Annotated in this window: 60 protein-coding genes and 5 pseudogenes (1 of these 65 cut by a window edge); 34 read left to right on the forward strand and 31 right to left on the reverse strand. The window is 63.6% G+C overall.

All coding sequences use genetic code 11. From position 1 onward, the window contains the following. Both GUI70_RS25250 and GUI70_RS15010 read left to right on the forward strand, forming a co-directional pair. Positions 1-129, forward strand: a 129-nt coding sequence (locus tag GUI70_RS25250) for an acetylxylan esterase (protein WP_161883137.1), incomplete at its 5' end; no start/stop codon positions are given. Between the two features lie 41 nt (positions 130-170). Beyond that, positions 171-635, forward strand: a complete 465-nt coding sequence (locus tag GUI70_RS15010; RefSeq protein WP_202630493.1) for a DoxX-related protein — start codon at positions 171-173, stop codon at positions 633-635. A 71-nt stretch (positions 636-706) separates the two neighbouring features. Here GUI70_RS15010 and GUI70_RS15015 read toward each other — a convergent pair whose 3' ends face one another. Together GUI70_RS15015 and GUI70_RS24400 are read right to left on the reverse strand one after the other, a co-directional pair. Then, the gene (locus GUI70_RS15015; RefSeq protein WP_161883138.1) at positions 707-1,129 is read right to left on the reverse strand and encodes a hypothetical protein; all 423 of its coding nucleotides are present in this window, start codon (positions 1,127-1,129) and stop codon (positions 707-709) included. Positions 1,130-1,178: 49 nt separating this feature from the next. Beyond that, positions 1,179-1,301 (reverse strand): annotated as a pseudogene (locus GUI70_RS24400) (IS6 family transposase); the annotation flags it as partial. A 534-nt stretch (positions 1,302-1,835) separates the two neighbouring features. On the opposite strand from GUI70_RS24400, the gene GUI70_RS15020 reads away from it, so the two are divergent. From GUI70_RS15020 to GUI70_RS15055, 8 genes are all read left to right on the forward strand, one after another. Further along, positions 1,836-2,054, forward strand: a complete 219-nt coding sequence (locus tag GUI70_RS15020; protein WP_161883139.1) for a hypothetical protein — start codon at positions 1,836-1,838, stop codon at positions 2,052-2,054. Continuing rightward, a complete protein-coding gene (locus GUI70_RS15025; RefSeq protein WP_161883140.1) occupies positions 2,051-2,590 on the forward strand; it encodes a hypothetical protein in 540 nt (179 codons plus the stop codon). Before GUI70_RS15020 ends, GUI70_RS15025 begins: the two co-directional genes overlap by 4 nt. Then, a complete protein-coding gene (locus GUI70_RS15030; protein ID WP_161883141.1) occupies positions 2,587-3,345 on the forward strand; it encodes a hypothetical protein in 759 nt (252 codons plus the stop codon). The genes GUI70_RS15025 and GUI70_RS15030 overlap by 4 nt, the downstream gene beginning before the upstream one ends. A gap of 333 nt (positions 3,346-3,678) precedes the next feature. Next, on the forward strand, positions 3,679-4,200 hold the full coding sequence (locus GUI70_RS15035) for a hypothetical protein (protein ID WP_161883142.1): 522 nt from the start codon (positions 3,679-3,681) through the stop codon (positions 4,198-4,200). A gap of 538 nt (positions 4,201-4,738) precedes the next feature. Further along, positions 4,739-5,152, forward strand: a complete 414-nt coding sequence (locus tag GUI70_RS15040) for a hypothetical protein (protein ID WP_161883143.1) — start codon at positions 4,739-4,741, stop codon at positions 5,150-5,152. Between the two features lie 65 nt (positions 5,153-5,217). Then, a complete protein-coding gene (locus GUI70_RS15045; RefSeq protein WP_161883144.1) occupies positions 5,218-5,376 on the forward strand; it encodes a hypothetical protein in 159 nt (52 codons plus the stop codon). Between the two features lie 165 nt (positions 5,377-5,541). Further along, the gene (locus GUI70_RS15050; protein WP_161883145.1) at positions 5,542-6,525 is read left to right on the forward strand and encodes a hypothetical protein; all 984 of its coding nucleotides are present in this window, start codon (positions 5,542-5,544) and stop codon (positions 6,523-6,525) included. A 527-nt stretch (positions 6,526-7,052) separates the two neighbouring features. Beyond that, complete coding sequence (locus tag GUI70_RS15055; protein WP_161883146.1) at positions 7,053-7,610, forward strand: hypothetical protein; 558 nt, start codon at positions 7,053-7,055, stop codon at positions 7,608-7,610. A gap of 104 nt (positions 7,611-7,714) precedes the next feature. Here the strand turns inward: GUI70_RS15055 and GUI70_RS15060 are convergent, their stop codons facing one another. Next, positions 7,715-8,002 carry a hypothetical protein gene (locus GUI70_RS15060; protein ID WP_161883147.1) on the reverse strand — a complete coding sequence of 96 codons (288 nt, stop codon included), beginning with the start codon at positions 8,000-8,002 and terminating at the stop codon, positions 7,715-7,717. A gap of 128 nt (positions 8,003-8,130) precedes the next feature. On the opposite strand from GUI70_RS15060, the gene GUI70_RS15065 reads away from it, so the two are divergent. The 3 genes from GUI70_RS15065 to GUI70_RS15075 all read left to right on the forward strand — a co-directional run bounded on the left by GUI70_RS15065 (position 8,131) and on the right by GUI70_RS15075 (position 13,015). Next, a complete protein-coding gene (locus GUI70_RS15065) occupies positions 8,131-8,616 on the forward strand; it encodes a hypothetical protein (protein WP_161883148.1) in 486 nt (161 codons plus the stop codon). Positions 8,617-8,756: 140 nt separating this feature from the next. Next, positions 8,757-9,137, forward strand: a complete 381-nt coding sequence (locus GUI70_RS15070; protein WP_161883149.1) for a hypothetical protein — start codon at positions 8,757-8,759, stop codon at positions 9,135-9,137. A gap of 2,939 nt (positions 9,138-12,076) precedes the next feature. Beyond that, positions 12,077-13,015 (forward strand): AraC family transcriptional regulator, encoded by a 939-nt coding sequence (locus tag GUI70_RS15075; RefSeq protein WP_161883150.1) that lies wholly within the window; start codon positions 12,077-12,079, stop codon positions 13,013-13,015. A gap of 333 nt (positions 13,016-13,348) precedes the next feature. Here GUI70_RS15075 and GUI70_RS15080 read toward each other — a convergent pair whose 3' ends face one another. Then, positions 13,349-13,906, reverse strand: coding sequence for a TetR/AcrR family transcriptional regulator (locus tag GUI70_RS15080; protein ID WP_161883151.1), 558 nt, complete (start codon positions 13,904-13,906; stop codon positions 13,349-13,351). A gap of 154 nt (positions 13,907-14,060) precedes the next feature. On the opposite strand from GUI70_RS15080, the gene GUI70_RS15085 reads away from it, so the two are divergent. Both GUI70_RS15085 and GUI70_RS25255 read left to right on the forward strand, forming a co-directional pair. Continuing rightward, the gene (locus tag GUI70_RS15085) at positions 14,061-14,252 is read left to right on the forward strand and encodes a hypothetical protein (RefSeq protein ID WP_202630494.1); all 192 of its coding nucleotides are present in this window, start codon (positions 14,061-14,063) and stop codon (positions 14,250-14,252) included. Positions 14,253-14,517: 265 nt separating this feature from the next. Continuing rightward, positions 14,518-14,790: pseudogene (locus tag GUI70_RS25255) on the forward strand (PAS domain-containing protein); the annotation flags it as partial. 155 nt (positions 14,791-14,945) lie between these two features. Here the strand turns inward: GUI70_RS25255 and GUI70_RS24405 are convergent. Both GUI70_RS24405 and GUI70_RS15095 read right to left on the reverse strand, forming a co-directional pair. Continuing rightward, positions 14,946-15,191, reverse strand: a complete 246-nt coding sequence (locus tag GUI70_RS24405; protein ID WP_237724956.1) for a hypothetical protein — start codon at positions 15,189-15,191, stop codon at positions 14,946-14,948. A gap of 22 nt (positions 15,192-15,213) precedes the next feature. Continuing rightward, positions 15,214-16,272, reverse strand: a complete 1,059-nt coding sequence (locus GUI70_RS15095; protein ID WP_161883153.1) for an IS4 family transposase — start codon at positions 16,270-16,272, stop codon at positions 15,214-15,216. 85 nt (positions 16,273-16,357) lie between these two features. Between GUI70_RS15095 and GUI70_RS15100 the strand changes: the two genes are divergently transcribed. Together GUI70_RS15100 and GUI70_RS15105 are read left to right on the forward strand one after the other, a co-directional pair. Continuing rightward, on the forward strand, positions 16,358-16,744 hold the full coding sequence (locus GUI70_RS15100; RefSeq protein ID WP_161883154.1) for a DUF1398 domain-containing protein: 387 nt from the start codon (positions 16,358-16,360) through the stop codon (positions 16,742-16,744). Between the two features lie 217 nt (positions 16,745-16,961). Continuing rightward, positions 16,962-17,465: pseudogene (locus GUI70_RS15105) on the forward strand (DDE-type integrase/transposase/recombinase); the annotation flags it as partial. Positions 17,466-17,699: 234 nt separating this feature from the next. Here GUI70_RS15105 and GUI70_RS15110 read toward each other — a convergent pair. After that, a complete protein-coding gene (locus GUI70_RS15110) occupies positions 17,700-17,957 on the reverse strand; it encodes a helix-turn-helix domain-containing protein (protein ID WP_161883156.1) in 258 nt (85 codons plus the stop codon). A 233-nt stretch (positions 17,958-18,190) separates the two neighbouring features. Here GUI70_RS15110 and GUI70_RS15115 point away from each other — a divergent pair, with 233 nt between their 5' ends. Together GUI70_RS15115 and GUI70_RS15120 are read left to right on the forward strand one after the other, a co-directional pair. Further along, positions 18,191-18,763 carry a hypothetical protein gene (locus tag GUI70_RS15115; protein WP_161883157.1) on the forward strand — a complete coding sequence of 191 codons (573 nt, stop codon included), beginning with the start codon at positions 18,191-18,193 and terminating at the stop codon, positions 18,761-18,763. 911 nt (positions 18,764-19,674) lie between these two features. After that, positions 19,675-20,220: an SDR family oxidoreductase gene (locus GUI70_RS15120; protein ID WP_272952884.1), complete on the forward strand. Its 546-nt coding sequence runs from the start codon at positions 19,675-19,677 to the stop codon at positions 20,218-20,220. A gap of 169 nt (positions 20,221-20,389) precedes the next feature. On the opposite strand, the gene GUI70_RS15125 is transcribed toward GUI70_RS15120, so the two are convergent. After that, a complete protein-coding gene (locus GUI70_RS15125) occupies positions 20,390-20,560 on the reverse strand; it encodes a hypothetical protein (RefSeq protein WP_161883158.1) in 171 nt (56 codons plus the stop codon). A gap of 398 nt (positions 20,561-20,958) precedes the next feature. Continuing rightward, positions 20,959-21,243, reverse strand: a complete 285-nt coding sequence (locus GUI70_RS25260) for an excalibur calcium-binding domain-containing protein (RefSeq protein ID WP_368733635.1) — start codon at positions 21,241-21,243, stop codon at positions 20,959-20,961. 242 nt (positions 21,244-21,485) lie between these two features. Between GUI70_RS25260 and GUI70_RS15135 the strand changes: the two genes are divergently transcribed. Continuing rightward, entirely contained in the window at positions 21,486-22,991 is a 1,506-nt protein-coding gene (locus GUI70_RS15135; RefSeq protein WP_161883160.1) for a protein adenylyltransferase SelO, read from the forward strand. A 104-nt stretch (positions 22,992-23,095) separates the two neighbouring features. Here GUI70_RS15135 and GUI70_RS15140 read toward each other — a convergent pair. The 3 genes and pseudogenes from GUI70_RS15140 to GUI70_RS24030 form a co-directional block, all read right to left on the reverse strand. Then, a pseudogene (locus GUI70_RS15140) lies at positions 23,096-23,882 on the reverse strand (IS5 family transposase). A gap of 90 nt (positions 23,883-23,972) precedes the next feature. After that, positions 23,973-24,401, reverse strand: a pseudogene (locus GUI70_RS25030) (DUF1641 domain-containing protein); the annotation flags it as partial. Between the two features lie 68 nt (positions 24,402-24,469). Next, the gene (locus GUI70_RS24030; protein WP_202630499.1) at positions 24,470-24,652 is read right to left on the reverse strand and encodes a hypothetical protein; all 183 of its coding nucleotides are present in this window, start codon (positions 24,650-24,652) and stop codon (positions 24,470-24,472) included. A 102-nt stretch (positions 24,653-24,754) separates the two neighbouring features. Between GUI70_RS24030 and GUI70_RS15150 the strand changes: the two genes are divergently transcribed. From GUI70_RS15150 to GUI70_RS15160, 3 genes are all read left to right on the forward strand, one after another. Continuing rightward, complete coding sequence (locus GUI70_RS15150) at positions 24,755-25,441, forward strand: GGDEF domain-containing protein (protein ID WP_161883161.1); 687 nt, start codon at positions 24,755-24,757, stop codon at positions 25,439-25,441. Positions 25,442-25,534: 93 nt separating this feature from the next. Continuing rightward, the gene (locus GUI70_RS15155; protein ID WP_161883162.1) at positions 25,535-26,524 is read left to right on the forward strand and encodes an SDR family oxidoreductase; all 990 of its coding nucleotides are present in this window, start codon (positions 25,535-25,537) and stop codon (positions 26,522-26,524) included. Next, positions 26,521-27,534, forward strand: coding sequence for an alpha/beta fold hydrolase (locus GUI70_RS15160; RefSeq protein ID WP_161883163.1), 1,014 nt, complete (start codon positions 26,521-26,523; stop codon positions 27,532-27,534). The genes GUI70_RS15155 and GUI70_RS15160 overlap by 4 nt, the downstream gene beginning before the upstream one ends. Before the next feature lie 2 nt (positions 27,535-27,536). Here GUI70_RS15160 and GUI70_RS15165 read toward each other — a convergent pair whose 3' ends face one another. The 5 genes from GUI70_RS15165 to GUI70_RS15185 form a co-directional block, all read right to left on the reverse strand. Next, a complete protein-coding gene (locus tag GUI70_RS15165) occupies positions 27,537-28,433 on the reverse strand; it encodes an NAD-dependent epimerase/dehydratase family protein (RefSeq protein ID WP_237724958.1) in 897 nt (298 codons plus the stop codon). Continuing rightward, positions 28,430-29,401: an aldo/keto reductase gene (locus tag GUI70_RS15170; protein WP_161883164.1), complete on the reverse strand. Its 972-nt coding sequence runs from the start codon at positions 29,399-29,401 to the stop codon at positions 28,430-28,432. Before GUI70_RS15170 ends, GUI70_RS15165 begins: the two co-directional genes overlap by 4 nt. A gap of 54 nt (positions 29,402-29,455) precedes the next feature. Continuing rightward, on the reverse strand, positions 29,456-30,814 hold the full coding sequence (locus GUI70_RS15175; RefSeq protein ID WP_161883165.1) for a sensor histidine kinase: 1,359 nt from the start codon (positions 30,812-30,814) through the stop codon (positions 29,456-29,458). Then, positions 30,811-31,470, reverse strand: a complete 660-nt coding sequence (locus GUI70_RS15180; protein WP_161883166.1) for a response regulator transcription factor — start codon at positions 31,468-31,470, stop codon at positions 30,811-30,813. Before GUI70_RS15180 ends, GUI70_RS15175 begins: the two co-directional genes overlap by 4 nt. A 137-nt stretch (positions 31,471-31,607) precedes the next feature. Then, positions 31,608-32,012 (reverse strand): hypothetical protein, encoded by a 405-nt coding sequence (locus tag GUI70_RS15185; RefSeq protein WP_161883167.1) that lies wholly within the window; start codon positions 32,010-32,012, stop codon positions 31,608-31,610. Between the two features lie 310 nt (positions 32,013-32,322). Between GUI70_RS15185 and GUI70_RS15190 the strand changes: the two genes are divergently transcribed. Together GUI70_RS15190 and GUI70_RS15195 are read left to right on the forward strand one after the other, a co-directional pair. Next, positions 32,323-32,958, forward strand: a complete 636-nt coding sequence (locus GUI70_RS15190) for a Dps family protein (RefSeq protein WP_161883168.1) — start codon at positions 32,323-32,325, stop codon at positions 32,956-32,958. A gap of 101 nt (positions 32,959-33,059) precedes the next feature. Beyond that, positions 33,060-33,464 carry a hypothetical protein gene (locus GUI70_RS15195; RefSeq protein ID WP_161883169.1) on the forward strand — a complete coding sequence of 135 codons (405 nt, stop codon included), beginning with the start codon at positions 33,060-33,062 and terminating at the stop codon, positions 33,462-33,464. Here the strand turns inward: GUI70_RS15195 and GUI70_RS15200 are convergent. Continuing rightward, on the reverse strand, positions 33,461-34,399 hold the full coding sequence (locus GUI70_RS15200; RefSeq protein ID WP_161883170.1) for an isoaspartyl peptidase/L-asparaginase family protein: 939 nt from the start codon (positions 34,397-34,399) through the stop codon (positions 33,461-33,463). The two genes, GUI70_RS15195 and GUI70_RS15200, sit on opposite strands and share 4 nt — an antisense overlap. Positions 34,400-34,526: 127 nt before the next feature. Here GUI70_RS15200 and GUI70_RS15205 point away from each other — a divergent pair, with 127 nt between their 5' ends. Beyond that, entirely contained in the window at positions 34,527-35,357 is an 831-nt protein-coding gene (locus GUI70_RS15205; protein ID WP_237724959.1) for an SDR family NAD(P)-dependent oxidoreductase, read from the forward strand. A gap of 28 nt (positions 35,358-35,385) precedes the next feature. Here GUI70_RS15205 and GUI70_RS15210 read toward each other — a convergent pair whose 3' ends face one another. From GUI70_RS15210 to GUI70_RS15230, 5 genes are all read right to left on the reverse strand, one after another. After that, complete coding sequence (locus GUI70_RS15210) at positions 35,386-36,066, reverse strand: hypothetical protein (protein WP_161883171.1); 681 nt, start codon at positions 36,064-36,066, stop codon at positions 35,386-35,388. Positions 36,067-36,102: 36 nt separating this feature from the next. Next, positions 36,103-37,173 carry a lactonase family protein gene (locus GUI70_RS15215; protein ID WP_161883172.1) on the reverse strand — a complete coding sequence of 357 codons (1,071 nt, stop codon included), beginning with the start codon at positions 37,171-37,173 and terminating at the stop codon, positions 36,103-36,105. A 103-nt stretch (positions 37,174-37,276) separates the two neighbouring features. After that, positions 37,277-38,461, reverse strand: coding sequence for a sugar ABC transporter substrate-binding protein (locus tag GUI70_RS15220; protein WP_161883173.1), 1,185 nt, complete (start codon positions 38,459-38,461; stop codon positions 37,277-37,279). A gap of 44 nt (positions 38,462-38,505) precedes the next feature. Further along, a complete protein-coding gene (locus GUI70_RS15225) occupies positions 38,506-39,645 on the reverse strand; it encodes a glycosyl hydrolase 53 family protein (protein WP_237724960.1) in 1,140 nt (379 codons plus the stop codon). Continuing rightward, positions 39,642-41,684: a beta-galactosidase gene (locus GUI70_RS15230; RefSeq protein WP_161883174.1), complete on the reverse strand. Its 2,043-nt coding sequence runs from the start codon at positions 41,682-41,684 to the stop codon at positions 39,642-39,644. The genes GUI70_RS15225 and GUI70_RS15230 overlap by 4 nt, the downstream gene beginning before the upstream one ends. A gap of 340 nt (positions 41,685-42,024) precedes the next feature. On the opposite strand from GUI70_RS15230, the gene GUI70_RS15235 reads away from it, so the two are divergent. Beyond that, the gene (locus GUI70_RS15235) at positions 42,025-43,101 is read left to right on the forward strand and encodes a LacI family DNA-binding transcriptional regulator (RefSeq protein ID WP_161883175.1); all 1,077 of its coding nucleotides are present in this window, start codon (positions 42,025-42,027) and stop codon (positions 43,099-43,101) included. A 213-nt stretch (positions 43,102-43,314) separates the two neighbouring features. Here GUI70_RS15235 and GUI70_RS15240 read toward each other — a convergent pair whose 3' ends face one another. From GUI70_RS15240 to GUI70_RS15250, 3 genes are all read right to left on the reverse strand, one after another. Continuing rightward, complete coding sequence (locus GUI70_RS15240; RefSeq protein ID WP_161883176.1) at positions 43,315-44,454, reverse strand: acyl-CoA dehydrogenase family protein; 1,140 nt, start codon at positions 44,452-44,454, stop codon at positions 43,315-43,317. Between the two features lie 93 nt (positions 44,455-44,547). Beyond that, positions 44,548-44,901 carry a YrdB family protein gene (locus GUI70_RS15245; RefSeq protein ID WP_161883177.1) on the reverse strand — a complete coding sequence of 118 codons (354 nt, stop codon included), beginning with the start codon at positions 44,899-44,901 and terminating at the stop codon, positions 44,548-44,550. Then, on the reverse strand, positions 44,898-45,608 hold the full coding sequence (locus GUI70_RS15250) for an MBL fold metallo-hydrolase (protein ID WP_161883178.1): 711 nt from the start codon (positions 45,606-45,608) through the stop codon (positions 44,898-44,900). The genes GUI70_RS15245 and GUI70_RS15250 overlap by 4 nt, the downstream gene beginning before the upstream one ends. A gap of 95 nt (positions 45,609-45,703) precedes the next feature. Between GUI70_RS15250 and GUI70_RS15255 the strand changes: the two genes are divergently transcribed. Next, positions 45,704-46,258, forward strand: a complete 555-nt coding sequence (locus GUI70_RS15255; RefSeq protein ID WP_161883179.1) for a TetR/AcrR family transcriptional regulator — start codon at positions 45,704-45,706, stop codon at positions 46,256-46,258. Next, positions 46,255-46,728: a hypothetical protein gene (locus GUI70_RS15260; RefSeq protein ID WP_161883180.1), complete on the forward strand. Its 474-nt coding sequence runs from the start codon at positions 46,255-46,257 to the stop codon at positions 46,726-46,728. The genes GUI70_RS15255 and GUI70_RS15260 overlap by 4 nt, the downstream gene beginning before the upstream one ends. A gap of 13 nt (positions 46,729-46,741) precedes the next feature. On the opposite strand, the gene thyX is transcribed toward GUI70_RS15260, so the two are convergent. From thyX to GUI70_RS15275, 3 genes are all read right to left on the reverse strand, one after another. Beyond that, positions 46,742-47,461, reverse strand: coding sequence for an FAD-dependent thymidylate synthase (thyX, locus tag GUI70_RS15265; RefSeq protein ID WP_237724961.1), 720 nt, complete (start codon positions 47,459-47,461; stop codon positions 46,742-46,744). A gap of 174 nt (positions 47,462-47,635) precedes the next feature. After that, the gene (locus GUI70_RS15270; protein ID WP_161883181.1) at positions 47,636-48,133 is read right to left on the reverse strand and encodes a GNAT family N-acetyltransferase; all 498 of its coding nucleotides are present in this window, start codon (positions 48,131-48,133) and stop codon (positions 47,636-47,638) included. Next, positions 48,117-48,602 carry an EVE domain-containing protein gene (locus GUI70_RS15275; RefSeq protein WP_161883182.1) on the reverse strand — a complete coding sequence of 162 codons (486 nt, stop codon included), beginning with the start codon at positions 48,600-48,602 and terminating at the stop codon, positions 48,117-48,119. Before GUI70_RS15275 ends, GUI70_RS15270 begins: the two co-directional genes overlap by 17 nt. Before the next feature lie 107 nt (positions 48,603-48,709). Here GUI70_RS15275 and GUI70_RS15280 point away from each other — a divergent pair, with 107 nt between their 5' ends. From GUI70_RS15280 to GUI70_RS15290, 3 genes are all read left to right on the forward strand, one after another. Continuing rightward, positions 48,710-49,390: a PspA/IM30 family protein gene (locus GUI70_RS15280; protein ID WP_161883183.1), complete on the forward strand. Its 681-nt coding sequence runs from the start codon at positions 48,710-48,712 to the stop codon at positions 49,388-49,390. A 238-nt stretch (positions 49,391-49,628) separates the two neighbouring features. Next, a complete protein-coding gene (locus tag GUI70_RS15285; protein WP_161883184.1) occupies positions 49,629-50,519 on the forward strand; it encodes a histone deacetylase family protein in 891 nt (296 codons plus the stop codon). A 340-nt stretch (positions 50,520-50,859) separates the two neighbouring features. Continuing rightward, positions 50,860-51,480: a Crp/Fnr family transcriptional regulator gene (locus tag GUI70_RS15290; RefSeq protein ID WP_161883185.1), complete on the forward strand. Its 621-nt coding sequence runs from the start codon at positions 50,860-50,862 to the stop codon at positions 51,478-51,480. A gap of 158 nt (positions 51,481-51,638) precedes the next feature. On the opposite strand, the gene GUI70_RS15295 is transcribed toward GUI70_RS15290, so the two are convergent. Next, positions 51,639-52,682 (reverse strand): aldo/keto reductase, encoded by a 1,044-nt coding sequence (locus GUI70_RS15295; RefSeq protein WP_161883186.1) that lies wholly within the window; start codon positions 52,680-52,682, stop codon positions 51,639-51,641. A 29-nt stretch (positions 52,683-52,711) separates the two neighbouring features. Then, entirely contained in the window at positions 52,712-53,521 is an 810-nt protein-coding gene (locus GUI70_RS15300) for an SDR family NAD(P)-dependent oxidoreductase (RefSeq protein WP_202630495.1), read from the reverse strand. 118 nt (positions 53,522-53,639) lie between these two features. On the opposite strand from GUI70_RS15300, the gene GUI70_RS15305 reads away from it, so the two are divergent. Then, the gene (locus GUI70_RS15305) at positions 53,640-54,119 is read left to right on the forward strand and encodes a winged helix-turn-helix transcriptional regulator (protein WP_161883187.1); all 480 of its coding nucleotides are present in this window, start codon (positions 53,640-53,642) and stop codon (positions 54,117-54,119) included. Positions 54,120-54,261: 142 nt separating this feature from the next. Further along, on the forward strand, positions 54,262-54,679 hold the 5' portion of the coding sequence (locus GUI70_RS15310) for an ABC transporter substrate-binding protein (protein ID WP_161883188.1). It continues 368 nt past the right edge of the window; only the first 418 of its 786 coding nucleotides appear in the window; the start codon lies at positions 54,262-54,264; its stop codon lies beyond the right edge, outside the window.

A 54,679-nucleotide genomic window follows, 5' to 3' on the forward strand; every position in this document is an offset into this window, starting at 1 on the left:
TACGCGGCTTATAACCGGTATGGCGGCGAGAAGTCCATATGCGTTTACCCGTTCAACGGACACGAGGGCGGCGGCACTCAGCAGGCTGTGGAGAAGCTGGCGTTCGTGGCGAACCGGTGGCCCCTGTAAGCAGGGCGCTCGCCGGGTGTCGCCAGCAGGAAGGCGTTTTCATGTCAACTGCCCCTCGCTGCGCGCCTATGAGCTGGGTTCAACACACCGCCCGGTTCTTGCTCGGCGGCGCGTTGCTGCTGGCAGGCACGGGTCACCTCACCACCCTGCGTCAGGCCTTCCGGGCGCAGGTACCGACCTGGCTTCCTCTTGACCCAGACGTCGTGGTGGTCGTCTCGGGGGTGGTCGAACTCGCTCTCGGTGCGGCGCTGATCGCGCTGCCTCGGTACCGCCTCACTGTCGGCGTGGTGGTTGCCGCCTTCTTTGTCGCGGTGTTCCCAGGGAATATTTCGCAGTACTTGACCCATACGGATGCCTTTGGCCTCAACACCGATGCGTCCCGGTTGGTTCGTCTGTTCTTTCAACCGCTGTTGGTGGCTTGGGCGCTGTGGTCGACCGGGGCATGGGCGGCCTGGCGGGCAAGCCGCCGGGGACACCGTGCTGTGGGGGAAGGCGTGCAGCGCTGAGACGCACCGCACGGTCAATTTGCGTCGTTTCGGGCCGAAGCGGTTTGAGTCAGCTTAAGGAACTTCGGTCCTCAACCTCCGTCCGGTTCTTCCTCAAGAAGGGGCCGCACCGGGAGCAGCGAATGGTCCTCGGAACGGTCCGGATCGCTCTCCTGGAAGATGTCCAGACACCGGTAATGCTGCCCAGCGTTCTCCAAGATGTCCCCCGGTTGCGGCAGTTCTTCCCAGAACGGCCACGCCAGCTTTGTCGCCAAGCCTTCCTGATCGAGTGTGGCGGGCCGCTCCGACCGACACCGCTGGTAGAACTGAGCGCGCTCGCTGGCTTGGATGACGGCCCGCTTGACCCGCAGACTGACCCGGCCGGATTTCGGTGGCAGCTTCACCGGCTGTCCGCTCAGGACCGCCAACTCGAGTGTCGCAATCAAGCCCAGGTCACGTTCGCTGGCATCTTGCAACGCCGCCAGCGGCAACAGGAGTTCGCGGAGCGCGTGCATCGTGCCACTGTACGCCGGAGCGGCGGGCGGCCGCGAGGTTGTGCAGGGTGATGTTATTGCACCGGGCCGTGGAGATTACCTGCTGGTGGTCAACGTCAGCCAAGCTCGGGATCTCTCGGATCGCTGCCCCGTAACTGCGGCGCTGGTCGGTGTGAATGACCTCAGGCAGGTCCCGCGCCTCGGTCGACGATCACGCGATCTTCGCAGAGCGTAAGCATCAGAAGTGCATCCGGCACGTGATTCGCAACATCGAGGAAGCGGTGGTGCTTCAGGAAGGTCGTCTTGGGCAGGGCAGGGCATCGTGTACGCCGCCCGGCTGCTCCAGGGCCTCCAGGACCGTTCAAGAGGTGTGACAAAGGATTTGAGGGAGCAGTCCTCCTCCTCTCAATTCTAGTCAAAGCACTTCTTTCGTGTGTCAAGGTTCTCAATTCGCCTGGGCATGGTCAACACCGCTTGCCGATCCGGACCCCTCGGCCTGACCCGCTTGAGTCGCGCGGCCGTCAAAAAAAAGGGCATCAAAAGCAAAAGATTTCACCCGCTGCACGGGTGGCGGGGACGCAGCAGTGCAAGCACTGACTCCAATACCTGGCTCGCCGGCCCGAAAGGATTCCCTTGGCCATCCTGTAACCCCATTCTTACGCCCAGCATTGCCACCCTCTTCAGGCCACCCAAGCTGGGTGGCCTCGCCATTTTTGAGGAGTTCACCATGACCATACCCAAGCATAAAGAGAGCCAGACCAGCAAGAGCAGTGACGATCCTCTCCACAAATTCGCCCGATCCAGCTGTTGCCCTGTCCGCGGGCTCTGGGACGCTGAGGCCTGGCGACTCACTGGGCAGGCCGAACTGGCCGTCATCTCGGGTGGGCAACTGCCCACGCTGGAGGACAGTGCAGGCAAAGGCCTGATTGGTCGGTGGGCGCAATGAAACTGACCCTCAATCGTGCCCAGCAACGCGTCCTCGGTCTGGTCGGTACGCCCTCGCCGTCCGATGCTGAGGTGCTGCCCGTTGCCCATTGGACTCTCAGCCCGGACGCCCTGCAGGCGTTCCGTGCCTGGCTCCTGGTGCCTGGTCACTTGCAAGGTGGACCGCTCTTCGGGATCCGGCAGGAGGAGACCCTCGACATCCGCTTTGTGGCCCGCAATGGGTATCCGGTTCAGCCCTCGGCCTGCGATCCGCTGAGTTTCGATGGGTCGTATCTGCTGGGTTGGAACGATGCCCTGACGGCGCAGTCTGAAGGCAGCTGCGACTGGGTGGGGCAGTGGCTGATGTACCCTGACCGTCAGCTCCCGGACCTGATGACCGATCTCGCCTGGGTGGGGCGGGCGCAAGAGATGGGCCTGGTGGATGATCTTCACATCATGGTGATGCTGGGCTGGGTGGAAGGGCAGCTCACTGCGCGTTGCTACGCCTACGACCATGATCTCGGCCAGGCCCGGCCGATTCCGGAGAGTGAAGCGTGAATCCCACTGAACCGGACCTGCTGCCGGGCTTTGGGCGGGCGCTGCTGACGGCGGCGCGGCTCACGGCGCAACGCGCCGAACCGGCGGTGTGGACCGGTCATCCGGCCCGCAGCTTGATGATCATGGCGGCGACGCTCTGTCACTTCAGGCTCCGGATGGTGCTGGACCCCGATGCCAAACCCATGAAGATGCCAATCGCCCAGATTGCGAATCAACTGGCGCAGTATCAGGAGGGCGACGGCACGGCTGCGATGCTCCGGGACATCAGTCTGGCCCTGGCCTGCGTTCCCGATGAGCTGGGAGACGCTGATGGGTATCTCCTGTCGCTGACCGTCCAGTTCAAGCGCACCAGTTGGCTGCCCTTGATGCCGATGTTGCCGTCCAGCATCCGGGATTCGAAGCCGCTGAACCAGCGTGACACCCACTGGCTGACCTTCCTGCGACTGGCCGGTCAGGTGGAGCGGCAGGGAGACTTGCGTCTGGCAGTCCAGGACAGACCCGATGTTTTGGGTCTGGGTCAGATGCTGTGGACCCGGATGATTTGGGGAACGCAACGCAATCATCAGCACCACCGCCCGCTGCTGGATCAACAGCGGGCTAGTCTGGCCGGACAGGAGGCCCGCTGGGCTGAGCAGGTGCGCGCTCACCTGACGACGATCTTCCGATTGCAGCGCCAGCCAGACAGCGCGCAGTCGCTGAGCACCCATATCGCGCTGCTGGCACTCCTCGAGCAGTACAGCGAGGCTCAAGAATGAGGGAGGCGGCGTTGCCTGAACTGGTGTTCAGGCACTGAAAAGTACAGGAAACCTAAACTCCAGGTTCCCTGTGTGAACCTGGCGAATGAGGAGAAGTTTGGAAAAGTTGATTCGGAACGTAAAATGCAACCAGGACCCCGAACGAAGGCACAAGCTGTTTGAACCCTGTATGTTAGGCGTGGATTTTCCCTGGTTTCGCTCCGCTTCTAAGCGGAAGAAGTACCGGAGGCTCAGCAACAGGCAGACGGGCAAGATTGACCTAGCCCACCGGCCTTACGACCCCACAACACCAGGAGTGGCAAACGGCCCCAAGGCACCGCTCAGGACCTCAGCGTGAGCGGTGCGCTCGCCAATGTGCAGACGCGCCCACCCGCCAGCATGACCGTCGTGAAACCACCTGGGAGCCTCGTCACGCCCCCGGCAAGCGCTCCCCTGATCCCGATGCCTCTGCCCTCCAGAACCGCTCAGATTGGGGCCAGTTTCAGGTCGTTCGGAACAGCTCAGCGTCCCCGGACCCCCCTGCTGCTTCACCTGCCGAGCCCCCAGCATTCGCCCGCACCACTGAGCTGCGCTCGGCACATCAGGGCTAAAATCGAGGAAATCGTGATGGACGAGGGGCAGAATCTCACGTTTAAAATTGACGGCCCGTTCCTGGAGTCGCGGATGATTCAGGATTTCGACCCGAAATACACTGGCAATATCATCGGGTGTCTCCGTGGAAGTGAACGGCGCAGCATCAATGGCGATGACGAAGAAGACAGCTTGGTGAACAAGAGCACCGTTCGCTTCGTGCGGACCATCATGGGTGTGATTGAGCCGCCGCGGCTCTCGTCATTGCCACCATACACGGCCTGATCCTTGACGATGCTTTCTACACCCCGCCTGCCATTCCTGGTTGAGTATCAACGAGGAAACCGCTGCACTCGTCAAGCGTTCTCGTACATCTTTCGACACCGCCATCGAAGCTCACGGCAAGGGCAAATACTTGGTCCATGGTTGGTCTCGATCACGTCATTGTAGACATGCTCAACAGACACACGTCTCGCCCGACGTCAAGATCAGGAACTGGCCTGAACTCAACTCGCTGCTGAGCTGAAAAAATGCATGAAAAACAGCTTCAAACCCGGTCAAACAGGTCCGATTTTTCGATGCAGAATGACTTGAAAAATCAGGCAGCGAGAGGGCGATAACAGCAACTCCCCACCCCATACAGCCTTCTGATGAGGAGAGCAACTGCCAACATATACACCTAAGAAGCAGGCTGGCGAAGGAGTGTTTCGAGGCTGAAAACTCAACGGTTGCGTAGACTTGGAACAACGCCTCACTCGAGTTCACATGGGATTTTGGACGGCTAGTACAGGTGTCATTTCGACTGACCAGTCCCCAAAATTTCGTGCTCCTCACCGACGCCTGCACCCGCTGGACCAGTGCACAGCAGCTCGCGTCTCGGTACCTGATCATGAGCAACACCAACACGCTCGGCACCACCCAGGAACGGCTGAACAGTAGCCTCGACAACCTCAAGGAACTCGCGCGACTTCGGCGTGAAGCGCTGAACGCCAGGGCCGCTCCAGAACCGAAGAAAAACCCACCGAAACCCAACCGGAACCGGCGTAAGCAGAGCAAACCGGTGAGCACAAACGGCGCGCAGAAGAAGGCCGTCGCGCCCGCTGAGAAACCGACACCCGGAGCCGCAGCTCCGACTACCAGCACGCCCGAGAAATCTGCCCTGCCGCCTGCGCCCAATCCAGTGCTGTTCACCGCGCAGGACCGACCCACGAACGCTGAAGACAGCCGCCCCATCTGAAGCACATTCCCGGGCAGGTGTGACACCTGGTGATCGGGTGTTGCACCTGCCCGAACAGGAGTTACATGTCCATCTCACCACCACCGCGAATCAACCAGGGCTCCACTCAGCGGGTTGTCCTCACACCCACCGAAACAAAAGCACTCAGCGCCCTCTACAACATCCAGGAAGCCTGGACGCACGATGAGGCGGTGGCTGCCTTCGGAGACCGGCTTTGCCCTTGATCAGCGTGTCCTCGGCACAATGGACACGCTGATGGGGACTATGTACGTCGTCCTCGCGCATGGCCGTCTCGCCACGTTCCACCCGCCAGCGATGCCGAGAGCCTACAAGTTCAACTCACCAAGGCGTATGTCCGGCTCAGCCTGGCACAATTGGGGTGGCGGGTTATGACGGACACCGAGCCTTCCCGGCAGCTCAAACAGTACGACAAGGACGGACCGATGCTGCATGTCAAAACGGACTTTGGCGAGTGCTTGCTGACCGGGCTCATGCGCGGCGGCGGGTACTCCAGACAGTCGCTGGAGTCACTAACCACCCGTTTTAAGAGCACGGCTTTGTTCCGTGATTTCTATATCGTGGTGCTGACGCCCAGTCCGACGCGCAGGAGAAAATACGCAGAAACGCAAAAGTCGTTCTTGAAACTTGCCACGGTCCTGCCGAAAAGCCTGGTCAATGGGGAGGCGGCCACACGAGTCAAAGTCGTGCCGGCGAGGCCCAATTTCGAAGCGGATGATCGCCCGTATTACGCGGGCACGGCCCATCTTGAAGACCCGCTCTTTCAAGCGCTCCCTGACATCACCAAAACGATTTTATCGCTGAGCCGAACGGAACGAATCGGTGAGGCGCGGCGGGCACTGGGGTGCGACGCGGCGATGAGCAGCGCGCAGCTCAAACGGTACTTCGGCTTGGGTGTCAGTGACCTTGAAGGCGCGTCCTATGTGAACACCATCATCCGACCAGTAAAAGACACCATGGCAAACGAGATCACGACGACTTTCCTGACCTCAACACGCCAGATCGCCAACGGCGATGACGCTTCACTCGCTCACCGCTGCGGCGCAGCGCAGGTGCGTTACATGCTGGGGGTGGACAGTGATCCTGAGGTGTGGCAAGCCGAGACGCGCGGACGCCTGAGTTACGAAAATCCAGATGCTGTGTACCTGTCTCCACAGGGCCAGCGGATTGCCATCGAATTTGACACGGGTCACTACAGCGCGAAGGACATCAGGCGCAAGCTCGATGCCTTTCAGGACCGCGGATTTGCCAAGCCGATCTGGGCCGTGACAACCAAAGTGAGGCAGCGTAACCTCAGTCGCAAGATCGGCACACGGTTGACGCGCGAAGTGATGTTGGCAAGCTGGTGGGAGTGAACAGCGCGCATCGAATTCTGCGCTCTGAAATCGTTCTTGCGACCAAAATCGTATGGTTCAACGACGCCAAACCACCTGGAAAAACGCCAACTTACACACCGAAGAATCACGTTCCCTCAAACAAGAAAGTGGCTGAAAGTCAGCAATACGTCTGTCTTTGTGATGCTTAGGTGAGAGGAAGTGAAGCGACACCCAGGCGGGTTTTGAGTCCTGGAAACTGTATTTAGGCGGGTTTCTCGGGAACGCCACACCGACAGTAGACGAGTTTACGGCCCTGGTAGCTGTATCTGAGCGGGTTTCTCGGGGACGTCACACCGACACCCAGGCGGATTGTAGAGCGGAACCCGCTAGTCTACAGTGAGGACTTCCCCCGTTCCCCTTCCTTTTCCTCCGTCGCCTTGGCTCTGGCTCCTGGGGGTGGTTGATGAGAGCGGGCGGGGGCGTTGCTTTGCCTGGTGGTTGACCGGTGGAAGGCGCAACGGCGAACAGCTTTCACCCGCTGGGGGAACGCGGGACATCCGGGGGGCATGATTACGCACATCAAGCCGGCCATCGACTGCGACACCTCCTTCTACGTCGGATCCAGAATCGGGAATGACGAGAAGGGCGAAACGCTGACCACAAGTTTCATCCTGGGTCTGAGTCTGGACGGCGATCACGTGAGGCTACTGGGGCCGGGCCGCTCGGACCTGGACGAGGGCAAGCTGGCCTGGGCGAGTAACGTCGCGCGTCAGGTGGCGCGGGAGCTGCGAGAGGACCGGCAGGTGCTGGTGTTGCGTGGGTGCGTGACGTGGAGCGGTGAGGCGGCGACCCTGGAGGTCAAGCGTGCGGACGTGCATGTCTGCCCGGCGCGAGTGTCGGGCGTGGAGAGAGCGGTGCGGAATGCGCCGACGAAACTGGCCGCCCGGATGCAGGCGTTGGCGGAGACGGCGTGGCGTCGCTGGGCTGCGCAGACCGGTGCGGCATGCGGACTGCCGGACGTGGTGAAGGTGACGGTGCCGGCCGTACCTGAAGCGCAGGTGCAAGTGGAGCTTGACGATGACGGTCTGCTGATGCCGGAGGACTGGACGCTGAACGTGGCGTAACGCGCTGGGGACTTGGAGCGGAGACGAAGCACGACCGGGCGTCTCCGCTTTTGTTGTGGCACGCGGCGCGTGGACAAAGCAGACCAGCCCCACCCGGCGTCTTGTCAATGCGGAGGGCAGAACACCAGCGAAGAAGGGATCATCACCGCTGGGTGGAACGCGGCGGATGCGGGGGCGAAGAAGTGAAGTGGTGCGTCTCGGGCGGGAAGAGGAGAAGCAATGGGAAGCATGCAGTTGAACAGCGAGGCGGATGCGACGTTTGTCGCGCGGCGACTCGGGCGGGCGATGGTGGGGTTGGCGAGCGCGGCGGAAGCGGAGTTGTACTTCGAGTTGAACGCGGCCTTCCAGGCGGGGTGTACCCGGACGTGGGGGCGGGCGTTGGCGCGGCGCATCTTCAGCCACATGCGCCGGCGGTGAAGCAGGCGAAGCGGGGACGGGAGAGGGCATGCGGTCTCCGCTTTTTTTGTGGCGCTGCACAAGACTGCTCACCACCCAGATAGCGGGGTGGGCCGGGGAAAGCATGCTTGGATTCACGTACACCCGCGGGGTCTGCCCCGCCACGTTCGTCGCCCTGTATGCCGTGCCGCATCCCCATAAGGAACAGCACTGGCTGATGTGTGGGTGCGACGTCCTGGGCGTGTCGGAAGAGCTTGTCGGTGAAGCGGCGCAGCTGCAGGCGAAGTTCGAGTCGCTCACGGACCAGGTGACGCCGTTCTTCATCGCCCAGACCCAACCCTGGATCGGCTCGGTGGCGCATCCGGATTGGACGCGCGAGCCCAGCCGGGTCCGCGGTCACCGCATCGGGGACCAGCTCAAGGGCCGGTTGCTGCGGCTGGGCATCGAGGATGTGGTCGGCGGTGAGTACGTCTGGACGGCCGCCAACCAACTGGCGCGGACGCTGAGAGAGCGTCTGGAGTCCAGTGAAGGCCGACTCGGTATGGCGCAGCGCTTCAATGACCTGACGCTGCTGAGTTACAAATACGTCACCGAAACCCGCGCGCTGTAAATGATCTTCAGGGAGAAGGGCCGCTGAGCCGTTCTCCCTTTTTTCGTGGGCCCGGCGTGCGGCCACTGGCAGTTCCCGACAGCACGCTTCGCTTGTGCCCACCACCCTCACCATCCGGGCCGGATGGTCGACAGGGAGACATGACTCTCTTGAAGACGTTGTTGGAGCGGAAGCGGGTGGCGGCAGTGACGCACGTGTGGGTGGCGCAGGGCTTCGCTCAGGGGCATGATGCGTTTTCGTTTCGTCCGGAGATTCAGCGCGACTGGCTGATTTGGAATCTTGGTGGCGTCAGGACAGTGGGTGAAGCGGTGGGGATCATGGCCGAAGAGATCCGGAGAGTGGAGCGGATGATGGCGAGGGCCGAGGCGTACTTCCTGGGCGGCGTGTGCCGATCGGGGGAAGCGTGGGACGCGGCGGCACAGGCGCAGCAGCTTGACTTTGAATGCAGCGTGCTCGGCAGTGACTGCGCGGTGTTCACGCAGATGCGTAATGAACTGAGGGCACTGAAGATGGGGGGCTGAGCGGTTCGCGCGGCGGCGTGCGCCAGGAGATTCCCAGCGCACTGCTCAGCAATGATTCACGCCCCAAGAGGACGAGATGACAGCAGCGCAGCACACCAGGCAGATCAGCCCCTCACAATGCGGACCATCGGCAAACATCACAGCGGTTCACCGGGCCGCAGAAGCGACACCGTTGACGTGCGACCGGCGATTGGAGATGGCCTACAACCTGCGGATGAATTCGAACGTCATCCAACGACTTCAAGTTGAGCTGGCTGAAGCGCAGCAGCGCCGAGAGGCTTGTTCACTCGCCGTGCTTCGCCTTGTGTTGTGCAGCTCCAACCGCAAATGACTGTCACCGCTCGGAAGTGCGGGCGGATGCCCGGGGCGCATGAAGATCGCCGTGAGCCTGGGGATGGGTCAGGACGACTGCGAGAACATGATCGGGCAACTGCGTCGCCCCACCTGTCCGCGCTGGGACTGTGGAGTCGACTGCTGAGCGCGATCATCAACGCTGCGTCCGGCAGGAAGTTGATTTGAAGACCCGGGGCACTCACCGCCTAGAAGGCGGAGGGTAGGCGGGCAGACACGTCACCCACAGCCGCCGAAGTCGTGCGATGCACGTCCCCCGTGCAACTGGCCGAGGTGATCATGCAGGGCCCGCCCTGTTCACCTCCGTCTCGGCCATCGGAGAGGTGGTGCGGTTTTACGCCGCCAATGCCCGGTGCGAGATCAACGCCGGTCCGGAGCCCCGAGGAGTGGAGTGAATTCGTCCGCCTCACCCACCAGGCCTGAGGGCCAAGAAGAGGCACCACCCCCATGGCTAGGTCAGAGCCCTGTCCCCTGACAGACAACGTGCGCGTCAAGAGACCGCACATGAACGAGGTTAAGTACCTGTGAACCGCGTATGCGCCTGGCATGGGAACACCCCGGCGGCCTTGCGGATCGATGACGTCCGTACTGCTGGATTCTCGGCGAGAAGCAGAGCGCGGTCTCGGTTGTTCGAGAGCGGCGTCACCCTGCTCGGCATGCGGATGTGCGGTGAGGACAACCGGGGCTGGACCAGACCGCCTCTTCGTTGAGGCGAAGTCCGGGGATGACACGGCCACGCTCCCAATGCGAAACTACTGAATGGAGCAACCCCAGGGCATGCAGGGCAACCAGGGATCCTGCCGCACCTCATCGCCCCTGACCGGGTCGGGTAAGCAGGAGGACGGCTGTAGAGCAAATCGGCGGGTGCGGCGGTACTGGCGGTGCAGGCAAACGAAGTTCGATGACGCGTCGCGCGGCTGGTCTGGTCTGGCGGCGACTGACTGGCGCGCAACTCGCTGTGCTGGACGCGACGTAGGAACGGGCGCACGTGGAGGATCAACCCCACGGGGAAGCGCAGACAGGGCCGTGTGGGAATAGGGCGTTGAGCGGCTTGGCGTGCACCTCAGCTCACCGAATTGGATCGACGTGTAAATCGCCTGGCATATGCGATGCTCGGCGAGCGGGTGCGTGGTCAGGTTCCGGACGAGGTGGTGACGCGGGTGAGATTGATCTGGGAAGCTGGTACCGGAACTGAGAAAATGACGCGAGTCTCGGTTTGGGTTGAGCCCAACGTTCATCGATCCCTACCGCGCTGAGATCTGCGGGGACTTCCTGGCCTATTGGAGATGGGGCACGGTTGAGGTTGGGCCGTAAACGGCTCAGAATGGCCGCTCTGGGGTCCAGTGGCTTCGGAGATGGAGGGTGGGGTCTTACTCTGGTAGGCCCCTTCTTGACCCTTGCAGGAGCCAGAGCGTGTGGATCAGGGGTAAGCCAGGACATTGGGTGAGAGAGGGGCGATCGATACGGCGGGAAGCTGGAGCTGTGGAATTGGCACGGTGGGTGAGGGTGAAACGAGTTGAATGGTGAGTTTAGAAATCTGGGTGATGCTAAAGCACTTCATCAGAATATATAATTTAGAGTAATTCGCGTAAGCCACCCCCTCAGCCAGCTGACGCACAACACAACCAACTTAATGCCTGGTCATACTAGCTTTAGCACCGACATAACCACAGGCGCAGCACATCCCTGGATGAACGGGCCATGGCAGGAGTTGAGTGCAGGAACAGTTCAGGGAGGACATCCTACCGGTCCATGGGTGCCCGCTGAAGACTGAGGACACCAAAATTGATTCTGCTGCCGAGGTCAGATGACCACCGAGTCACCAGCACCTGACCTCCGGTGAGTAATAGACATCCTCAGCGAACATCATTTTACCCAGGTGCTTAGCAAGGCTGTGAAGCAGACTCTTCCTGCTAACCTCCCTGCTCGCCAATGCAAATGCTCCGGCAGCAAAGCCGCTAAGAGATGAGGGAAAGCAAAAAAGAGATATATATTCTTGTGTTGATTCGGCACCAGGGACGGCATGAGCAGCAGCGGGGTTGGTTGCGTGTATGTGTACGCATACCCCACAGCTAAGCTCGAGGAACCCCTCGCTGAACTGAGACTGGTCGCGGCATCGTCCTCAATCAGCGAACTCTTCCACCAGTCTGAAGCTCTTTCGCATGCACCTGATCACCTTGCTCGAACGCGCCGGTGCCCGTGCCTAGTCTGCTCGATCTTGAGGGCGGCCTCTACAGCGTCTTCTGGCTGGATGGCGAGCGATTTCCCGACCCTCTCGCTATGCCTGATGACGATAGGAGCGTTCGGGAACCCTGGAAGGCGATTGAGCGCATACAACATGCGTCACAGAGCTTCACGAGATGAGGCCCTGTTGTTTAGCCAAATGGGGTGAGAGGTCGCACTTTCTTGAATTTCCTGAGCATTCGGGGGTACCGATGGTGCCAGTACCGCCAGTAATAAAGATCTTCATGGAAGCCTCCTTAGGTTGAGAGGTTCGTTGCTCAACCACCAGAGGGAGAATACGGCCCGATCTTCAGACAATCTATGCGTTAAAATCTAGTACATGTTCGCTTTCGTCTGGAGAATTCATGGATCCACTGTCTGATGTCCTCAGCAGAATGCGGCCCAGCAGCCCGCTGGCGCGGCTAGCGACAGACCATGGCAACTGGTGTGTGCAGTTCCAGCCGCACGGCTATATCAAGTGCTACGCCGTGCTCAGTGGGACCTGCTGGATCGCTGTGGAGGATGGGGAGCCGGTTGCGCTCATGGCGGGCGACTGCGTGCTGCTCCCCGGTCAGCGTGGCTTCCGGCTTGGCAGCGACCTGACCCTGCCCGCCGTCCCGCAGGAAGTCTACCTTCAGCAGAAGACGTCACGTGTGCTGGACGCGCGGAAAGGCGACATGGCTGACGCGGACGCCAATGAGGTTACCTTCATCGGGAGCGCTTTCACGCTGCCCGGCCCGCAGGCAGCGCTGCTGCTGGAAGCGCTGCCCCCACTGATTCATCTGGAGCAGGTGACGGGAGAAGAATCACTGCGCTGGTCACTGGAGCGCATGGAACAGGAACTGCGTGAGGAGCAGCCCGGAGCTCGCCTCATGGCTGAGCACCTCGCGCAGGTCTTTCTGATCCAGGCCCTCCGCATACACTTGGACCGCGTGGGCACAGGGCAGGTCGGCTGGCTGTTCGCTTTGACCGATCCCCAGCTCAGCGGTGTCCTTGGAGCCATGCACACCGCCCCGGCTTACCCCTGGACGGTTCAGGGACTGGCGGAGCGGGCGGGGCTTCCCCGTTCAACCTTCGCAGCACTCTTCAGCGCAGGCGTAGGGCTGACCCCACTCGCGTATCTGACGAGGTGGCGCATGCTGCTGGCGGCTGACCGGCTCATCGGCGGCGAGGAAAGCGTGGCTGACATCGCCCTGTCGGTGGGATATGAGTCCGAGGCGGCCTTCAGCACGGCCTTCAAGCGGGTGATGGGCCGCCCGCCTCGGCGGTATGGTCGGCAGGGTCATCAGGCAGCGGCGGACTGAGCAGCAGCAGCAAGTCGCCTGGCGTCGAACGCACGCGTGCGGTGGTGAGGAGCACCAGAAAGGTCAGGCCAGCGGCCGCCCACGCCGGATGCAGGGGGGACGTCAGCACAGTCATGAATTGCCCCGCTGAGCGCCTGATCTCTCGTGGACCTGAGTCTTGTCAGATGAAGTATCCAGGTGTGTGGCCACGATCTCATGAGCGATCCCATTTTCAGGCAGAACACTAGCGGGTTGTCTTTGTTCAGTCATGAGGAGGGCTCTTGTTAAAGTTTAAGTCATGCGTTGGGGCCAAGGAGGGAAATCGGCGCGGAGGTGCATGGTTCAGCAGCGCACTCAATCTGGGGCAGCGAATGCTACAGCGACCCGTTCAAGGACCTGATCGGACAGTGGCGATCCTCTGGCGGCGCGGGAAACCAGCAGCGCACCGATCAGTGTACAGGCGGTGACCAGACCGTCACGTCCAGGCTGATCGAGCCATTCCCCGAGGTCGGTGACGCCGTCCGTGAGCAGGTCGCGGGTTTCCGCATTGCCCGTACGGGCGACGTCCTGAATCAACCCGGCGGTTGGACACCCATTTCCAGGTCGGTCCCGGTGGGATGCGGAGAGATAGTTCTGGACAAACTGGCGCTGTGCGGCAGCGTGGTCGGCGGCGCTGGCATCGAGGTTCGTGAGCCGGGCGGTCATACCGTCGTAGGCGTACCGGGCCGCTTCCGGCAGCAGGGCCTCCTTGGATTCGAACTGGCGGTAGAAGCCGCCGTGGGTGAGGCCAACGGCGGCCATAATGTCCTGCACACTGACATGATCGACGCCGCGCTCGCGGAACAATTTGGCGGCGGCCTGAATGGTGAGTTCCCGGTTCTGGGCGGCCTGGGCTCTGGAAACTCTGGACATCGTTCCTCCTACAAGAAATCGGTGACGCGAATCGTCTTCGCAGGACGGTCCGCTTGACATCTCTTAGATTAGCAGACTAATCTATTTTAGATAAGGCGTATCATCTATAACGGTGGAAAGGGCATACAGATCCTGAAGTCTTCAAGGAGCACCTATGGTGATGCTCTACCGAGTGGTCATCAACCCTTTGCCAGCGCCAGGAGCCATGATTGAGCGGGGGACGCTCCAACCGCAGCGGCTGATCGGGCGGCGAATAGGCTTGGAGGACGCCCCAGATGCTCTGGTGGAAATGGACCGCTTCCTCGACACGGGCGTGACGGTGGTGGACCGCTTCGGGCGCAGCTGAAGTGAGGACCGAGGGTGCGGGCGCTGCCGGGCAGACGCGGGGTTGCCTGCCGCAGCGTTGAGGTTGGGCACCGCTGGCTCCATCAACTCCTCCCAATAGAAAAGCCTCCACGTAAGCAAGGGCTTTGTTTTAGTTTTGACTCAAGGTCCTAAATGTCAGTCGGGATGTTCCATCAACGCAGTTCCACTTTTCGACATCGGCACCCGGCTCAATCCAACGACGTGAATATCATGTTCCTATATGAAGTCATCCGGTAAGCTGCCATATGCTCTCCAGGCGCTCAACCAGCGCATTCCACCCTTTCGATCTCATTCAGGACATTCTGTGTCTCGTTGACGCAGATGGACGCTTTACCTTCATAAACACCTTTGCTCAAACTCGATTGAATATAAAAGAGGAGGACTTCCTCGGAAAAACATACGAAGAAGTCCGGCCGTCCAATGTCTCCCCAGAGGTCTTAGACGCGTTTTATCAAGCGTTACGCGCTCAAGAACGGACGGAATTCATTACCTTCAATGCAAGCTCTTCAGTTCGCCTGCACGTTGTCTTATCTCCCCACCATGGCGGGCTGGTCATCCATGTTCGTCCTTTACTGAACACCACCCCCACCTACACTGATCTGAGCCGCGACATCCTCACGGGATGCCTGACTCGGGAAGCCCTAAAACGCCTCCAGCCAAGTTTGGGCCTCCCTCAAGTGCTGGCCGTCATTGACCTCAACCGGCTGAAAGCCGTCAATACCCTACGGGGCCACAGGGCAAGCTCAAGCCGGGCGCGCAGTACGGGCGCAAAGCGGACGGCGCGGTCGTCGAGCTGCTGCGGACCGAGCGGGTCAAGAACAAGTCTGGCGACGGCGAGAAGTGGGTGCTCAGCGACAGCAGCCTGGTGGGTGCGCTGGACCTGGTACTGAAGTTCGAGTTCGTGGGGCGTCCGGCCCAAGCCAGCGACTGAGAATCCCTCTCTAGGGGTCAAAAGTGGCAAGGAAGATAGGGAATTCTCTCCCAGAGCTACTTTTCGGCTTGCTGAGTACGGTACGCAGGGCATCGAGGCCACGTCTAAAGAGGCTTTTGGGTGGGTCGCCGTGTCGGAGGCAGCGTGACGGGTCACGCTGCTCCTCGAACTCGCCCACCAGGCAACACCACACAAAGGCGAGAGCAATCACGGCCAGGAGGGTCGAGACCCGGGCGGGCTGGGTGAGGTAGGTGCGCTCCAGGAAAAAGCCTCTGGACTTTAGAGCCTGGTGCATATTCTCTGCAGTCCAGCGCAAGGCGTAGCGTTTCAGCGCTGGTCCCGCATGGCCCTGATCGGCCAGGAAGAGAGTCTGACCGTGGAGATTCTTGCAGGCAAGAAAGCGCAGGGTGACGCCGTAGACGTAGACGGACTTGTACCAGACGCGTACCTCACCCGACCTGAGTTTCTTGAACCTCACCCATACGGGCGAACCCTCCACCACACTGTCGGCCCGGAGACGGATGACTGGGGAGATGTTCAGGCGGCGCAGGGCGACAAACCAATCCCTCCCGATAAATTCCCGGTCGGCGGCCAGCAACACTTTCCGGCCTTGAAGGAAAGGCATGACCCGCTCGACCAGGGCAATGCGGGTCGCCATGTTGCTGTTGCCGCTCTGCGGCAACACGGTCCAGACCAGCGGAAAGCTGAAGGTCTGCCAGCGGACACTGACCAGGAGGATGTTGATGTCCGCAGAGCCCAGTTTCCAGTTGGTTCGGTCGAGGATGAGCAGCAGTTGCTGCTCATTTTGAAGATGGGCCAGGACGAACCGAGCAACAAAGAGATCTGGAAGGGTAAATTGCGCGAAGCGTTTCAGACGCGGGTAGACCGTGTCATCCGAACCCGGCAGATCGATGATCTGGACGAGTTGGTACAGGACGACGCTGCGAGCTTGAATGACGGCCAGGATCAGGGCGCTCAGGACGGTCAGCCGACGAGGATCCAAAGGGAAATGCTGGGCGAGCAGGGCACAGAGACTAAACTGAGGCGGTCGGCTCTGGGTGTTCTTCATGACAGAAAACACCGTACAGGAGCCGACTTCTCATCCCCTCATCCTACTTTTGACCCCTAGAGAGTGAGAATCCATACCATGAATTGTGTTCACCATCGAGCAGATCAATGAACTTCATTCTCGTCTCGGCAAAGCGTCCACATTCTCTGAGTACGTTCGCTCCCTTCGTGCTATCGGCGTCAAGAGATACAACTCGTACTTGATAGATGGCCACTCAGAGTACCTCGGGGAAGGCGGTTACAAAATCACCTCCCCACCTGTTCACGAAAGTTTTCCCGTCTCTGATCTATCTAGCAAACAGGATTTTCTAAGTCATTTAGAACTTCATTCAAGAGGGAAGACAACTTACCTTGAGATGTCAAAGGGGCTGGCGGAAGCTGGGATTGAAGAGTGGACCGTAGACACCGATAAAATGACCATGACTTATTACGATAAATCAAATGTCGAAATGCTTTCCGAGCAGATCGAATAGTGGTTGAAGAGTTATTCTTCCCTGATCTGCCTTCAAAAGCTCAAGTCCGGCGACGGCGAGAAGTGATTGCTGGGTGCTTAGCGACGGCAGCCTGGTCGGAGCGCTAGACCTGGTGGCCAAATTCGAGTTTGTCGGTCGGGCCGAGCATGCGGCTGGGCATTCACAATGAACTTACGCGAGTTGGGGCGGCTCAGGCAGGGTCCATGCTGCGAGGCGCTTCAGGAGCGTGGACGAGCACGGGGTCGTGCTCGACGTTTTGCTGCAATACCACCGAGAGACCGAAGCGGCAAGAACGTTCTTCGCTCGCCTGCTCGGCGAATTCCACGTCCCGGAGACGATCTGGACCGACAAGCTGGCCAGTGATGGAGCCGCCATCCGAGAACTTCCGGCACTCCAGGCGGTCGACCATCAGCAGGTCATCAGGGCGGCCCGCTGCAACAACATCATTGAGCAGCGGGCAAGCCCCATATGGGAGGAGTGGCGTCCTCATGGGCGTCCGTTCACGACGAGGGTACCGTTCTGCCCAAGACAATCCCACCGTCCCACACGACAACAAGAGCGTGGTCAACTCGGTTTCAGGAAGATCAAGCGAACCCAGGAATTCCTGAATCTCCACGCCTGGGTCTCCAACCTTCACCGCTACACCCGAACGACGGTTCCCGCCCAGATCAGAAGAAGCGGGCAGGCGTCTTCATGGGCGTCCGTTCTGCCCAAGAAGTAACCAACCTCAGGCATTTCAGATGTGGCGGGAGGTTGGCGCAGGGGTGGCCTGAACTTCAGGCCACCCCTGCTGTTCGTCTGCCAGCCGCAGGATGAACCTGACAGCACCGTTTGAGACACTGGTTACCCCTTTTTCATCTCCAGGAGCGGCTCGAAGTGAAGTTGTACTCTACTGAGCGTCATGGCCTTCTTCTCACGGCACGCTTTGAAGCGTGCTGCGCAGAGAAAACGTCAATCAGTTCGTTGCTTCAACCGTTGGTGGTCGCTCTGCTGTGAAGCCCAACAGCACGCTGGGATCAATCTTCAGCAATCGACAGAAGGCGATGACTTCGAAGTCGTAGACACTTCGCAGGCCACGTTCGATCTTGCTCAGCGTGGCGGCGGAGAGCTCGAGTCCCGACTGCTGCTCCAGTAGCGCGCTGAGTTCCTCGAGGGACCAAGGCGGGGTTTGCGCCAGGCGGGCCGTTCGCAGGCGCGGGCCAATCACATTCAAGCCCTGGCCTTGTCGGCCGAGGGCTTGAGCTTTTCGGCCTGGGTAGATCCGGTCTGGTTTCTGCGCGCGTCCTGGCACCCGCCCACGCTAGGGGAGATGGTCCGAATGACATATTCTACATTAGAATTGTTCTATTTTAGAAAATTAGGATCGAGCAGTTTGTGTGAAGGCGGCGATCGACAGACCAATACCGATTCTTCGACAGGCTAGGGCAGCGTACAGAGGAAGACATCATGGCTAAACCACGGCTGAATCCTGAAGCACAACAAGCACTCGACCACCTGCTGGAGGGAGAATTTGATTACTTCGGTCTGATCAGCAGCCAGCGCACGCTCTCCGCTCCGGTGCTCGGCTGGAGTTACCAGCGGACCCACGGACGCTCGCAGCGCACCGTCAGCTGCCACTCTCTGAAGGTGGTACCCCACGCGGACGACGCAGCGGTCATGCGCACCGCCGTTTACCTGTACGCCCAGCGTCCAGTCGAGCAGACGTACGGTTTGCTGGAAGTCTCTGTAGACGCGTTTTTCCAGCAGTTGGCAGTCCTATTTCCGGCAGTGAAGCTCACAGACGCGCAGCTCATCGAGGCCCTTGGCCGTCTGTTCCACGCATATCTCGAAGTCACCTACGTCATGGGAGAGGACAAAAGCACGCGGACCACAACCAGCCGCCACTTTAAGCTGTTCAGTACTCTGATGAGCTTCAGGGTTCAGGACTCCAACTCCGATCGCTTTGAGTCGGTCGTCTTCATGGTGACCATGCCTGCCCTGCAGCTTTATCTCGCAGGCAGCTACGAGCCGTTGTTCTGAGTGGGAATTTCCCCGGTTCAGGGTGCTCTTCAAGACCGGGCACCACGAGCACGGAGTGGTGTGCCTTAGCGGACTTGGTCTTCAGTTTGACCGGGCTGCAATGGCTGGCAGGGGCCGAAGGTACTCGAAAAGCGACCCTGGGCGTTTCTGCCGAATCGTCAGCAGCAGGTCTGGCCCCCGCTTCTCGCACCGGAGCAGGTGCTCAATATGGGCGTGCGGCTGTTGACTGGGCAGCATCAGCAGGTTGCCCTGGGAGTTGCCGCGGCAGTTGCCGTCGCGGTGGTGCACGATATCTCCGGATGAGAGGGGACGGCCCAGCATCTTGGCAGCCAACTGGCGGTGCAGCAGCTGGCAAGCTGTGTTCGGGTCGCGCTATCGGGGGAGTCAAAAACCGAACTTCAGGAGGGCTGTGTTGCCGCAGCGGTCAACGTTCAGCGAGGTGCGGCCTGGTACGCAGGAATCACACCGGAAGTGTGTGTTTAGCCCAGATGTCTCCAAAGTTTCTGGGACGCATACGTCACGCAGGATGTCAGCGACCAGATGCGCGGGAGCTGTCGTGAGCGCCAGCCGTCGTCCGTACCTAGAAGTCATCCAGAAAATCAGGACAGGGTGACATCGATGCTGTATCAGAGGGGGTTATCGACAAATCGTTTAACCCAAAGACTACCAAGGGTTCAACCTCCGCCCAGCGCGGCTTGAAGGAAAGTCAAGGGAATTTCTGGATGATCTCTAGCCTCAGCCGCTGATCACAAACCTGAGCCCGTACAGGAGATCATGATCCGGGTTCGGTCCCGATGCTGACACTTTTCAGAGGAACCGCCTAGCCTTCAATGAAAAAAATCATATCGATTATCTCGGCCTTTGAATATTGACGACCGGTGTATTTACCAGTCAAGAAGTCGAGAGTGTAGATTAGCCAGGACGCTGTCGAGAAAACCGTAAATACGCTCGGTGGCCTGAACGTGCTGGTGAACAATGCCGCCGAGCAGCATCCGCAGGACAGGATCACAGATATCGGGTCCGAGCAACTGGAGAAAACCTTTCGCACGAACATTTTCGGGATGTTCTACCTGACGCAGGCCGCCATGCCCCATCTGAAAAAAGGTGACTGTATCGTGAACACCACCAGCATCACGGCGTACAAGGGCAGCCCGCAACTGCTGGACTACTCCTCTACCAAGGGAGCCATCGTGAGCTTCACTCGCAGCCTTTCGCAGAATCTGGCCGAGCAGGGCATCCGCGTGAATGCCGTCGCGCCGGGACCGATCTGGACCCCCCTGATTCCGAGCACGTTCGACCAGCAGCGCGTGAGCGAACATGGTCAGGACACGCCATTGGGTCGTCTGGGTCATCCTGCCGAGGTCGCGCCCTCCTTCGTGTTTCTGGCTTCAGAGGACAGCAGCTATATCAGTGGGCAGGTGTTACACCCCAACGGTGGCGACATTGTCAATGGCTGATGCTGGGTGGGATCTCAGCACGGCTCTCCCTCCCACTCGCGCCTGATCCGCAGCGGCAGTCTCTCGCTTGCCTGAAGGACTATCGGCACAACATGGCTGCTGCCCCCGTATTCTCCTCCGAAGACTTGAAGTAACAGTCAAGTTCACCTTTCACAAGATGAACGCTCTTTCAAAAGGGCAGCAGTGCTGTAAGCCCGAGGCGCCAGATCAGCAGAGTTGACGTGGTCAGGTGGAGGGCCAGACCGATGACCGACTGGCCTTCCTTGCCCGCCGCACTGGCATGGTACGCGCGGGCCACGACGTTCGACACGTCCACCGCCAGGAACACGGGCGGGGTCATGCTGTGTGCAGCGCCCGCCACGCCGCGAAGGTCACGGGGAAGAGTGGCTCGGCGATGGCCCCCATGGCACGTGCGAAGAGCGGCGTCTCAGGCGGGGTCAGAACACCCGGTGCCGAACTCAGGCCGCCAATGGGTTGTCCCGGACGGGACAACTTTTCAGTGGAGCCTGGAGGTCAGGGTGCATGACGCCCTGACAGCAGATCACGTCTTTTGAGGGCCCGCGCGTTTCTGCTCGAGACTTGATCCGTTCGGTCAAGCGAAGCGGATCAAGACAAGGAAGAAGGCGACCCGAAGGCCGCCTGATTTCCTAAATATACCGGAGTATTCACGGGTTGTCAAATTCATGCACCGGGTTCAAAAAATGGCTGCTTTGAACAGCGCTCGGGTTCGAACTCCCCCTACTTGCAGGCGATGCCGTCTCCATCACCGTCGAGCTTGCTACGGTAGCCCGGCCGACTGCGCTGAACAGTTTTCCAGGCTCGGGATTGATCGACCCGCCCCGGAAGCGCGGCCAGTGCTGAAACGGGCCGCCGCCCTCGGGCAGCGTCAGCCTGTAGCGTTGCTGGCAAGGCGTTGGCTTCTAGGAAATTTATAAGCTGCAGGCGGTTGGACTGCCTGCACCACCCAGTTCCAGGGAGTGAAGGCTTCGTTGCTACCGAGAAACACGATGGTTCCCCTGACACAAAGGCATCGCCTCTACATCGAGTTTGGCAACCACTTTACGCAACGGCGCGACCTGCACTGAGACACTGGTGGGAACGTTGCATAAACAAGCGTTTGCTCACCAACCGGAAGCCGAAAGTCGCTTCTCTCTGAAACACAACCGGCAAACAGTCTTACGGCGGTTCGAGAGGGCAAATTTCTTAAGAATCTGAACTGTGAGCTGAGTTCGACGGGATGTTGGGCACGCGTCAGACTGTTTGACATGTCTGCCTCCACGTTTCGATTTGACAACACGTATGCGCGGGACCTCCAGGGCTTTTACGCGCCTTGGGAGCCGGCTTCCGTTCCTTCACCGAGCTTGCTGTTCTTCAATCAGGAACTGGCCCTCGAACTGGGGCTGGATTCCGAAGTGCTGGACGGGCCTGAGGGTGCCGCGATCTTTGCCGGCAACCAGGTTCCTGAGGGGGCTGAACCGCTCGCACAGGCCTATGCGGGCCACCAGTTCGGCGGGTTCTCACCTCAATTGGGCGATGGGCGCGCCCTGCTGTTGGGTGAGGTCATCGATCGGCTCGGACAACACCGCGACCTCATGCTCAAGGGCTCAGGCCGCACCCCCTTCTCGAGAGGAGGCGACGGCAAGGCGACCGTTGGCCCCATGTTGCGTGAGGTTCTGATTGGCGAAGCCATGCATGCGCTCGGGATTCCAACCACGCGTGCCCTCGCCGTGGCGGGCACGGGCGAGCCCGTATACCGCCAGCAGCCGCTGCCCGGTGCCGTGCTGACCCGCGTGGCGGCGAGCCATCTGCGTGTGGGTACCTTTGAGTTCTTCGCCGCTCGCAAAGACACGAACCGGGTCCGACAACTCGCCGACTACGCTCTTGCCCGGCATGACCCAGACCTCGTCGAGACAACGGACCAGTACCTGACCCTGCTCCGACACGTGGCTCAGCGGCAAGCGGCTCTCATTGCACAATGGATGAATGTGGGATTCATTCATGGCGTGATGAACACCGACAATATGACGATTTCTGGTGAGACGATCGACTACGGCCCATGTGCCTTCATGGAGGCGTACGACCCTGAGGCGGTGTTCAGTTCGATTGACCATGGTGGGCGCTACGCCTACGGCAACCAGCCGCTGATTGCGCGTTGGAACATTGCACGTCTGGCTGAAACCTTACTGCCCCTCATCGCCAAAGGTGAGAGCGAGTACGCCGTAGCGAAAGCGGTTGACCAAGCGACAGAGGTGATTGACGCCTTCCCCGAGTGGTATGCCGCCGCACTTTTAAGAGGGCAGAAAGAGAAGCTGGGCCTGCAAAGTGGTGACGATAAGCTGGACCGGGCGCTCGCGGCGGACTGGTTGACGCTCTTACACGAACACGCAGTGGACTTCACCCTGGGCTGGCGCCGGCTTGCCGATGCAGCGGGCGGCGACGAGATGCCGCTACGCTCCCTTTTTCCTCACCTGCAGGCACCCGACGCCTGGCTCGCCCGCTGGCGATCGCGTGTCGAGAGCGAACGCGGGCATGCCCTGGGAGAGAGTGAATGGGCCGAGCGCATGCGCCGCGTCAACCCGGCGGTCATCCCACGCAACCACCGCGTTGAGGAAGCATTGTCAGCGGCTTCTGAAAGAGAAGATCTTGCTCCCTTCAGGCGCCTGCTGAATGCGATTCGGCGGCCTTACGACGAGACGCAGGATCAGGCCGAATACACCGAACCGGCCGGCGCGGAGGTAACGGCCTGCTACCGCACGTTCTGCGGCACCTGACGGTGAGAGCAGCGTAGGTTACTGATGTGTCAGGTTTGGGGCTCAGACCTGGCCCACGTGGTATCGATCTACCGTGAAAACAACCCTAGAGGCTGGGTAGAACGCTATTCAAGAAAGGGTCTGTTTTTTGCCAGCATCAGAACACAGGCAGACAGGAAGTGAGGGTCGAAGAGAGGCATTCCGAATCTCGCCCTAGGCGACGGAAGCGCGGTAACCAGGACACGGAGCGCTCCACAACCCAGCGCCGAGGGAGCAGGACGAACCCACGTGAAGCGTCCGGACGCTTCACGGCAATCAGATCGACATTGCTCTTTCTGGCGGCGTTCAGGGTCTCTTGCCCCGTGTCGCCCTGATCGACGAAAGCCACTCCCAACATGCCGCCGGTCAGTTCCTGAGCCTCTCGACACAGGACTTCTCCCTGCACTCAGTCCTGTTCGTTGGCAGGCGAGGTCATCAGGGTGATGAGATGGCCAAGGTGCCAACCATCAGATGGACTTTGGTGCCTTTACGCCGCTTGACCCCGTCGTACCTAGCGCAGTGACCACGCTCGGGGGGTGCTTTGGAGGGTCCGGCTATCCACGATGATCGCGGAGGGTTCCCCTCCACGTTGCTGCTGAATGCGGCTGGACAGTCGCAATTCGTGAACAGCGTTCTCGAAACAGTGGGCGGCAAACCAGCCCTATGCCTGAGATCCTACGATCTCAGGCGGGGAAAGTTGTTCGGCAGGTACGCCCACTATGCTCCCGTTCGACGCATCCACAGCAGCACGTTGAGCACGTCGCGTAGGGGATATCTGCGCTGAGGCGCGTTTTCAGGGCTCAGCGCCAGGTACGGCAGCAGGAACTGGTACGTCTCGTCGTCCACGTCACCCGGGTACCCTTGCTGCGCCATCCCAGCTCCGAAGGAGGCTCCTGCACAGCCTAGATTAACCTCCGGGGTTGTCCCGTGCTCCTGACGCTCCCGTAACCCGCGCCCGAGCCCGCGCAGCGTGCCGATCAGGGCACTGAGCGCCAGATTCACGTCGTCGTCTCGGAGCAGACCAAGCAGTTCCAGGGTGCTGACTCGTTCTTTCTCCCGCACCCGGCGCGCCCCCTCCTGGACGCCGTCACTCACCGCTCCGAGGACTGTCTGCAAAGCGACAGGCTCGACACCACCAAACGCCCGCAGCAGTTCCAGCAAGCTGCGGATGCTGCGCACCGCCCCGGGTTCGTTCAGGGCCGTCAACGCGTGCCCGGTCAGGGCGCTGCCGCCGCGCACGACGTTGGTGAGCCCTTCGGTGAGGCGGTGCTCGCGCAGCACTTCTAACAGTTCCAACGCTTCAAGCAGGGCGTCGACGTGCCGAGCCGTTGCTTCTTCCAGGCGCTCGGCGGCGGTCGGGAGCCTGGGCTCATAGGTCAGCGATTTGACCATGGCACTCCTCTCAATCTATCAAGCTCGGGTCGGCGCAGCGTTGGCAAGCGCTCACCGCTGCTGTGGGATCAGTCGGCACCAGCGTTCTCCATCATCTCATCGGCAATCTGCGGCAAGTCCGGCAGGTCGCCTGGAAAGGTGTAGTCCGCGCGCCGCCACTTGCGCTCGACCTCCACACCGCGCTGGGGGGTCGGGTGACCGTACCGGTGGTTGGTGCGCGGCAGGGGCGTCGTTCCGCCGAGACTCAGCAACTTCCCAGTTGCGCCGACTACCTCAACCTGCTGTTCACCAACGCTTTACGTGCCTGCGCTTCCCTTCCCATCATTGATGGTATTGAGATCATCCTCGGGACCATGGCGATGTACGCCAGAATTCCAGGCCCGTTTCCAGAGAAGTTGCTGCAGGATCTGAAAAAAGCCAGTTACCTCGCCGCTGTAGCGATTGAGCATCATTTGCTCTCTCAGCACATGGTGTCCCAGTCCAAACACGATGCACTGACTGGGTTGGGCAATCGGGTGCTCTTCAGGGAGCAACTTCAGGAAGTCGTTCAAGCGGCGCTGATGACTGAAAGTCCGATGGCCCTCCTGTTTATCGATGTCAATGACTTCAAGAGCGTCAACGACTCGCTGGGTCATCTGGCGGGTGATCAGGTGCTTTCTAGTCTGGCTCAACGCCTTCTGGGGTGGCTGCAAGAGGGTGAACTTCTGGGCGCGAACGACCTGGGCGAGCAGGCACGGGCGCTGTGTGCGTTTCTCCCTGAAGCTGAGCGGGCCGTGATCGACGCCAGAGGTGCTGCCGGGTATGCTGTCCTGCTGGAGGGCTACTGGATGACGGCCCGCGCGGGCGAAGCGTTTACACGGCAAGCCGCGTTAATTGCCTACCGGGATGCGCCTCTGGGCGTCGGCGTGCAGCTCGATCACGTCATGATCCACGCTGGTCACCACGCCGCACTCGCGGTACGTGGTGACGACGCTAAAGATCTTGGTGACGTCACGGCTGGCGGTCTTGCTGGTAAAAAGTATCCACAGTCACTCAATTGAAGATTTGATAACTACCCTTATCAAATCTTGGAATAGCGAAATCCAATCGTTCCATACCCGGCTCCCGCTTCCTCGTAGGCGTACCATCAGGACATGGACATCCTGTTTATCGGTGGCTCCGGCATCATCAGCTCGGCTTGCTCACGTGTGGCTGTGGAAGCTGGACATCAACTCTTTCTGCTCAACCGGGGACAGACGACCTCACGGCCCGTCCCGAATGGCGCGACCCCGCTGCACGGCGACATCCGCGATCCGGCGTCCGCTGCCGCCGCGCTGGGCAGCCGCCGATTTGACGCCGTGGTGAACTGGGTCGCCTTCACGCCGGAACACATCGAAACCGATCTGGCCTTGTTCAGAGACCGAACCGACCAGTACATCTTTATCAGCTCAGCCTCAGCCTACCAGACACCGCCAGAGCGTTTACCGGTTCTCGAATCGACGCCGCTGCGCAATCCCTACTGGCGCTACTCCAGAGACAAGATTGCCTGCGAGGAACGCTTGACGCGGGCCTACCGCGAGGACGGCTTTCCCACCACCATCGTGCGGCCCTCGCACACCTACGACCAGACCCTCTTGCCGATGGACGGCGGCTACACCGTGGTCGACCGGATGCGCCGGGGCCAGCCGGTCATCGTTCACGGCGACGGCACCTCGCTGTGGACCCTGACCCACCATCAGGATTTCGCCGCCGCCTTCACCGGGCTGCTGGGCAATCCACAGGCCGTGGGCGATGTGTTTCACATCACCTCGGACGAGTGGCTGAGCTGGAATCAGATTTTCGAGACGGTGGCGCGCGCGGCGGGCACGCAGGCCGAACTGGTCCATGTGCCGTCCGAGGTGATCGCCGCTTTCGACGCCGACCGGGGCGCGGGACTGCTGGGTGACAAGGCCCACAGCATGGTGTTCGACAACACCAAGATCAAGCGGGCCGTGCCGGGCTTCGAGGCCAAGATTCCCTTCGCACGCGGCGCACAGGAGATCATGGCCTGGTACGACGCCGATCCGGCTCGGCAGGTCGTCGATCAGCAACTCAACCACTTGATGGACACCATCATCGCAGCCCAGCAAGGCGTCCGGCCTTGAGTGCCTGGCCCGTTCAGGAGGGGGTATTCGAGCTGGGCGACGTGCCGGTCGAGCGCGGCGGCGTAATCCGCTCGGCGCGGCTGGCCTGGCAGACCCACGGCACCCTCAACGCCGCCCGCGACAACGTGATCGTCTATCCGTGCAGCTACACCGCCACCCACGAGAGCCAGAGCTGGCTCATCGGCCCGGACGGCGTGCTCGACCCGGAGCAGTGGTTTATTGTCGTCCCCGACATGTTTTCCAATGGGCTGTCGTCGGGCGCAGCCACCACCCCCGATTACCCGGCCCTCGTCACGGTGCGCGACAACGTGCAGTGCCAGGCCCGGCTACTGCGCGAACAGTTCGGCATCACCCAGATCGCCGCCGTTTATGGTTTCTCGATGGGCGCGATGCAGGCCTATCACTGGGCGGCCCTCTTCCCCGAGCAGGTCGAGCGCGCCATCGTGGTCTGCGGCAGCGCCCGCACTGCTTTGCACAATCAGGTCTTTCTCTCGGGCCTGCTCCGGACGCTGGAGGCCGCCCCGGAACACCTCGGCAACGGGCGGTTCTCGGCGGAGCCGGTGGCGGCCCTCCGGGCCTTCGGCCACATCTATGCGGGCTGGGGACTCAGCCAGGACTTCTACCGGGCGCGGCTGTTTGAGAGTGCCCTGGGCGCACCTGACCTGGAAACCTACCTGGAAACCGACTGGGCAGGCAGCTTCGCGCGCTGCCGGGCCGCCAACCTGTATGCCCAGGCCCTCAGCTGGCAGCACGGCGACATCAGCACACCGGACTACGATGGCGACCTGCCGCGTGCCCTGGCCGCCATCAAGGCGCGGGTGCTGCTGCTGCCCAGCGAAACCGATCTGTATTTCCGGGTGGCCGACAACGCTGCCGAGTTGCCTTATTTACATTCAGGCGAACTGCATCCCATCCCCAGCATCTGGGGCCACCGGGCCGGGAGTCCGGCAGGCCTGTCAGACGAGCTGGCTTTCCTGAAGGCAGCAGTGCGGAACTGGCTGGCGAACTGACGCTACTGCCGGCCTGGCTCCGGCAGCGTGTCGCGCCAGCGGTGACGCGGCTCGAAACCGAGCTGCTGGCGGGCCTTGTCGATGCTGAGCAACGTCTGGTGGCCACTCAACGCGTCACCCAGCGGCACACCCGGAAACACCTGGGCCATCAGGTCGCGCGACGGCGTCGGCATCGTCGTATCGGCCGCCGCAATGATGAAGCTCGGTGCGCCCTCCAGTGGAGCGGTGAGGGCCAGACGGCAGGCCAGGGCCACGTCACGCTCGTCGATATAGCCCCACAGGTTCCACTTGCGGGCATGAACGTCCGTCCAGGCCCGCTCAGGCAGCTCGCGGTACTCGGCGGGGCCGAGGATGTTGGACAGCCGCAGCGCCACGAAGGGAATCCCGCTGCGGCGCGCGAAGTCGGCGGCCATCGTCTCGGTCAGAACCTTGCTGAGCGCGTAGGACGACTCGGGACGGGGGTAGTGCGCCTCGTCCACCGGGGCGTAATCGGGCGGCGTGTCGAAGGGCAGACCCAGGGTCGTCTCACTTGAGGCCCAGACCACCCGCGTGTAGTTGTGAATCAGCGCCGCCGTGAACACCGCGTGGTTCATCGAAACGTTCTCGACGAGCGTGCGGTGGGGCGCGAACAGACCGGGGGCCGGGATGTTGGCGAGGTGAATCACCTGCTGCGCTCCGGCCATGACTTCCAAGGTTTGGCCCAAATCGGTCAGGTCGGCGCGCAGGCGGTCCTTCACGTTGCCGGGAAACTCGCCCTCTGGGATGGGCGTCACCTCACGGTCCACGGCGGTGACCGTGTAGCCGTGCGTCAGCAGGTCAATCAGCACGGCGCGGCCTGCCCGCCCGGCAGAACCGGTCAGGACGATGTGGGGCCGGGTCGCCTCAGCCGGAGCACTCACCAGGCGTAGGCTTCGGGAGCCTGGTTGCCGGGGCCGGGCCAGATCTCGTCGAGGGCCTTGAGGGTTTCGTCACTCAATTTGATCTCTATGGCCCGCAGCGCGCCGCTGAGCTGATCCGCGGTGCGCGGACCGATGATCGGGGCGGTGACCACCGGATTGTGCAGCAGCCAGGCCAGCGCCACGTCTGCCGGGTCCTGGTTCAGATCACGGCACAGCGCCTCGTAGCGCTCGAGTTGCGGGCGGTGCTGCTCGATCTGCTTTTGCACCCCCTCGCTGGCGCGGCGGCCCGACTCGGCTTTTTGCAGCACGCCGCCGAGCAGTCCGCCGCCGAGTGGACTCCAGGGAATCAGGCCCAATCCGAAGGCGCGGCAGGCCGGAATGACTTCCAGCTCGATCATGCGGGCGTTGAGGTTATACAGGCTCTGCTCCGACACCAGCCCCATGAAGTGCCGCTGGGCCGCCAGGGTGTTGGCCTGGGCGATGTTCCAGCCCGCGAAGTTGCTGCTGCCCACGTACAGCACCTTGCCCTCGCGCACCAGCTGCTCCATCGCCTGCCAGATTTCTTCCCAGGGCGTCGAGCGGTCGATGTGGTGCATCTGGTAAAGGTCGATGTGGTCGGTTTTGAGGCGGCGCAGGCTGTCCTCGCAGGCTTTGCGGATGTGGTAGGCCGAGAGCTTCTGGTCGTTGGGACCGTCGCTCATCTTGCCGTATACCTTGGTCGCCAGGACGATCTGATCGCGCTTGCCAGGATTCTGCTCCAGCCAGCGGCCCACGATCTGCTCGGTGACACCCTCGCCCGGCTGGCGGCCATACACGTTGGCGGTGTCGAAGAAATTGACCCCGGCGTCGAGTGCCTGCTCCATGATGCGCTGACTCTCCTGCTCGGTGGTCTCGGGACCGAAGTTCATGGTACCCAGGCACAACGGGCTGACCTTCAGGCCGGTGCGGCCCAATTGACGGTACTCCATACAGATTCCTCCCTCTTGACTCGCCGTGAAGCTACACCCGCAGACCGCCGCGCGTCATCCTGGGGATTTCTTCATCTGAAGTTCCTGGGCCTGAAGTTCTGGCTGGGCTACCGGCTGGCGCGCAAAGTCCACACTCACCTGCAACCCGCTCGGCTGGCGGTTGACGAAGCGCAGGGCCGCGCTGTGGGCCAGGGCTGCCCGCCGGGCGATGGCCAGCCCCAGCCCGTTGCCCTCGCCGGCCCGTGCTGGATCGGCCCGGTAAAATGGCTCGGTGAGGCGCTCCAGCGCTTCCGGCGGCACGCCCGGCCCGGAGTCGCGGACCTCCAGGCGCACCAGACCCGGCTCGCCGCCCACGCACACCTGCATATCGGCTCCCTGGCCGTGGCGAAAGCCGTTCTCGATGATGTTCTCGACCAGATGCATCAGCAGCAGTTCGTCGCCCAGCACACGGGTATCGCCCCAGGTCTCGAAATCGAGGCGCACGTCTGGGGTGCGCTCGCGCAGGCGGTCCACGACCTCGCCGGTCAGGTGCGCCAGATTGAGCGGCAGGCGCTGCACCTCGCGCTCGCCCCCGGCCAGCAGCAGCAGGTCCTCGGTAAGGCGGCGCATGCGCTCCACGTCGGAGAGTGCCTCGCGCATGTCCTCGCGCAACTCCTGCGGCGTGCGTGCCCCGACCAGCGCGCCCTGGAGCCGGGTCTTGAGGGCCGCCAGCGGCGAGCGCAGGTCATGGGCCGCCGCCTGGGTGAACTCCGCCTCGCGCTCGCGCAGTTCGGCGAGTTGAGCGAAGGTGGCCTGCAAGGTACTGGCCAGCCGCCCGAGTTCGTCGCTGCGGCCCGCACCGGGCAAGATTGTGCGCAGATCGCCGCCCTGACCCAGCCACGCCGCTGCACTTTCCAGATGCGAGAGTGGACGCAAGAGCCGCCCGGCGAAGACGAACCCCAGCAGGGCGACCAGTAGCGCTGCCGCTGGGGCCGTGATCGCCAGCGCCCGTAGGTAGGCTTTGAGCGGATTGAGCACGCCGAGCAGGTCGCTGGCGAGCTGGGCAGTCGCCACCTGCCCTCCGACGATGATCGGTGCAATCAGAACGTTGTGGCCCGCGATCGGCTGGTAGCCGGGCGGTGTGCGCGGAGGCACCGCCGGAAACTCGCTGCTCTGCACCAGCACCTGGGCACCGCGCAGCACCCGGATGTCCACGTTGCGTGGCAGCGCCGCCAGACTCAGCACGGCGGGCGCGGGACGGCGAAGCTGGGCATCAAGGCTGGCTTCCAGGGCAGGCACCAGCGTTTCCAGGCGCTCATGCTCGGACAATGAGAGAAACGACCGCAGCGCGAGAAACTGGACGGCGGCCACCATCACGACCACCAGCACTGTAACGCAGGCCATACCCAGCGCCAGCCGCAGGCGGATATTCACGGGACCCGGTAGCCCAGGCCGCGCGAACTCAGCAGCATCGCAGCGTCGAGCTTGCGCCGCAGGTAACTCACGTACACGTCCACCACCCGCGCCGCGCCCGCGAAATCCGGTCCCCAGACTTTCGAGAGCAGTTCCTCACGGGTAAACCACCGGCCCCGGGAGAGCACCAGCGTTTCGAGCAGGGCGTACTCGCGGGCGGTCAGGCCCACCACCTGGCCCTGCCACCAGACCTGGCGCTGGCTGGCGTCGAGCAGGCCCGCCCCGTCCCCAAAGACCATCCGGGCGCTGCGGACCGCCTCGCCGCGCCGCACCACCGCCCGGATGGTGGCAAACAGTTCGGGCAGCTCGAACGGTTTGACCAGGTAAGCGTCGCCGCCCAAGTCGAGGCCCTCCACCCGGTCCTCTAGAGCGCTGCGGGCACTCAGAAACACGATGGGCGTCTGCCCACCCGCCTCGCGCAGTCGACGGGCCAGCTCGAAGCCGCCCAGACCCGGCAGCATCACATCGAGCAGCAGCGCGTCGAAGTCGCCCGCGTGCGCCGAGGCCAGACCTGCCACGCCGTCGGTTTCCAGCCGGACCTGATGGCCACCCTCTTCCAGGGCACGCTGGGTGGGCCGGGCGATCCGCAGATCGTCCTCAACCAGCAGTAGCCGCACCGCTCACCCCCCGTTCAAACTTCGCTTCTGGCCTTGACATGGCCTCACCCTAGCGGGCGGGCGTTGGACGCAGGTAAGAAGCAGGGTCAGATCAGTGAAGTCAGACCAGCGGACTCAGGACCGGCCGGGTAAACCCTTCAGGAGCGCAGCGGCTGCGGCGGCAGTGTCTGAGCGCGGCGGCCAGCGCTCAGGGCCACCACGATGAAGGCCGCTTCCAGCAGCAGCGAGACGATCCCGGCGGGTTCGGCCCAGTTGCCGATGTCGTCTTTGGCATTCGGCAACCCGACGCTGCGGGTCAGCACGTAAAAAATAACGGCCCCCGCCGATATCAAGCTGCCCAGCAGATAGCCCCACCGCCAGCGCTCGGTCATCAACCAGGCCCCGGCCGCCGCGCAACCAACCACCAGCAGGATATAGAGCCAGCCGAGGTAGGGCGTTTCACTGAGCTTGTCGGGAATGTCCTTGAAGTGAATGAAGGCGATGCCCGCCAGCAGCAGGAGAGCGGGCCAAAAACGCCAGGGAGAGGTCAGGGGTGCATGCATGGGTGGGCCTCCTGGGACCGGCACGCGAGCGTGGCCGCTGTCCCGCCGGGTATCACAGCGCGGGCGTGTTGGCCGGGGGTTAGAGGGCGGCCCACCTCAAGAAACGCCCAATGTTGTCTGGGACACTGTTTTGATGAGGTCGTATTCAGGCCGCCTTGACGCAGAGCGGTTTCTTACCGTCGTCTAACCGCCGCTTTCTAAGGTCGAACGGTCGCACCAGACCGACCCGGCGCAAGCAGTGGATCTCAAAGCTGCTGGGCTGTTCGGGACTGGACTGCCCGGCATTTCACAGCGCCCTGGAGGCCCACCCATGAAAAAGACCACCCTGATGATTCTCTCCACCTTCCTGATCGGCTCGGCCCTGGCAGGCGGCGCGGGTGCCCAGAGCACCAAGTTGCCGGTCAATCAGTTTTCGACGCTGCCCAAGAGCGGCACCGACGATCTCGCCAAATCGGCACGGGCGCTGCAAAGCACGCTGACCGAGTTACAGGCCCTTCAGCTCCAGACCAAGCAGGCCCACTGGAACGTGTCCGGCACCCTGTTCTACCCAATTCACCTGATGCTTCAGGAGCACTATGAGGGCATCGCCACCTACGCCGATGAAGTGGCCGAGCGCTTGCTGGCGGTGGGGAGTTCGAGCGACGGACGCGCCCCGACCATCGTGCAGACCTCGGGACTGCCTGAAATCCCCGGCGGCTTTATCGATGATGCCCGCGTGCTTACCTTCTTCACCACGCAGTACCAGACGGTGGGGGAGCGCCTGAAAAAGCGCATCGACGACGTCGAGAAAGTGGACCCCACCAGCGCCAACCTGCTTCAGGAAGTCGAGCACGGCATCGAGAAGTACCAGTGGCAGGTGCGCGCCGAGTTCCAGCAGACGCCCACCGATCCCAACACTGGCTTCGACATCAACGGCGGCAAGCCGGTCAGCCTGCCCGGCAAATAAGCCAGGAATTCCGAATGCCGGGCCGGGGTCAGCAGTTGCACCAACTGCCGACCCCGGCCCGGTCGAACGTTGCCGATGGCCCTGCCTTAAACTGGCCTGACATGACCACGCCCTCACTCGCCCAGCGCCGGGAAGCGCTTCGCCGGATGCAGGGCTGGCTGCTGCGGCGGCCCGGCGACTTTGAGGCCGAGCTGCACTGGCTCAGTCACGCCGAGCAGCTGGGCTTGGACAGCCGACTGCACCTGACAGACTGGGAAGCGGCCCTCAAGCGCGACCCGGCCCAGCACGATCACCTGGGCCGCGACGCCGCGCAGCTGCGGGCACTGCACCGGCAGTTGCGCGCGCTGTATCTCAGCCGGGCAGCGGCGATTTTTGAAACTGCCGCGCCCGCGCCCTGGCACGACTGGCTGCGGCTGATCTTGGATGGTTCCCTGGAAGCGCCAAGCACTGGGCGCGCGGCCCAGCTCCGGGCGCTACTCGACGCCTACCGCCGGGGCAAGCGCTAGTTCTCGTGAATCGCCACGTGAACGCCCTGCGCTGTGATCCAGCCCCGGTACATCCCCTCGGTGTTGTAGGGCAGGGCGACGTTGCCGTGCCGGTCCACGGCGCACAATCCCGCGCCGCCGCCCAGGTCGGTCATCTCCTGAATCATCGCCCCGGCGGCCTGCGTTAGTGAAGCGCCCTGGTAGAGCATCCGGGCGTGGATCTCGTGGCCGAGTGAGCGGCGAATAAACAGCTCGCCCTTGCCGGTGCCGGACAGCGCACAGGTGCGGTCGTCGGCCCAGGTACCCGCCCCGATGATCGGCGAGTCGCCCACCCGGCCTGCGGGCTTGGCGGTGTAGCCGCCGGTCGAGGTGGCGGCGGCCAGATGGCCGTGTCTGTCGAGCGCCGCTGCGCCCACCGTGCCGTGCTTGTCGCGCTCTGGGGCGGCGCTGAGGGTGCCCTCGCGCTCACGCTCCAGCATCCGCTCCAGGGCCTCGCGGCGCGACGGGGTGGTGAAAAAGGTGTTGTCGACGACTTCGAGACCGTGCCGGGCAGCCCATTCGTCGGCGGCGTCACCGACTAGCAGCAGCGGGTCAGCCACTTCGGCCAGGGCGCGGGCCGCCCGCACCGGGTGACGGATGCGCCGCGCTCCGGCGACCGCACCGGCCATTCCCGATTGCCCGTCCATCAGCGCCGAGTCGAGTTCATGGTGGCCCGCCCGGTTCAGCGCCGCGCCGTAGCCGGCGTTGAACACCGGGTCATCCTCCATCACCGCCACGGCCTCGGTCACGGCGTCGCTGGCCGGGCCGCCCGCCGTCAGCACGGCGAACCCAGCTTGCAGCGCCCGGTGCAGGGCGTCGCGGGCCGCGCGGTTGAAGTCGGGGGTGAGTTCGTCCTTGGGAATCGCGCCGCAGCCGCCGTGAATGGCCAGCACCGGCTGAACAGTACCTGTTGTCATAGGGAACCTCGTGAGCGCTGAGAACAATCGGCGCACCTGCCTCGCCGAGCGGAGAGGGTTCGTGCGGGGACAACCATGAATGCCCGCCGCAGTATGGACTCCGGCACCGTCCGTATTACAGTGCAGTATGTCGCCTCAAGTTTCTATGAATGCCCACGGCTCCCAGGCTTCCGATTCTCTGACCGGACGGGTGCTGCTCGTCACCGGCGCGGCCAACGGCATCGGGCGGGCAATTGCGCTCACGGCGGCGCAGGCAGGTGCGCGGGTGGTGGTGTCCGATATTCAGCCGGAAGGTGAGCAGACGGCGCAGGCCATCGTCGCGTCGGGCGGCGAGGCGGTGTTCGTGCCGTGCGACGTGGCCAACGCACAGGCGGTTGAACAGCTGGTCGCGGCCGCCGTGCAACACTTCGGCCAGCTCGACGTACTGGTCAACAACGCCGGCATCTCGGGCGGCGCTGGGCTGGCCCACGAGCTCGAGATCGACGCCTGGGACCGGGTGATGGCCGTCAATCTGCGCGGGCCTTTTCTGTGTGCCCGCGCCGCCCTGCCGCACCTGATGGCCGCTGGCGGGTCCATCGTCAACGTGGCCTCGACCTACGGTCTGATCGGCGCACCCCTCTCGGCGGCCTACTGTGCCTCGAAGGGCGGGCTGATCAACCTGACCCGGCAACTCGCCGTCGATTACGGTCCCCGGCAGGTGCGGGTCAACGCGGTCTGTCCGGGCTACATCGACACCGATATGGGCGGCGCGCGTGCCCGGCTCAGCCCCGAAGGCCAGGCAGCGGCCCAGGCCCGGCGCGAGGCCAACGCCGCCCGGCAGCCGCTGGGCCGTCAGGCGCAGGCCGAGGAGGTGGCGCGGGTGGTGGTATTTCTGGCCTCGGGCGCGGCCTCGTTCATGACCGGCTCGGTGGTGACGGTGGACGGAGGCTGCACCGCCACCTTCAATCACGGGGCCTGAACCTCACGGTCCCCGAAGAGTCAAATCGTCAGGTTCCCGGTTCGGCCCACTCCGCTGTGTCCAGCACCTGCCCGACCTCTTCCCCACTTGACAAGGGCCGTAGCCAGCGTGCCTGGATGGGTCGCGGCGCGGACGATCCGGCCAGGCCGTCCCAGCACAGAAAATACCAGTGCGGACTTGGTTCGGTCGGCTCGCGCGTCAGGGTCAGGGCGCGCTGCGTGAGATGCTCGAAGTGCCGGGCCGCGTCGGCGGGGCTGCGGGCGGCGACGACGGCCAACATACCCTGCGGCGCGGGCAGCACCTCGTCCGCGAAGACGTAGGCTCCCATCTGCTCGGCGTCAGGGTGGTCCAGACTGGCATAAAACCCGGTTCTGGGAGCGGGAAAGTCGTGGCCGCACGCCGAGCACAGCCGGAAGGCCGGGCCACCCAGCGCGGCGCTGTTGTACTCGTGAAGCGGGCCGCCGCAGTCCGGGCAGTCGCCAACACGGAACACGCTCAGGGCGGTGGGCCAGTTGCCGAGCGCGGCGCTCAGTTCGGTAGCCTGTTGTGACAGCAGATCGGCAGCCCGCCGGGCGGCGGCCAGGTTGCCCACCTCCAGCACGGCCCGAAGTTGTTCCTCGGTTCGCCGGAGGTCGGCCAGCCAGCGCTGCACGCGCCGCACGGCGGAGGCGTCGAGGGGGGTCACATCGCTTGCAACTGGATTATTCATGACTTCTCCTGGGCGGGTATCTGGTTGAGACAGGACTCAGGGCAGAAAGCAGACGCTGGTGGGCGTCGGGCAGTCGAAAGTGTCTCGCAACTCCAGCTCGCCGCTGGCCGAATCACGCTCCAGCACCGTGATCGACGAGCTGTCCTGATTGGCGACCAGCAGCCAGGCTCCGTCCGGCGAGAAGGCGCAGCTTCTGGGTGTGCGGTCCGGTAGCAGCAGGTGCTGAACGGGTTCCAGCACGCCGCTCTCCGGATTGATGCCGAACACGCTCAGGCTGCTCGGCGTGCTGTCCTGGCCCCGGTTAGAGAGGTAGACGAACCGCCCGCTGACCAGCACCTCCGCCGGGCTTGAGCGCCCCGCCGCGTCTGCGGGCCGGGCCGGGAACACACCCAGCAGGTCCAGGCTGCCGCGCGGCGGGTCGCGGCGGATCGCGGCCACGCTCCCAGACAGTTCGAGTGTGAGAAACGCCAGCGTGCCCGCCGCATCGAAGGCCAAGTGACGCGGGCCGCTGCCGGGCGGCAGGTGAAGAGTGCCGAGCCGGGTGAGGAGCGACCCGGCCGCCAGGTCGTACGTCACCACTTCATCGGTGCCCAGGTCGGCGACGTAGGCGTGACGGGCGTCGGGCGCGGGCGTCACGCTGTGCGGGTGCGGTTCGCCCTGGCGCTGCCGATTGGGGCCGTGGCCGTGGTGCTGGGCGCGGGCCGCGCAGGGTCCCGGCTGGCCGTTCTCCTCCAGCGGGTAAGCCAGCACCGACACGCCGCTTACGTAGTTGACCGCCAGCGCCCAGCGGCCCAGGGCGTCCACCCGCACATGCACCGGCGAGTCGCCCTGGGTGGACTGCTGACCGAGCCGTTCGAGCGTTCCGTCCGGAGCGGCCCGCGCGGCACTGAGCTGACCCTGTTGCACCTCACTGACGGCGTAGAGCACCGGCAAGCTGGGGTGGGCCGCCAGGAACGACGGCTGCGGCAGCTCGGCCAGCAGCTGTGCGGGGCTGAGCTGGCCGGTTTCGGGATCGAGCGACAGGCCGTAGACGCCGCGCCCCTGGGCCTGCGGCGCGTGCGGCAGGGGATGGGTGTAGCTGCCGACGAAAAAGCGTTGGGTCGTCACGCTCCTCTGTGTATCACTTCCCGGTCTCTTTCTCCCGAAGGCACGGAAAGGCGGCGCCCCCGCGAGGAACGCCGCCCGACCCGGGTTGCCGCTCAGGGCAGGCTCACTTGATGTTGCCGTTAATCTCCTTGAGGGCGCTGCTCAGAATCGAGGTGTAGTCCGGCGAGGCCTTCTGCACGCTCTGGGTCACGGCGTTGCCCCAGGGGCCCCACACCGCGCCCATCTGCGGCACGTTGGGCATCGGTGTGCCCGCCGAGATGGCCCGGCTAAAGCCCGATACCACCGGGTCGGCCTTGAGCTTGGTGCGCGCCGCCAGACTCACCGGAATGCGCCCGCCCGCTTGGTTGAACGACACCTGGGCGGTGTTGGTCACCAGCGACTTGGCAAACTGCGCCGCCGCCACCTTGTTCTTGCTGAAGGCATTCAGGATGACGCCCTGCACGCCCACGAAGGGTGACCACTTGTCCGCCGCGCCAGGAGGCGTCGGCAGGTTGGCAATGCCGAAATTGATACCCGCCTTCTTGATGTCGCCGATGTCCCACGGCCCGGTGACGATCATGGCGAGCTTGCCGTCCACGAAAGCACTCTTGGCAACGTCGGCGGTGATGCCTTCCGGCACCAGCTTGTACTTGTAGCGCAGGTCGTTCATGAGCGACACGGCTTTGACGGCCCCGGCGTTGGCAATGCCCACATCGCCCACGTTGAGGGTGCCCGCCGTATTCTTGAAGATGTAGCTGCCGTAAGCCCCGAAGAAGCCGTAATTGGCGTAGGCATTACTCAGGTCGACCAGAAAGCCGAACTTGCCGTTGCCGGTGTTCTTCTGGGCCGTTGCCAGAAAAGCGTCCCAGGTGGTCGGCGGGGTCGGCACCAGGGCCTTGTTGTAGAGCAGCGCCACCGACTCGGCAAACATCGGCAGCCCGAACAGCTTGCCCTTGTAGGTCATGGCGCTCAGCGCCGTCTTGTCGAGGTCAGTTCTGGAGAGCACATACTTATCCATCGGCTCGATGACGCCCGCCGCCGCCAGCTGACCCAGGCGGTCTTGCGGCAGGGTCACGATCACGTCGGGGCCCTGGCCTTTGGGAGCGGCCTGAATCAGCTTGTCGGGAATCTGGTCGAGCGGCACACTGACGATGTTGACGGTGTTACCGCTGGCCTTGGCGTAGGTGTCGGCCTGGGCACGCAGCCAGGAGATCTCACCCGCGCCGGTGAAGTGACTCCAGACGGTGAGGGTGGCGGCGCTGGATTGACCCAGCAGGGCGAGAGACAGCAACATCGCAGCTTTTTTCATGGGAATCTCCTTGAAGAGCAGGGGGGAAGCGAAATGGGAAAACATCAGTTCAGACCGTCAATGGCGGGCGTGGCGCGGGCGCTGTCGTCGAAGAGGGCACGGCGGGACGCGTCGTCGTCGGTCCAGTCGGGGGCCTTGAGCCACCTGCCGCTCTGAGACCAGAAGGCTCCCCAGTAGAAAATGCCGCTGCCACCCGCCGAGCGGACCACCGGCGACAGCGTACGGAGATAAGCGAGCTGACCCTGGGGCGTCTGGGGATACGGCAGGTGGGCGTACTCCTTCTGGTTGGCGCTCCAGTAGAAAGCCGTCTCGGCGAGGTAGACCCTGGCCCAGGGAAAGGCCGAGCGCAGGGCCTTGACGCTGGCGCTGAGGTTGGCAAAGTCGCCGTACCACATCGGGTAGTACGACAGCCCGATCACGTCCACCCAGCCGCCCGCCGCGATGAAGGCCTGGTACCAGGCGACCGTGGCGGCCGCGTCGCCGGTCTTGGCGATATGCACCATGATTGGCGGCATGCGGGCCCGCCCGCCGCTGGCGTCGCGCACGGCGTCGGCCCCGGCGTTACTGAGCTTGACGAAGTTGCCCATGTCGCTGCTGCGCCCCACGTCCCACAGCAGGCCGCCGTTGACCTCGTTGCCGATCTGCACCATGTCCGGGGCGGTGTTCTGGGCGCGCAACTGGGCGATCACGTCCCGGGTATAGGCGTAGACCGAAGCGGCCAGCGTGTTGAGGTCCTGACCCTTCCAGCGCGCGGGCGTCCACTGGTTGCCGGGGTCGGTCCACCAGTGCGAATACTGCAAGTCGAGCAGCACCTTGAGGCCGCGCGCCTTGGCGTCCTTCATCACTGCCTTGACGTAAGGGAGGTCCTGAAACAGCCCGTAGGTGCCGTCGGAGTCGATCATCAGCCGCACCCGCACCCAGCCGTACTGGTGGTCCTTGACGAGTTGCAGGGCAGGTTTGATGGTCCCGTTCAGGTCCCTGAACTTCACCCCAGCGGCCTCGGCAGCCCGGGCCTCCGACACGTCGATGCCCCTGACCCACTCGCTGGGCGCAGTGGTCTGAACCGCCGTGGCCTGATCGCGCAGCGCCGCAGAGGTGGTCGCCGGGGCCGGATCGGTGACCCCCGCCGCGCAGGCACTCAAGCCTGCTGCGAACAGGCCGAGGGTCGCCAGCCGGCTCCTCACGCCTTCACCTCCGAGGCCGCGCGCAGGTGGGCGCTGACCGGGGCCAGCAGTTGCCCCTGCCAGTTCAGCGCCCGCGTGTTCCAGTTCTGAAGCAGCGTTAGGTCGCCGCGCCGTGAGAGCCGCACGCCCTCGGGCAGTCGGACCGGACCGAGCTTGGCCTCACTGAGCCGCTGTTCGAGCAGTTCGGTGATCAGCGTTTCGCTGTGCGCGCCGATCACGGTCACGTTGCCGCGCTGAATCACGGCGGCCTCGCCGTCCAGCGGCCCGCCGTGGTAGCGGTAGAGCGCCTGCGCCGCACCGAGTTCGTAGCTCTCGGCCCAGGCGCGGGCAAAGTGAAAGGCCTGCCCTGGCGCGGCGACCGCCTGGTCCAGACCGGGACGCAGGCCGTCGTAGTTCAGCAACTCGGCCCCGATCAGGGCGCTGAGGTCGCCGAACTGCCCGGTTTCGGGCGTGCCCCCTGCGGCGGTGCGAAAGGCGGTGCGCGGGCCGAACACCATCAGACTGCCTTCGGCGGCGGCTTCCAGGTGCCGGGCGCGCTGCGGCGTCATCAGGGTCAGCGCCGGGGCCACGATCAGGGCGTAGCGGCCCAGATCGCTGTCCGGGTGTAGGATGTCCACGTCGATGCCCAGTGATCTCAGCGCGCGGTAATAGGCGAACGTCTGCGCCCAGTAGTTCAGCGCCTCGGTGTGCGGCTGGGCGTTGTAGAGCCACAAGCTCTCGTAGTCGTGCAGCAGCGCGACTCTGGCCGGAACCTCGCCGAGCGGAAACTGCTCCGGTTTCAGGGCCCCCACCTCGGCGTGGCCCCGGTCCGGCTTGCCGTTGTGGCGCAGCAGGCCCGAGTGCAGCACTTCCTGACCCGTTGTGGCCGCCCGCCATCGAAAGTAACTCACCGCGTCCGCGCCGTGCGCCCAGGCCTGGGCCGTCCAAAGCTGCACCGCGCCTTTTTCGGGCAGCGGGTTGGAAGGTGCCCAGTTGACCTGTCCGCACTGCTGCTCCATGACCCAGAAGCCGGGCGGGGGGGGGGTTGGGGGTGGGTCAGGAGGGGTGGTTTCTCTTTCCCCACCCACCACTGCCTTCCTCAGCATTCCCCGGTAGAGGTCGTGATTGAAGCCGGTCACGTCGGGGTGGCCGGTGCGGGCGAAGGCCAGCGTCAGGGCCGGGTCGGCCAGCTTCCACTCGTGCACGGCCTCCAGGGTGCCGGTGGGGTAGCTGTCCCAGCTGGCGAAATCAAGGGGGCGGCTGACCCGGTAGTGGTCGAAGGCGCTGAAAAAGCCCATGTAGTTATGGGTGACGAACCGGCCCGGCGAGCACTCGCGCAAGATGGCCACCTGCTCGGCCTGAAAGTCGGCGATCTCGTCACTGCAAAAGCGCATGAAGTCGAGGGTGTGCGCCGGGTTGACCTCGGCCACCGCCGCGTTGGGCAGCGGCACCTGGTTCCACTCGGCGTACTCCATGCTCCAGAACACGTTGCCCCAGGCGGCGTTGAGGGCGTCGAGCGTGCCGTAGCGCCCGGCCAGCCAACCCTGAAAGGCCGCCTGCGCCGCCGGGCTGAAACTCTGGGCAGTGTCGCCCCAGCCGAATTCGTTGTCGGTCTGCCAGCCGATCAGGGCCGGGTGCTGGCCGTAGCGCTCGGCCATCGCCCGCGTGATGCGCCGGGAGTGCTCACGGTACACAGTGCTGGAAAAATCGATGTGCCGCCGGGAACCGGGAGTCTTGATCTGGCCGCCGCGTCCGTGCGGCAAAATCTCGGGATGCTGGTCCACCAACCAGGCCGGGGGCGCGGCGGTAGGCGTACACAAGACCAGTTGCAGGCCCGCCGACACGGCGCTCGCAATGGCCGTGTCGAGCCAGGCCCAGTCGTAGGCGTGGGCGCTCGGCTCCATGCGGCTCCAGGCAAATTCAGCCAGCCGCACGAAGCTCAGGCCCAGCGCTTTTTGCTGATGGGCGGAGGCGTCCCAGTGCTGCGGCGACACCTGTTCCGGGTAATCGCAGACGCCAAGGGCGAGAAAAGCAGCTTGAAGGGCAGTGGGCCGGGTCATGAACTCCTTTGCGTGACGAAGCAGACGACGGAAGGCTCCTGTGCGGCCCGTCAGGCCGCGCAGAGAGATCAGATGTGGAGCGCAGTGATGGGCCGAACTCTAAAAAATGTTAAGGCTAACAGTTGTGTGCCAGCTCAGGATCCTGGCGGAGCGCTTTTGAAAGCGAAATGACACCGAGTTCGCTCCCCGGTGAAAATAGACGCCAGGAGGCCAAAAATTGATTTTCGACGCTTGATTGGCCCATGAGGTGGTGCGACCAGGGGCCAGGGTATCCCTCCCACTTCGATCGAGAAAGCAGCAGGATGTTAGGGTTAACACTACCAGGCAGTAGAGTGCAGCAATGGGCAGCGAATCAGCAGACAAACCGGCGACGCTGGCTGACGTGGCGCGGCTGGCGGGCGTCTCGCAGCAGACGGTTTCGCGGGTGGTCAACAACACCGGCCCGGTGGCGACGCGCACCCGCGCCCGTGTCAGCGAGGCGGTGGGACAGCTCAACTATGTGCCGAACCGGCTGGCGCAGGGGCTGGCGCGGCGGCGGAGCCACTCCATCGGCTTTGCGACCAACGACATCGCCCTGCACGCGCCTTCGCAGCTCACCTCCGGCATCGAGCGGGCCGCCCGCGAGGTGGGCTACAGCCTGATCGTGTCGATCGTGCCGGACTACGGCCTGGGTAGTGTGACCCAGACGCTGCGGGTGCTGCGCGAGCGGCAGGTCGACGGCTTGCTGATCAACGCGTCGCTAAGCCGCGCCGACGCCGCCGAGATTCGCAGGCGCTTTGCCGACGTGCCGTGCGTGTTTCTGGATGTGCCGCCCGGCACCCCGGTTCACGCCGCGCTGCTCGATCAGCGCCGGGGCGCGGTGCTGGCTGCCGAGCACCTCACCCGGCTGGGCCACACCCGCATCGCCTGCATTCACGCGCCGCAGGACGCGGTGGCAGAGCACTCCCGCTTGCAGGGCTGGCAGGACGTGCTCAGCAATCAGGGTCTGAGTCTGGTGGGACAGCAGGAAGGCGACTGGAGTCCGGCCAGCGGCTACCGGGCCACCGTCGCTCTGCTGGCCTCGGGCGTGGCCTTCAGCGGCCTGCTTGTCGGCAACGACCAGATGGCGGTGGGCGCGCTGCGGGCACTCTGGGAGCGCGGGCTGCGGGTGCCGGGCGACGTGTCGGTCATTGGCTACGACGACACAGCGGAAAGTGCTCTGCTGATTCCGCCGCTCAGCACCGTGCGCCAGGATTTCCCGACGCTCGGCAGACGGGCCTTTCACCACCTCAAGGCGCTGCTGGACGGTCAGGAGCCGCAGACCATGCCACTGACCCAGCCGGAACTGGTGGTGCGGGCCAGCACTGCCGCGCCGGACGAGCGCCCCGACTGGCGAACTGCCCTGAAGGTTCTGGAAACGCATCTGACGAACCGCTGACGGTGAGCGTCTAGGTATGCTCGAACGTAAATTCCAGAACACCGAACTACTCCGACTGGTCCCACGGATGGTTTTCCCAGTGAATCGGCATGGCCTCTGTAACTCAGGCTCTTGACGAACCACTGGGTCCAGAAAAAAGGTAAGTGAAGTGTCGGCGGTCCGGCGTCTAGACTCTTCAGCCGGAGCTGATGCACGCCCGCCCCCAACACTGCTCTACTTCAGCAGATTACGCGCGATGATGACCCGCTGAATCTCGTTGGTGCCCTCGTAGATCATGTTGAGCTTTACGTCGCGCAGCAACTTCTCCACCGGGTACTCGCCCACATAGCCGTAACCGCCGTGCACCTGAATGGCCTCGTTGGCGGCGTCGAAGGCCATTTCTGAGCAGTAGGCCTTGGCAATGGCAGCCTCAGTGGCGTGCGGCTTGCCGGTATCGACCAGCCAGGCGGCCTTCCAGGTCATCAGGCGGCCCGTCTCGATGCCCATCTGCATCTCGGCCAGCTTGAACTGAATGGCCTGGTAGGTGGTGATCGGTTTGCCGAAGGCCTCGCGCTCCTTGGCATACTTGAGGCTCTCGTCGAGTGCGCGCCGCGCCACACCCACCGACCCCGCCGCCACCGGCACACGGGTCTTGTCGAGCGTCTTCATGGCGATCTTGAAGCCGTCACCGAGGCCGCCGAGCTGGTTTTCCTTGGGCACCCGCACGTTCTCGAACACCAGTTCGCTGGTCAGGCTGGCACGCTGGCCCATCTTGTGCTTGATCTTGTTGGACGAGAACCCCGGCGCACCCTTGGGCACCACCAGGGCGACGGTAGCGCGGTGCCCCCCGGCCTTGTCGGTGGTCGCGAACACCACGGTGACCTCGGCGATCCCGCCGTTGGAGATCCACATCTTGGTGCCGTTGATAACCCACTCGTCGCCGTCGAGCACGGCAGTGGTGCTCATGGCAGCAGCGTCGGAGCCGTTGTTGGGTTCAGATAAGGCGAAGGCCGCCAGGCTGGGCTTCTCGGTCAGCGGCGTCAGGAAGCGTTTTTGCTGCTCCTCGGTGCCGCCCACCACGATCGGCGTGATACCCAGCTCGGAGGCCATCAGCACGGTGTAGATGCCCATGCAGCCGTAAGCGATCTCCTCACCGATGATGGATTCGTCGAGCATGCCCAGGCCCAGACCGCCCGCGTGTTCGGGAATGCTGAGGTTGAGCAGCCCGACCTCGTGGGCCTTTTCCACGACCTGCCAGGGCAATTCCTCTTTCTGGTCGTACTCGGAGGCAATCGGCGTGATCTCGCGGCGGGTGAAATCGCGGGCGAGTTGCTGGAGCTGCTTTTGCTCGTCGGTCAGGGAAAAGTCGATCATGGATGGGCGCTCCTTGGGTGGGCGAAGAGTGAACGGGTCCAGGGTTGAGTTTAGACTGAGTTCAAGCTTAGCAAAGGCGAAGCCGCCGCGCACTCAGGAGCCGCGCAGGCGCAGCGCGAACGAGGCCACCAGTTGGGCCGCCACGACCGCGCCGAAGACTGCTGCCGTGCGGGTGTGGCCCTGGCCCAGCAAGGCCAGCATCGCCGCCCCGTAAAACAGCAGCTCGAAACCCAGCCGGGCCGGGTCGCTCAGGCGGGTCGCTGAACGGGGAGCGGCCCAGATGCCCCAGGCTGTGGCCGCCAGCAGGAGAGCCGTTGCCGCCGCCAACCCGCGCAGCCACAGCGCCGTGTCCAGCCGCCAGCCCCAACGGGCCAGAAAGAACAGGGCGGCCAGCTCACAGCCGAAGCTGACGGCCTGCACCGCGAAGATCGTAGGCTTGAAGTTCACCGGGCCAGCTTCGGCGAATGGCGCTGGGCTGCCTGCACCACCTTCCACATCGCCCCTGTGGGCTGCTCCAGCACCCTGCCGTGACCCACGGCCAGCCGTGAGGGCTTCAGCTCAGCCAGGCGGGCGGCGGCCTCGGCGGCGAGGCGGGCGTCCCAGGTCGCCAGCGCTGGAAACGGAAACAGAGGCCGCAACTGTCCGGCCACCGCCAGCCCGCCCGCCACCTGAAAGGCGTCTCCGGCGATCAGGCTGCCGTCGCGCTCATCGTAGAACGCCAGATGGCCGGGCGTATGACCGGGAGCGGCCACGACCCGCATTGGGCCGACCCTGTCTCCGTCGTGCAAAAGTCGGTCCGGTCGGGTCTGGGTGGCCGTCAGCCCGCCTCTGAGCTTGGCCGGTCCCTCGCCCGCGTCCACGCTGAAATCGCCAGCCAGAATGCGGGCGTCGCGGGCGCTGATGCTCACCTCCGCGCCGGGCAAGGCGGCGTGCAGCGCGTCCAGACTGCCCACGTGATCGCTGTGGGCATGGGTCAGCACGATGCGGGTGATCGGCAGACCGATTTGCTGCGCCGCTTTGAGAATGGCCGGGGCACTGCCGGGCAGGTTGGCGTCGATCAGGGTCAGTCCATGCGGCTCGCGCATGAAATAGCTGTTGAATGCGCCGAAGCGGGCCAGTTGGAAAAGCTGTGAACCGTGCTGGGTGAGAGACATACTGGACTCCTTTACACGAACGTGAACGTCGTTCGTCTTTATTGCGAACAGCGTACACCTTCATTTGCCCGGCGTCAAGACATACACTGTTCACCATGCCCTATCCGTCCAAACTCACGCCCGACTCGATTCTTCAGGCCGCCCAGACGCTCCTTGACGCTGGCGGCCCGGCATCACTCAACATGCGCCCGCTGGCCGCCGCACTGGGAGTGCAGGCCAGCAGCCTGTATCGCCACTTCTCGGACCGGGAAACGCTGCTCAGGGCGCTGGAAGACGTGGCCGCCAGCGAATTTGACCAGGTTCTTCGGGCAGCCAGCAGCGGGAAAGCGCCGCGAGAAGCGCTGTGGGCAGCGGCTGAGGCGTACCTGGACCAGGCCCGGCGCTTCCCGCACCGCTACGGCCTGCTGCTCTCACCGCGTCCACCGGCAGCCGCGCAGCCCAGCCCCAGCAAAAACCTCTGGAACATCGTGCTGCACCTGGTCAGTGCGCTGAGCGGACAGCCGGACGACACCACCCGCACGGTGGCGCTGTGGGCTTATCTGCACGGCTACGCGGTGCTGGACCGCAGCGGCCTGTTCGGCCTCAGCGGGCCGAGAGGCGGCTTCGATCTGGGGCTGACGGCTTTGCTGGACGAGATGGAGCGCGCATGACCTCTCCCCTGTCGGACGATGCCCGCAGCCTGCTGATCGAGGAGGGTGACCGGCTCTCGCGGCGACTGGCGCAGCAGCTTCACGCGCCGCTGGAGTGCCAGGACCGCATCACGCTGTACGGGCGCTCGCTGGCGCTCAATCTGGTGCAGGCGCTCCTCCCCACCATCGAACAGATCACCTGGCGGATGGAGAAGCCGCTCTCGGCCCACGTCATCAGCGACCTGCGGGGCCGGGCCGTCGTCCAGACTGTGACCTTTGACGGCGAGCGCCACCGGGACCTGCCCACCGACGATCTGATCGAGGCGGCGCTGTTCGAGCGCGGGCGGCTGCACCCCAAGATCCGGGAAGAACTGCTCGGCGCGCTGCACGGCTCCGAGCACGCCGCGACGCGGGCGCTGGTGGCCTGTCTCAGGAGCAGGCCGGTGCTGGACGCCACCCAGCGGTATCTGCAAGGCCTACTGCGAACCTGAAACCCGGCGTCGCTCAGTGTGAGCCCAGCGCCCGCCAGGCGGCGAACGTCACCGGAAAGAGCGGCTGGGCCAGCTCACCCATTGCCCGCGCAAACAACCGGGTCTCGTACTGGGCGCCCTCGTGGTCACGGAGTTCGAGAAGGTGAAGCAAGCTGCGGACGTTGAAGGTGTAGTAGCTCTCGGTATAGAGGCTGAGCGGCAAGACGCCGCGCGCCTGCTCACGGGTCACGCCGAGATCAAGCAGGTGATGGTACGCCTTGAAGGCCGTCTCGGAGGCGTGCGCCCAGACTTCACGGGCGGCGTGCTGGTCGAGGGTTCCATCGTCCTCCACGCTGGCCTGACGGTTGCTGGGCGCTTGCTTGCGAAACTGGGTGGGCGCGTAGTCGCGTTCCTGCATCTCGACATAGCGGCCCGAGATTTCGTTCTTGCTGACCCCAACCCGGTGACGAACAAATTGGCGGTCCACGAAAATCGGGCAAACGACCTTGAAGGTGATCAGGTTGTGTTCGAAGGGACTGCCGTGTTTGTTCTTGAGCAGGTAGGCAATCAATTTTTCGTCGCGGCCCGTCAGCGGCGCGTCCGAGTCGCCGCCGAAGCTGACCCTGGCCGCGTTGACGATCATCTTGTCGTCGCCCACATGCTGCACCAGCATCACCGCGCCGACACCGTCGGAGAGTGGGTAGAGCGTGGGCGAGGTCAGGTCGGCGACGGGAGTGGGGGCAGTGTCATTCACGGCCACAGCTTAAACCAGACCTGAACTCAGCGGCGTACCCGAACCGGCACCGGCACCAGGCGGGGCTGGGGCCGCTGTCCGGCACGTCGGGAGAGTGTCAGGCCGAGAGCGGCGGCAGCGACAGTCAGGGCAATCAGCATGACTCAGTCTGCGCGGCCCCAGCTTACAGGAGCGTTACAAATCTGACGGTTGATCGGGCGTGTCGAGCTTCATCAAAGTCAACAAGTCCACTGTAGTCAGAACGCTGAACCCGGCCTTGACGTAGGCCCGCCGCGCTCGGCCGTTGGCTGTATCCGGGTCGATCAGAAACCGGTTCACCGGGACCTCGGCGCGGGTCAGCGCCATGAAGGCCCGAATCACCTGTGAACCGTGACCGCAGCCGGTTAGGTCGGGTTCACCGATCAGCAGGTCAAGGCCGTACGTTTCGCCCAGCGCCCAGCACGCGAATTCGTGCTGCGCGCCCACCCGCTCACGTTGAATGAACCCGGCGGCCTGGTCATCCATGAAGAAGACGAAGCCGGGAACATCCCGTGCCGCGCCGAAGTAGTGGGCTTCCACCGCCGCCCCGTCGCGCTCACCGTCGTCCCAGAAAGCGCGGACATGCGGCTGCTGTAGCCACCCAGTGAGCAGCGGGAGGTGGGCGCATGTCAGCGGCTCAAAACGAATCGGCATTCAGGAACTCCGGCTCCAGGCCGCCCGCCGCCACGATCACCTGAAACTCTTCTTGTGAAACCGGCATCACCGACAGGCGGTTGCCCCTTTGCAGCAAGCGCAGATTGCCGAGTTCCGGCAGCGTTCTGAGTTCGGCCAGTGTCAGGAAGCGCGGCAGGGCTGCCACCGCCGCCACGTCCACCATGCTCCAGCGCGGCGCTTCCGGCGGACTCGCCGCGTCGTGGTAAAGGCTGGCCGGATCGAATTGCAGATTGTCGGGGTAGGCGGCCCGCACCACCCGCGCTACGCCCGCGATTCCCGCCGGACTGGTCGCAGAGTGGTAGAAAAGGCAGAGATCACCCACCTGCATCTGGCGCAGGAAATTGCGGGCCTGGTAATTTCGGACGCCGTTCCAGGGTTCGCGCCCCACCCGCACCAGATCGGCGAAACCGAAGGTCTCCGGTTCGCTTTTGAGCAGCCAGAAGTTCACGGCAGGCCGTTTGAAGTGCCGACTTTCTTCACCATCCCTTGATTCTAGGCTCAGTCAGGCAACTCGCGGGCGGCCCACTTCGTACAGTGAGATCAGGAGGCTCCACCATGTCTATTCTCGACCGACTGTCCCGTTTGCTCCGTGCCAACGTCAACGATCTGATCTCCAAAGCGGAAGATCCCAGCAAGATCATCGAGCAGACCCTGCGCGATATGCGCGACGCCTACAACCAGGCCCGCGTGGAGGTGGCCGGGTCGATGGCCCAGCAAGCCAAGCTGGAGCGCGAAGCCACCACCAACCGCAAACTCTCCGAGGAATACGGCATGAAGGCCGAGGAAGCCATGCGCGGCGGCAACGAGGACCTGGCCAGAGAAGCGCTGCGCCGCAAGCAAAACCACGCCGACGTGGCGGCGGGCTTCGACGACCAGCTCAAGCTCAGCACCTCGCAGGTCGACCAGCTCAAGACCCAGCTGCGCGCGCTGGAAGCCAAGATCGACGAGATGGAGAGTAAGCAGCAGTTGCTGGTGGCCCGCCACCAGACCGCCAAGGCCAGCGAGACGCTCGAAAAGGTGTCGGGCTTCGACAAGTCCGGCAGCGCCATGAGCGCCTTCGAGGACATGGAGCGCAAGGTCACCGCCCAGGAAGATAAGGCCAACGCCATGCACCAGCTACGCGAGGAAGGCGACATCGACGCCCAGCTCGCCAACATGGGGCGCGGCAAGGCGCTCGATGATGAGTTCGAGGCCCTCAAGCGCAAGGTGCAGGGCGGCGCGGAGGGCGGACAGTAAAATGTGATGGGCTGACCCGCCTCAGCAGATGAACGTCTGAACACCCCGAGTCCACCGGGGCCAGCGCACTTGACCGCGCTGGCCCTCTCCTTTTATGAAGGCGGCTTTATCTACTTTTCTGGGGCTGCCGCCAGGCCCTGAATCCCACTTAAGGGAGCGTTCATCAAACCTTCTACAGGCGCCGCCGTCTGTCAGCCCTGACACCGCCCTGTCCTCAGCGGCGCGGCAGACTGCGGGCATGACCGCCTTCCGGGCCTACACGCCCGCCGCCCACGAGTTTCCGCTGCCGGAGGGCCACCGCTTTCCCTATTACAAATACCGGGGCGTGGCCGAGCGCCTCAGTGGACTGTTGCCGGTGCTCGACACGCCCAATCTGTCGTGGGCGGCGGCGGGCATGGTGCACGATCCGCTGTGGTTGCGGCGCTGGCGACGCGGCGAGGTCAGCGCCAGGGAGACCCGCGAGTTCGGGCTGCCCTGGAGCGCGGCAGTGGTGGAACGGGCACGCCGGGCGGCGGGCGGTTCGCTGGCGGCCTTGCACGACGCCTTCGAAGTGGGCTGGGGGGCCAATCTGGCGGGCGGCACCCACCACGCCTTCGCCGACCGCGCCGAGGGCTTTTGCCTGGTCAACGACGCTGCCATCCTGACGCGGGCGGCGCTGCGAAGCGGGCTGGCGCGGCGGGTCATGACTGTGGATCTCGACGTGCATCAGGGCAACGGCACGGCGGCGCTGCTCAGGGGCGTGGGCGGCGCGTTTACCCTCAGCGTGCACGGCGAGCGCAATTACCCGTTTCGCAAGGAGGTGAGCAGCCTCGACATCGGCCTGGGCGACGGCGTGCAGGACGCCGAATACCTGACGGTGCTGCGCGCGCAGGTGCTTCCGGCGATAGACGCCTACCGGCCCGACCTGCTGTTGTATCTGGCGGGGGTGGATGTGCTGGCCGGAGACCGCTTCGGACGCTTTGCCCTGAGCCTGGACGGCGTACGGGAGCGCAACCGCCTGATCCTCGGCTGGGCCAAAAACGCGGGCGTGCCGGTGGTGACCATGCTGGCCGGAGGCTACAACGCCGACCACGCCCTGACTATCGAAGCCCACGCCAGCGTCGTGCTCGACGGGCTGGACGTGTTGTAAAGAAGACAAGGTCTATCTTCCGACGAACCGGATCAGGAACCTGGAATGCCGTTGGAGACGAGAGGGGGTACAGAAGTGCGATCAGGCCGAGGTTTCGGGATTTCCCACAAAGCGCTCCGTCCTCATCCCTCACCGAACTGAAGCGCCGACCGGTTCCGGCTCAGGAAACCTCCATACCTTCTTCAGAGTGTGGCCACTTCACGTTTGAACCTTAGACAAACCTTGTACAGTCAGGCCACGATCAGCCTGTTGCCCCGGTGGCCCACGTTGACGACGACGGTGAAGACCCTCCCGGCGCTCTCCCTTCCCCCACCGCGCCCCGGCGCACACAGGAGCTCTCATGACCCTGCACACCACCCTCCCGCAGACTCCCGCACCCCAGGGCCGCCCACTTCACCGGGGCGACACCCTCTACTACGCCGGTGACGCCGCGCCGAGCCTGTACCGGTTGGAAAGCGGGCTGCTGCGGGCGGTGCGCCTGACCTCACAGGGCCGCAACCTGACGGTTCGCCACATTCGCCCCGGCGATATCTTCGGCGAGGAAGCGCTGCACGGCCTGCCCCGCAGCCACCAGATCATCGCCCTGACCGATGCGGTGCTCACGCCCCTACATCTGGAGCACCTGGGCGGTAATGAGTTGTGGGAAGTCACGCGCAGTCTCAGTGCCCAGCTCCAGCGGGTTATGACCGACGGCGTGCATATTCAGGACGGCGAACTGCGTGAGCGCATCGCCCGGTATCTGCTCAATCTGGCGGGCAGCAGCCTGGGCGGGGTCCATGCCGACGGCCACCGCTACGTGCGCGCCACCCACGAACTGATCGCCGAGGGCACCGGGGCCACCCGCGAATCGGTGAGTAAACTGATCGGCGAGATGCGCGACGACGGCCTGCTCACCCCGGCCTACCGCTGCCTGACCCTGACCAATGAGGCGGCCCTCAGAGCGGAGTCGGGCCTGTTCTGACTTTATTGAACCGAGCGGCGGGCTGAACTGCTGCTTCAAGGAGGCCGCGAGAATGCAAGTTTGCTCGCGGCCTCCGGCTTTTGGCGTCTCGAAATTTAGGCTCCGCCCTCGTCCAGCATCTTCCCGGCCTGCTAAACAGCCGGGCTGAGAAAACGGGATCAGTTCGGCCAGCCCTCGACCTCGGCGCCGCCGAAGACCACGCGCCGTAAATCCGCCGAAAAGAAGTTCAGGCCTGGTGAGCTGACGCTGCCCAGCGCTTCGAGCTGCGGGAGCGTCAGGTTGATTTCCAGCGCGGCCAGGCTATCTTCGAGCTGTGCGAGTTTGCTGGCCCCGATTAGGGAAGACGTGACGCCCGGCTGCGCCGCCGCCCAGGCCAGCGCCACCTGCGCTGGGGGCCGCCCGACTTCTGCAGCGACGGCGCGCAGGACATCCAGAATATTCCAGTTGCGCTCGGTGAACTTGGTAAACGGCCCGGAGAAAGGATTGCTGCCGCTCAGGCGGCCTTGACCGCTATTGTCCGCGTCCCGCTGGTATTTCCCGGCCAGGAAGCCGCCTGCCAAGGGACTCCACGGCACTACGCCCAGCTTGCCCTCGCGGGCGGCGGGAATGTGCTCGGCCTCGATCTGGCGGGCCACCAGCGAGTATTCCATCTGCATGGCCACCGGGCCGGGGACGCCCTGAACCTGGGCCAGCGTCGCCGCCTTCATGGCGTACCAAGCAGGCATGTCCGAGAAGCCGAAATACCGGATGTGCCCGGCGCGCACCAGATCGCCGAGGGTCTGCAATACCTCCTCCACCGGCGTCACCATGTCGTAGACGTGCAACCAGTAGAGATCGACGTAATCGGTGCCGAGCCGCTTGAGCGAGCCTTCCAGCGCCCGGTAGATCTGCTTGCGTCCGTTGCCGCCCGCGTGGGGGTTCCCGCGCTCGGCATTGAAGCCGAATTTGGTCGCCAGTACCACCCGGTCGCGTGCGCCCCGCTCCGCGATGAACCGACCGACGAGTTCCTCGCTGCGCCCGCCGGAATAGACGTCGGCCGTGTCGATGAAGTTGCCGCCTGCGTCCAGATAAGCGTCGAAGATCTGCTGGGACACGCCGTCGTCCGATCCCCAGCTGGCGTTGCCAAACGTCATGGTGCCCAGGGCCAGTGGGCTGACGACCAGGCCACTGCGGCCCAGCGTGCGGTAGTTGGTCAGGTTCATGATTGCTCCCTTGGTGCGAAACGAACGGATCAGAAGTTGAGCCGGGTGCTGTTCATGCCGCCGTCCACGTCCACGATGCTGCCGTGAACGAAGGCAGCCTCGTCGCTGAGCAGAAAGCGAACCGCGTAGGCGATATCGATTGGCCTCACCGGGCGGCCCGCGACGGTTCCGGCGGTCATGGCGTCAAGGGCCGCGCTGAAGTCGGCGTTACCGGGGGTGAGCGTCGCGCCGGGAGCCACGGTGTTGACCCGCACGCCGCGCGGGCCATATTCCGCCGCCCAGTTGCGGGTCATCTGCTCGAGGGCCGCTTTGGAGGCGGTGTACATCGCGCCGTTGGCGGTGCCGACGCGGCCCATCCACGAACCGATATTGACGATATGGCCCGACCCGCGCTGCGCCATGTCCGGCGCAATCACGCCCACCAGTACGTGTGGAGCGCGGATGTTGGTGTTGAGAATGGCATCCAGATCGGCATCGGAAAGCGCCTCGGTGGACGTCACCGGATAGACGCCCGCGTTGTTGACCAGAATGTCGACCTGACCGCCGAGTGCAGCCGTGACTTCCCGCGCAAAGGTACGGACAGTGTCGTAGGAGCCTGCCAGATCCGTGGAAATGGCGTGCGCTTTGCCTCCCGCTTGGATAATGGCGTCCACGACCCCTTGGGCACGGTCGGCGTCACGGCCACTGACGACGACTTCAGCGCCCGACGCGGCCAGCACGCGGGCAATCGCTTCGCCGATGCCGCTGGTCGAGCCGGTGACGACGGCTCTCTGGCCTGCCAGACGGGAATCCGTCGGGAGAGAAGCGAGCAGTTCTGGGTTAATGAGTAAGGTTTGCATGATGAAGCCTCCAGGTGAACGGTGAACACTCTCCAGCCACCAAAGCAGTTGCGTTTTACAACCAGTTGCACCTTATCCGAACTGGTGCGATCATGCAACCAGTAAGGAGAGGGCACCCATGCGCGAGCACACCACAGACAAAGCCGTTCGCTCCGGCTGCCCGGTCAGCCTCGGCCTGGACATCTTCGGCGACAAATGGACGCTGCTGATCGTGCGCGATCTGATGTTCGGCGGCAAGCGCCACTTCCGCGAGTTGCTGGCCTCAGACGAGGGCATCTCGTCCAATATCCTGGCGGACCGCCTGAAGATGCTGCTGGCCGAGGGCATCGTCAGCAAGGCCGAAGACCCCAGCCACGCGCAGAAAGTGATCTACAGCCTGACCGAGAAGGGTGTGGCGCTGCTGCCGATTCTGCTCCAGATCAGCGAGTGGAGCTACCAGTTCCGCCCGGTCGGCGGGCAGTACCCGCGCCCCGCCGAGGCCACCGACGTGGAAGCGCAGATGCAGGCGGTGCGAAGGGCGCATCTGGTCCAAGCTGGGCTACCGGACGAAGGTAACGGGGGCAGCAGAATTGAGCAGCCGGACCAAGCTTCGCGGTAGACAGGGACCCTGGGCCGCCTTAAGCTGTAGCACATTAAAGCCATCTTCCATTTATGTGAAGGTGTTTCTTTACGGCGAGGGAGCGTCTCCGCATTCAGCGGCACTCCAAATCCCATCTTGAATATGCTCGAAAGGACCTCAAATGAAGCGAACGAAGACCGTACTCGGCGGGTTGTTGTTGGTTTCCCTGGTTCTCGGAGCTCGCGCTCAGGCACAGGACACGCTCAATGTCGGGGCCAACATCGGCAACGTGCCCTGGGAATTTCAGGATGCCAGCGGGGCCAACGTGGGCTTTGAGATCGAATTGGTGACGAAAATCGCCGAGAACCTGGGCAAGAAGGTCAACATCGTCAACACCCCCTTCAACGGACTGTTCTCGGCGGTGCAGTCGGGGCGCATTGATGTGGCGATTTCAAGCATCACCATCACGAAAAAGCGCCTGGAAACCGTGGCGTTCGCACAGCCCTACTACGACTCCGACCAGTCCCTGACGGTCACCAGCGGCAGCACCCTGGGCAACGTCAGCGCCTTCAAGGGCAAGACGGTGGGCGTCGATACCG

Origin of the sequence: Deinococcus alpinitundrae, assembly GCF_009982895.1 — a bacterium.
Classification (GTDB): Bacteria; Deinococcota; Deinococci; order Deinococcales; family Deinococcaceae; genus Deinococcus; species Deinococcus alpinitundrae.

Excerpts from the sequence above, each read along its gene's own strand:
- GUI70_RS15285 (WP_161883184.1), top strand. The coding sequence starts at position 49,629 with ATGACCGCCTTCCGGGCCTACACGCCCGCCGCCCACGAGTTTCCGCTG.
- GUI70_RS15270 (WP_161883181.1), bottom strand. The coding sequence starts at position 48,133 with ATGCCGATTCGTTTTGAGCCGCTGACATGCGCCCACCTCCCGCTGCTC.
- GUI70_RS15260 (WP_161883180.1), top strand. The coding sequence starts at position 46,255 with ATGACCTCTCCCCTGTCGGACGATGCCCGCAGCCTGCTGATCGAGGAG.
- GUI70_RS15255 (WP_161883179.1), top strand. The coding sequence starts at position 45,704 with ATGCCCTATCCGTCCAAACTCACGCCCGACTCGATTCTTCAGGCCGCC.
- GUI70_RS15290 (WP_161883185.1), top strand. The coding sequence starts at position 50,860 with ATGACCCTGCACACCACCCTCCCGCAGACTCCCGCACCCCAGGGCCGC.
- GUI70_RS15080 (WP_161883151.1), bottom strand. The coding sequence starts at position 13,906 with ATGTCCAGAGTTTCCAGAGCCCAGGCCGCCCAGAACCGGGAACTCACC.
- GUI70_RS15085 (WP_202630494.1), top strand. The coding sequence starts at position 14,061 with ATGGTGATGCTCTACCGAGTGGTCATCAACCCTTTGCCAGCGCCAGGA.
- GUI70_RS15060 (WP_161883147.1), bottom strand. The coding sequence starts at position 8,002 with ATGCGCCGCGCCAACGCCCGCCCCCACGTCCGGGTACACCCCGCCTGG.
- GUI70_RS15050 (WP_161883145.1), top strand. The coding sequence starts at position 5,542 with ATGACGGACACCGAGCCTTCCCGGCAGCTCAAACAGTACGACAAGGAC.
- GUI70_RS15155 (WP_161883162.1), top strand. The coding sequence starts at position 25,535 with ATGGACATCCTGTTTATCGGTGGCTCCGGCATCATCAGCTCGGCTTGC.
- GUI70_RS15230 (WP_161883174.1), bottom strand. The coding sequence starts at position 41,684 with ATGACCCGGCCCACTGCCCTTCAAGCTGCTTTTCTCGCCCTTGGCGTC.
- GUI70_RS15045 (WP_161883144.1), top strand. The coding sequence starts at position 5,218 with ATGTCCATCTCACCACCACCGCGAATCAACCAGGGCTCCACTCAGCGG.
- GUI70_RS15295 (WP_161883186.1), bottom strand. The coding sequence starts at position 52,682 with ATGAACCTGACCAACTACCGCACGCTGGGCCGCAGTGGCCTGGTCGTC.
- GUI70_RS15055 (WP_161883146.1), top strand. The coding sequence starts at position 7,053 with ATGATTACGCACATCAAGCCGGCCATCGACTGCGACACCTCCTTCTAC.
- GUI70_RS15190 (WP_161883168.1), top strand. The coding sequence starts at position 32,323 with ATGAAAAAGACCACCCTGATGATTCTCTCCACCTTCCTGATCGGCTCG.
- GUI70_RS15220 (WP_161883173.1), bottom strand. The coding sequence starts at position 38,461 with ATGAAAAAAGCTGCGATGTTGCTGTCTCTCGCCCTGCTGGGTCAATCC.
- GUI70_RS15125 (WP_161883158.1), bottom strand. The coding sequence starts at position 20,560 with ATGACCCCGCCCGTGTTCCTGGCGGTGGACGTGTCGAACGTCGTGGCC.
- GUI70_RS15070 (WP_161883149.1), top strand. The coding sequence starts at position 8,757 with ATGACTCTCTTGAAGACGTTGTTGGAGCGGAAGCGGGTGGCGGCAGTG.
- GUI70_RS15095 (WP_161883153.1), bottom strand. The coding sequence starts at position 16,272 with ATGAAGAACACCCAGAGCCGACCGCCTCAGTTTAGTCTCTGTGCCCTG.
- GUI70_RS15115 (WP_161883157.1), top strand. The coding sequence starts at position 18,191 with ATGGCTAAACCACGGCTGAATCCTGAAGCACAACAAGCACTCGACCAC.
- GUI70_RS15200 (WP_161883170.1), bottom strand. The coding sequence starts at position 34,399 with ATGACAACAGGTACTGTTCAGCCGGTGCTGGCCATTCACGGCGGCTGC.
- GUI70_RS15150 (WP_161883161.1), top strand. The coding sequence starts at position 24,755 with ATGGCGATGTACGCCAGAATTCCAGGCCCGTTTCCAGAGAAGTTGCTG.
- GUI70_RS15010 (WP_202630493.1), top strand. The coding sequence starts at position 171 with ATGTCAACTGCCCCTCGCTGCGCGCCTATGAGCTGGGTTCAACACACC.
- GUI70_RS15020 (WP_161883139.1), top strand. The coding sequence starts at position 1,836 with ATGACCATACCCAAGCATAAAGAGAGCCAGACCAGCAAGAGCAGTGAC.
- GUI70_RS15025 (WP_161883140.1), top strand. The coding sequence starts at position 2,051 with ATGAAACTGACCCTCAATCGTGCCCAGCAACGCGTCCTCGGTCTGGTC.
- GUI70_RS15240 (WP_161883176.1), bottom strand. The coding sequence starts at position 44,454 with ATGATCGACTTTTCCCTGACCGACGAGCAAAAGCAGCTCCAGCAACTC.
- GUI70_RS15305 (WP_161883187.1), top strand. The coding sequence starts at position 53,640 with ATGCGCGAGCACACCACAGACAAAGCCGTTCGCTCCGGCTGCCCGGTC.
- GUI70_RS15235 (WP_161883175.1), top strand. The coding sequence starts at position 42,025 with ATGGGCAGCGAATCAGCAGACAAACCGGCGACGCTGGCTGACGTGGCG.
- GUI70_RS15205 (WP_237724959.1), top strand. The coding sequence starts at position 34,527 with ATGTCGCCTCAAGTTTCTATGAATGCCCACGGCTCCCAGGCTTCCGAT.
- GUI70_RS15250 (WP_161883178.1), bottom strand. The coding sequence starts at position 45,608 with ATGTCTCTCACCCAGCACGGTTCACAGCTTTTCCAACTGGCCCGCTTC.
- GUI70_RS15065 (WP_161883148.1), top strand. The coding sequence starts at position 8,131 with ATGCTTGGATTCACGTACACCCGCGGGGTCTGCCCCGCCACGTTCGTC.
- GUI70_RS15210 (WP_161883171.1), bottom strand. The coding sequence starts at position 36,066 with ATGAATAATCCAGTTGCAAGCGATGTGACCCCCCTCGACGCCTCCGCC.
- GUI70_RS15280 (WP_161883183.1), top strand. The coding sequence starts at position 48,710 with ATGTCTATTCTCGACCGACTGTCCCGTTTGCTCCGTGCCAACGTCAAC.
- GUI70_RS15075 (WP_161883150.1), top strand. The coding sequence starts at position 12,077 with ATGGATCCACTGTCTGATGTCCTCAGCAGAATGCGGCCCAGCAGCCCG.
- GUI70_RS15170 (WP_161883164.1), bottom strand. The coding sequence starts at position 29,401 with ATGGAGTACCGTCAATTGGGCCGCACCGGCCTGAAGGTCAGCCCGTTG.
- GUI70_RS15195 (WP_161883169.1), top strand. The coding sequence starts at position 33,060 with ATGACCACGCCCTCACTCGCCCAGCGCCGGGAAGCGCTTCGCCGGATG.
- GUI70_RS15185 (WP_161883167.1), bottom strand. The coding sequence starts at position 32,012 with ATGCATGCACCCCTGACCTCTCCCTGGCGTTTTTGGCCCGCTCTCCTG.
- GUI70_RS15135 (WP_161883160.1), top strand. The coding sequence starts at position 21,486 with ATGTCTGCCTCCACGTTTCGATTTGACAACACGTATGCGCGGGACCTC.
- GUI70_RS15015 (WP_161883138.1), bottom strand. The coding sequence starts at position 1,129 with ATGCACGCGCTCCGCGAACTCCTGTTGCCGCTGGCGGCGTTGCAAGAT.
- GUI70_RS15300 (WP_202630495.1), bottom strand. The coding sequence starts at position 53,521 with ATGCAAACCTTACTCATTAACCCAGAACTGCTCGCTTCTCTCCCGACG.